Origin of the sequence: Arthrobacter sp. SPG23 (assembly GCF_000876655.1) — a bacterium.
GTDB lineage: Bacteria > Actinomycetota > Actinomycetes > Actinomycetales > Micrococcaceae > Arthrobacter.
This window is the reverse complement of the sequence record NZ_JYCN01000015.1, coordinates 288,357-346,027: the sequence shown is the minus strand read 5'-3', so window position 1 is coordinate 346,027 and position 57,671 is coordinate 288,357. Positions and strand designations below refer to the sequence as shown.

At 62.8% G+C, this 57,671-nt stretch carries 49 protein-coding genes (2 of these 49 cut by a window edge); 31 read left to right on the top strand and 18 right to left on the bottom strand.

Annotated elements, in window-relative coordinates; genetic code table 11:
- The 3 genes from TV39_RS09300 to TV39_RS09290 form a co-directional block, all read right to left on the bottom strand.
- Positions 1 to 656 carry the 5' portion of an extracellular solute-binding protein gene (locus tag TV39_RS09300; protein WP_043480823.1) on the bottom strand. Its footprint begins 655 nt before the window's first position, so only the first 656 of its 1,311 coding nucleotides appear in the window; the start codon lies at positions 654 to 656; its stop codon lies off the left edge, out of view.
- A 177-nt stretch (positions 657 to 833) separates the two neighbouring features.
- The gene (locus TV39_RS21665) at positions 834 to 1,793 is read right to left on the bottom strand and encodes a LacI family DNA-binding transcriptional regulator (protein ID WP_268747758.1); all 960 of its coding nucleotides are present in this window, start codon (positions 1,791 to 1,793) and stop codon (positions 834 to 836) included.
- A gap of 139 nt (positions 1,794 to 1,932) precedes the next feature.
- Positions 1,933 to 2,868 carry a helix-turn-helix domain-containing protein gene (locus TV39_RS09290; protein ID WP_160292495.1) on the bottom strand — a complete coding sequence of 312 codons (936 nt, stop codon included), beginning with the start codon at positions 2,866 to 2,868 and terminating at the stop codon, positions 1,933 to 1,935.
- Positions 2,869 to 3,238: 370 nt separating this feature from the next.
- Here TV39_RS09290 and TV39_RS09285 point away from each other — a divergent pair, with 370 nt between their 5' ends.
- From TV39_RS09285 to TV39_RS09270, 4 genes are all read left to right on the top strand, one after another.
- On the top strand, positions 3,239 to 4,393 hold the full coding sequence (locus tag TV39_RS09285; RefSeq protein WP_043480818.1) for a sugar ABC transporter substrate-binding protein: 1,155 nt from the start codon (positions 3,239 to 3,241) through the stop codon (positions 4,391 to 4,393).
- A 186-nt stretch (positions 4,394 to 4,579) separates the two neighbouring features.
- Positions 4,580 to 6,031, top strand: a complete 1,452-nt coding sequence (locus TV39_RS09280) for a sugar ABC transporter ATP-binding protein (RefSeq protein ID WP_200890983.1) — start codon at positions 4,580 to 4,582, stop codon at positions 6,029 to 6,031.
- The gene (locus tag TV39_RS09275; protein ID WP_043480814.1) at positions 6,024 to 7,013 is read left to right on the top strand and encodes an ABC transporter permease; all 990 of its coding nucleotides are present in this window, start codon (positions 6,024 to 6,026) and stop codon (positions 7,011 to 7,013) included. Before TV39_RS09280 ends, TV39_RS09275 begins: the two co-directional genes overlap by 8 nt.
- Positions 7,010 to 7,990 carry an ABC transporter permease gene (locus tag TV39_RS09270; protein WP_043480812.1) on the top strand — a complete coding sequence of 327 codons (981 nt, stop codon included), beginning with the start codon at positions 7,010 to 7,012 and terminating at the stop codon, positions 7,988 to 7,990. Before TV39_RS09275 ends, TV39_RS09270 begins: the two co-directional genes overlap by 4 nt.
- A 476-nt stretch (positions 7,991 to 8,466) precedes the next feature.
- Here TV39_RS09270 and TV39_RS09265 read toward each other — a convergent pair whose 3' ends face one another.
- On the bottom strand, positions 8,467 to 9,255 hold the full coding sequence (locus TV39_RS09265; protein ID WP_043480810.1) for an SDR family oxidoreductase: 789 nt from the start codon (positions 9,253 to 9,255) through the stop codon (positions 8,467 to 8,469).
- A gap of 422 nt (positions 9,256 to 9,677) precedes the next feature.
- On the opposite strand from TV39_RS09265, the gene TV39_RS09260 reads away from it, so the two are divergent.
- Entirely contained in the window at positions 9,678 to 10,577 is a 900-nt protein-coding gene (locus tag TV39_RS09260; RefSeq protein ID WP_043480809.1) for a LysR substrate-binding domain-containing protein, read from the top strand.
- Between the two features lie 28 nt (positions 10,578 to 10,605).
- Here the strand turns inward: TV39_RS09260 and TV39_RS09255 are convergent, their stop codons facing one another.
- The gene (locus TV39_RS09255; RefSeq protein WP_043480807.1) at positions 10,606 to 12,345 is read right to left on the bottom strand and encodes a helix-turn-helix domain-containing protein; all 1,740 of its coding nucleotides are present in this window, start codon (positions 12,343 to 12,345) and stop codon (positions 10,606 to 10,608) included.
- Between the two features lie 216 nt (positions 12,346 to 12,561).
- Here TV39_RS09255 and TV39_RS09250 point away from each other — a divergent pair, with 216 nt between their 5' ends.
- The 4 genes from TV39_RS09250 to TV39_RS09235 all read left to right on the top strand — a co-directional run bounded on the left by TV39_RS09250 (position 12,562) and on the right by TV39_RS09235 (position 16,775).
- Positions 12,562 to 14,193, top strand: a complete 1,632-nt coding sequence (locus tag TV39_RS09250) for a flavin-containing monooxygenase (protein WP_043480805.1) — start codon at positions 12,562 to 12,564, stop codon at positions 14,191 to 14,193.
- A gap of 109 nt (positions 14,194 to 14,302) precedes the next feature.
- Complete coding sequence (locus tag TV39_RS09245) at positions 14,303 to 15,352, top strand: 2,3-butanediol dehydrogenase (RefSeq protein WP_043480803.1); 1,050 nt, start codon at positions 14,303 to 14,305, stop codon at positions 15,350 to 15,352.
- 188 nt (positions 15,353 to 15,540) lie between these two features.
- Positions 15,541 to 16,149 (top strand): cysteine hydrolase, encoded by a 609-nt coding sequence (locus tag TV39_RS09240; RefSeq protein WP_043480801.1) that lies wholly within the window; start codon positions 15,541 to 15,543, stop codon positions 16,147 to 16,149.
- 59 nt (positions 16,150 to 16,208) lie between these two features.
- A complete protein-coding gene (locus TV39_RS09235; protein ID WP_235347322.1) occupies positions 16,209 to 16,775 on the top strand; it encodes a serine esterase in 567 nt (188 codons plus the stop codon).
- 83 nt (positions 16,776 to 16,858) lie between these two features.
- Here TV39_RS09235 and TV39_RS09230 read toward each other — a convergent pair whose 3' ends face one another.
- A complete protein-coding gene (locus TV39_RS09230; protein ID WP_043480797.1) occupies positions 16,859 to 17,959 on the bottom strand; it encodes an NAD(P)-dependent alcohol dehydrogenase in 1,101 nt (366 codons plus the stop codon).
- Positions 17,960 to 18,418: 459 nt separating this feature from the next.
- On the opposite strand from TV39_RS09230, the gene TV39_RS09225 reads away from it, so the two are divergent.
- Together TV39_RS09225 and TV39_RS09220 are read left to right on the top strand one after the other, a co-directional pair.
- The gene (locus TV39_RS09225) at positions 18,419 to 19,009 is read left to right on the top strand and encodes a TetR/AcrR family transcriptional regulator (RefSeq protein WP_043480795.1); all 591 of its coding nucleotides are present in this window, start codon (positions 18,419 to 18,421) and stop codon (positions 19,007 to 19,009) included.
- 118 nt (positions 19,010 to 19,127) lie between these two features.
- Positions 19,128 to 19,811, top strand: a complete 684-nt coding sequence (locus tag TV39_RS09220; RefSeq protein ID WP_235347321.1) for an NADPH-dependent F420 reductase — start codon at positions 19,128 to 19,130, stop codon at positions 19,809 to 19,811.
- A gap of 96 nt (positions 19,812 to 19,907) precedes the next feature.
- Here the strand turns inward: TV39_RS09220 and TV39_RS09215 are convergent, their stop codons facing one another.
- Genes TV39_RS09215 through TV39_RS09205 form a run of 3 tightly spaced genes read right to left on the bottom strand, consistent with a single transcriptional unit; the run spans position 19,908 to position 23,914 of the window.
- The gene (locus TV39_RS09215; RefSeq protein ID WP_043480895.1) at positions 19,908 to 21,008 is read right to left on the bottom strand and encodes an NAD(P)-dependent alcohol dehydrogenase; all 1,101 of its coding nucleotides are present in this window, start codon (positions 21,006 to 21,008) and stop codon (positions 19,908 to 19,910) included.
- Positions 21,009 to 21,046: 38 nt separating this feature from the next.
- Positions 21,047 to 22,498: an aldehyde dehydrogenase gene (locus TV39_RS09210; RefSeq protein WP_043480793.1), complete on the bottom strand. Its 1,452-nt coding sequence runs from the start codon at positions 22,496 to 22,498 to the stop codon at positions 21,047 to 21,049.
- A 57-nt stretch (positions 22,499 to 22,555) separates the two neighbouring features.
- The gene (locus tag TV39_RS09205; protein ID WP_043480791.1) at positions 22,556 to 23,914 is read right to left on the bottom strand and encodes an MFS transporter; all 1,359 of its coding nucleotides are present in this window, start codon (positions 23,912 to 23,914) and stop codon (positions 22,556 to 22,558) included.
- A 178-nt stretch (positions 23,915 to 24,092) separates the two neighbouring features.
- Here TV39_RS09205 and TV39_RS09200 point away from each other — a divergent pair, with 178 nt between their 5' ends.
- From TV39_RS09200 to TV39_RS09160, 9 genes are all read left to right on the top strand, one after another.
- Entirely contained in the window at positions 24,093 to 24,926 is an 834-nt protein-coding gene (locus tag TV39_RS09200) for a PaaX family transcriptional regulator (RefSeq protein WP_043480789.1), read from the top strand.
- Between the two features lie 105 nt (positions 24,927 to 25,031).
- Positions 25,032 to 25,868: a PaaX family transcriptional regulator gene (locus tag TV39_RS09195; RefSeq protein WP_043480788.1), complete on the top strand. Its 837-nt coding sequence runs from the start codon at positions 25,032 to 25,034 to the stop codon at positions 25,866 to 25,868.
- An 89-nt stretch (positions 25,869 to 25,957) separates the two neighbouring features.
- Positions 25,958 to 27,532: an FAD-dependent monooxygenase gene (locus TV39_RS09190; protein WP_043480786.1), complete on the top strand. Its 1,575-nt coding sequence runs from the start codon at positions 25,958 to 25,960 to the stop codon at positions 27,530 to 27,532.
- Entirely contained in the window at positions 27,525 to 29,561 is a 2,037-nt protein-coding gene (locus tag TV39_RS09185; RefSeq protein ID WP_043480783.1) for an acetate--CoA ligase family protein, read from the top strand. The genes TV39_RS09190 and TV39_RS09185 overlap by 8 nt, the downstream gene beginning before the upstream one ends.
- Entirely contained in the window at positions 29,558 to 31,231 is a 1,674-nt protein-coding gene (locus tag TV39_RS09180; RefSeq protein ID WP_043480781.1) for a (2,3-dihydroxybenzoyl)adenylate synthase, read from the top strand. The genes TV39_RS09185 and TV39_RS09180 overlap by 4 nt, the downstream gene beginning before the upstream one ends.
- A 9-nt stretch (positions 31,232 to 31,240) precedes the next feature.
- Entirely contained in the window at positions 31,241 to 32,365 is a 1,125-nt protein-coding gene (locus TV39_RS09175; RefSeq protein WP_043480778.1) for a cupin domain-containing protein, read from the top strand.
- On the top strand, positions 32,362 to 33,189 hold the full coding sequence (locus TV39_RS09170; RefSeq protein WP_043480776.1) for a fumarylacetoacetate hydrolase family protein: 828 nt from the start codon (positions 32,362 to 32,364) through the stop codon (positions 33,187 to 33,189). Before TV39_RS09175 ends, TV39_RS09170 begins: the two co-directional genes overlap by 4 nt.
- Positions 33,189 to 33,944 (top strand): maleylpyruvate isomerase family mycothiol-dependent enzyme, encoded by a 756-nt coding sequence (locus TV39_RS09165; RefSeq protein WP_043480775.1) that lies wholly within the window; start codon positions 33,189 to 33,191, stop codon positions 33,942 to 33,944. Before TV39_RS09170 ends, TV39_RS09165 begins: the two co-directional genes overlap by 1 nt.
- 60 nt (positions 33,945 to 34,004) lie before the next feature.
- A complete protein-coding gene (locus TV39_RS09160) occupies positions 34,005 to 34,574 on the top strand; it encodes an adenylate kinase (protein WP_200890988.1) in 570 nt (189 codons plus the stop codon).
- A gap of 124 nt (positions 34,575 to 34,698) precedes the next feature.
- Here TV39_RS09160 and TV39_RS09155 read toward each other — a convergent pair whose 3' ends face one another.
- The 7 genes from TV39_RS09155 to TV39_RS09125 form a co-directional block, all read right to left on the bottom strand.
- A complete protein-coding gene (locus tag TV39_RS09155) occupies positions 34,699 to 35,865 on the bottom strand; it encodes a serine hydrolase domain-containing protein (protein WP_043480771.1) in 1,167 nt (388 codons plus the stop codon).
- A 3-nt stretch (positions 35,866 to 35,868) separates the two neighbouring features.
- Positions 35,869 to 36,816, bottom strand: coding sequence for an alpha/beta hydrolase (locus TV39_RS09150; RefSeq protein ID WP_052500541.1), 948 nt, complete (start codon positions 36,814 to 36,816; stop codon positions 35,869 to 35,871).
- 38 nt (positions 36,817 to 36,854) lie between these two features.
- On the bottom strand, positions 36,855 to 39,344 hold the full coding sequence (locus TV39_RS09145; protein ID WP_043480770.1) for a beta-glucosidase: 2,490 nt from the start codon (positions 39,342 to 39,344) through the stop codon (positions 36,855 to 36,857).
- A gap of 56 nt (positions 39,345 to 39,400) precedes the next feature.
- The gene (locus TV39_RS09140; RefSeq protein WP_043480769.1) at positions 39,401 to 40,261 is read right to left on the bottom strand and encodes an ATP-binding cassette domain-containing protein; all 861 of its coding nucleotides are present in this window, start codon (positions 40,259 to 40,261) and stop codon (positions 39,401 to 39,403) included.
- Positions 40,258 to 42,075 carry a dipeptide/oligopeptide/nickel ABC transporter permease/ATP-binding protein gene (locus tag TV39_RS09135; protein ID WP_043480768.1) on the bottom strand — a complete coding sequence of 606 codons (1,818 nt, stop codon included), beginning with the start codon at positions 42,073 to 42,075 and terminating at the stop codon, positions 40,258 to 40,260. Before TV39_RS09135 ends, TV39_RS09140 begins: the two co-directional genes overlap by 4 nt.
- Positions 42,072 to 43,013: an ABC transporter permease gene (locus tag TV39_RS09130; protein ID WP_043480766.1), complete on the bottom strand. Its 942-nt coding sequence runs from the start codon at positions 43,011 to 43,013 to the stop codon at positions 42,072 to 42,074. The genes TV39_RS09135 and TV39_RS09130 overlap by 4 nt, the downstream gene beginning before the upstream one ends.
- Positions 43,014 to 43,080: 67 nt before the next feature.
- A complete protein-coding gene (locus TV39_RS09125; protein ID WP_043480764.1) occupies positions 43,081 to 44,595 on the bottom strand; it encodes an ABC transporter substrate-binding protein in 1,515 nt (504 codons plus the stop codon).
- A 173-nt stretch (positions 44,596 to 44,768) separates the two neighbouring features.
- Between TV39_RS09125 and TV39_RS09120 the strand changes: the two genes are divergently transcribed.
- The gene (locus tag TV39_RS09120; protein ID WP_043480761.1) at positions 44,769 to 45,407 is read left to right on the top strand and encodes a TetR/AcrR family transcriptional regulator; all 639 of its coding nucleotides are present in this window, start codon (positions 44,769 to 44,771) and stop codon (positions 45,405 to 45,407) included.
- Positions 45,408 to 45,431: 24 nt separating this feature from the next.
- On the opposite strand, the gene TV39_RS09115 is transcribed toward TV39_RS09120, so the two are convergent.
- Together TV39_RS09115 and TV39_RS09110 are read right to left on the bottom strand one after the other, a co-directional pair.
- Entirely contained in the window at positions 45,432 to 46,298 is an 867-nt protein-coding gene (locus TV39_RS09115) for an alpha/beta fold hydrolase (RefSeq protein ID WP_160292494.1), read from the bottom strand.
- Positions 46,299 to 46,362: 64 nt separating this feature from the next.
- Entirely contained in the window at positions 46,363 to 47,073 is a 711-nt protein-coding gene (locus TV39_RS09110; RefSeq protein WP_043480758.1) for an SDR family oxidoreductase, read from the bottom strand.
- Between the two features lie 170 nt (positions 47,074 to 47,243).
- On the opposite strand from TV39_RS09110, the gene TV39_RS09105 reads away from it, so the two are divergent.
- The 10 genes from TV39_RS09105 to TV39_RS09060 form a co-directional block, all read left to right on the top strand.
- A complete protein-coding gene (locus TV39_RS09105; protein WP_043480755.1) occupies positions 47,244 to 48,161 on the top strand; it encodes a LysR substrate-binding domain-containing protein in 918 nt (305 codons plus the stop codon).
- Between the two features lie 92 nt (positions 48,162 to 48,253).
- A complete protein-coding gene (locus TV39_RS09100; protein WP_043480751.1) occupies positions 48,254 to 49,621 on the top strand; it encodes an MFS transporter in 1,368 nt (455 codons plus the stop codon).
- An 8-nt stretch (positions 49,622 to 49,629) separates the two neighbouring features.
- Positions 49,630 to 50,790, top strand: coding sequence for a mandelate racemase/muconate lactonizing enzyme family protein (locus tag TV39_RS09095; RefSeq protein WP_043480889.1), 1,161 nt, complete (start codon positions 49,630 to 49,632; stop codon positions 50,788 to 50,790).
- Positions 50,791 to 50,844: 54 nt separating this feature from the next.
- A complete protein-coding gene (locus tag TV39_RS09090) occupies positions 50,845 to 51,303 on the top strand; it encodes a VOC family protein (protein WP_043480746.1) in 459 nt (152 codons plus the stop codon).
- A gap of 8 nt (positions 51,304 to 51,311) precedes the next feature.
- Complete coding sequence (locus TV39_RS09085; RefSeq protein WP_052500540.1) at positions 51,312 to 52,328, top strand: cyclase family protein; 1,017 nt, start codon at positions 51,312 to 51,314, stop codon at positions 52,326 to 52,328.
- A 26-nt stretch (positions 52,329 to 52,354) separates the two neighbouring features.
- Positions 52,355 to 53,110 carry an SDR family NAD(P)-dependent oxidoreductase gene (locus TV39_RS09080; protein ID WP_043480744.1) on the top strand — a complete coding sequence of 252 codons (756 nt, stop codon included), beginning with the start codon at positions 52,355 to 52,357 and terminating at the stop codon, positions 53,108 to 53,110.
- 118 nt (positions 53,111 to 53,228) lie between these two features.
- A complete protein-coding gene (locus tag TV39_RS09075) occupies positions 53,229 to 54,389 on the top strand; it encodes a zinc-dependent alcohol dehydrogenase (protein ID WP_235347320.1) in 1,161 nt (386 codons plus the stop codon).
- Complete coding sequence (locus TV39_RS09070; RefSeq protein WP_043480741.1) at positions 54,386 to 55,363, top strand: NAD(P)H-dependent flavin oxidoreductase; 978 nt, start codon at positions 54,386 to 54,388, stop codon at positions 55,361 to 55,363. Before TV39_RS09075 ends, TV39_RS09070 begins: the two co-directional genes overlap by 4 nt.
- 67 nt (positions 55,364 to 55,430) lie before the next feature.
- Entirely contained in the window at positions 55,431 to 56,192 is a 762-nt protein-coding gene (locus TV39_RS09065; RefSeq protein WP_160292493.1) for an enoyl-CoA hydratase/isomerase family protein, read from the top strand.
- A 453-nt stretch (positions 56,193 to 56,645) separates the two neighbouring features.
- A protein-coding gene (locus tag TV39_RS09060; protein ID WP_043480738.1) for a DUF4192 domain-containing protein crosses the window boundary here: on the top strand, positions 56,646 to 57,671 show its 5' portion. Its footprint extends 6 nt past the window's final position; only the first 1,026 of its 1,032 coding nucleotides appear in the window; its start codon is at positions 56,646 to 56,648; its stop codon lies beyond the right edge, outside the window.

Sequence of the window (57,671 nt, the reverse complement as noted above, 5' to 3'; positions counted from 1 at the left end):
ATCATCATCATGATCATGGCCTGGTTGCCGATGTTATTTCCCGCACCGGCACCGGTGGCGAAGCCGACTGCCCCAATCTTCTTCAAGGCCTTCCCGGCCTCAAGTAGAGTTGCCCAGTCCTTGGGAACATCCACCCCCGCCTGCTCAAACAGGGACTTGCGGTACCACATCACGCGCATGGACAGATGCCAAGGAACAGCTACATAGCCTTTGTCGGTCTTGAAGGGCTCAACCACTCCGGGGAGGAAGTCGTCGTACATGCCGTTTTTCTTCAGAGTTTCAATGAGATTGTCCGCGTAGGCGATCTGGCCCTGCTGCTCAAACTGGAAGGCCTGGAAGCCGCCGCCGGTGGACACCGCCGGACCTGTCTTGGACGCAATGGCAGATGAAAATGTCTGGTAGAAGTTGTTCCACTGGATGATCTGGTAGCTGGCCTTGCTGTTGGCTCCGGAGAAACCTTCCGTGAGCTTCTTGGATGCCTCGTTGAGGGCGGGGGTTGCCCACGGCATGTCCCAGAACTTGATGGTTCCACCCGCACTCCCGCCGCTTTGGGAAGCGGAGCCGCCGCCACAGGCGGCCAGAAGGGGTACGGAAGCAGCCGCGGCGGTCAGGCCTAGAAAGCCACGGCGGGAGAATGTTGTGCGGGTGGTGGTCATGGCTGGTCCTTCGTCTTTGAGGAGTTTGGCAAAGCAGCTAGTCGCCGGGATGTGGGTTGCCGGTTACTGACTCGATTAAGTAGATGCCTGTTTCCAGTATCAGACCGGGCTCTTGACGGCGTCCAATATCTATTCGGTGATCAGTTATCCGAAATGCCTCTGAATGCGGCTTTCGCCTCAGGTTGAATTGCGGACAACCAGCGCGAGCACGTCAAGCTTTGGACTGCTCGGCGGCACTTCCCCGTTGATCCCGGCTGCGATTCGGTCGGCAAAATAGCTTCCGAACAGGGCATGATTTTGCCGGATGGTGGTTAGTGCGGGTGACATGAATTGGGCGAACGGCTCGTCGTCGACGCCAATGACGGCCAGATCCTTGGGGGCCGTCATCCCTGCAACCCGCATTCCAGCCAGGATCGCTGCGGCAATTTCATCGTTGTAGGTCGCCACAGCTGTGACGTTGGCCGGCGTCACGGACAGTCCGCGGACTGCCCCTATTGCACTGTCCAGGCTGAGGTCAACGTCAACAGTGGAAGGCTCATCCAAGCCCAAGGCTAGGCAGGCCCCTCGAAATCCTTCGAACCGTTCGGTATTGAGTGCATCCAGCCTTGGATTGCTGCTGCGGGCATAGCCAAGACGTCGATGGCCCCGTGAGACCAGGTGATGCGCCTGCATGGCACCGATACGATCCTGTTTGATGCCAAAATCCGATATGGCGGCAGCCGCTATGAATGTTCCCCCTTTTTGGATGAGCAACTCATCCTTTGCGTCGATCGCGTCCACCGTCATCACTGCTGCAGGCGCCAGTTGACGCCAGAGTGAAATCAACGAGCGGTCCGGGCCCAGTCTTTGGAGGAGAAGGGACAAGCCCCGCCGTGCCAGTCCGTCGGTAACTTGCTCGATCACCCTGGTAAGAGCGTGACTCAGCGGCCAGTCTGGCAGCACAAACAGGACGAGATCGTTTCGGCCCATACGGAGAGCCCGCGCCGCTGCCAGCGAGGTGTAGTCCAACTGACGAACGGCGTCGATTACCCGGCGCCGCGTTTGTTCCGGGATGGTCTGATGCGGGGTTTGATTGAGCACGTAGCTGACGGTGGTTTTTGACACGCCGGCGGCTTTCGCGACATCAGACGCTGTCACTCTGCGTGTCCGCGGCACTACCACTCCTTCTTGCAAGGCGTTCTTGCTTCACCTTGCCAGCGAATTCATTCAGCGTCCAATACCAATTCCGCACCACGTTATCTGTACTCCAGATATATAGCTTCAGACTGATGTGGCCTCACAATCCGTAACGGCGGATTCTTTCGTAAAGCGTCCCGCGTGAGATGCGCAACCGCTCAGCGGCATCCGATTTGTTCCCGCCACACTCACGCAGCACAGACGCGATAATCTCCCGCTCAGCGAGTTCAAGCTGACTGAGCAACGGCGGACTTGATGTCCGCTGCCCCTCGGAACCCTTCGCAGCAGCCCGCGCAAGGCCCGCAACATTCAGACGGCTGAGCACTAGCGAACAGCCTTCAGAGGTCTTCGGCGGTATCACTGGCACGATCTGAGCCCGCACACCCGTGGGCAGGACGAACTCCCGGGTAAACGGTCCGGCTTCCTCGACGTACTGCCATAGCTGTTCACGATCAAGTGATAGCCCTCCCAGGCCGTCCTCCGCGATCATGGTGTATCGGTCCAGGGTGACGACGGCAGCTCCCGTACCCGCCTTGACGCGCAAGTGTGCGTCAAGGAGCCGCTGATGCCGGGCGCGTGAAAGACGGGTGAGAGAATCCTGAATCCCGGCAACCATCATGTTCAGCGCAATTTTCAGGTGCGGGTTTTGCTCGCCCGCAAGACATGTGACGTTGACGGCGCCCAGCAACTTCCGGGTGACCGGGTGCAAGACGGGACTCGCTGCGCAGACAAGCTTGTGCATGCGCTCATCCAGATGGTCAGTGCCCTGGACGACTGTGGTGGCGCGGGTCGCGAGCGCGACACCCACTCCATTGGTGCCCGCCGAACGCTGAGCGAGGTCGGCGCCCTCGGTGACATCCGCGCGCGCGAGATGCCGACGCAAGCTCGGAGCCGCTGCCCATTCGTAGGTCACCTTCCCAGTGGCATCGGTAAGGGCGAGCCAGGTCGTTGTCCCTTCGAGGGCGACCTGCGTCGAAGTGATCACTCTTCGCGCTACCGTCAAGAGCGACAACTGCCCCTCGATCGAATCCGACATCTCGTTGTTCCTCCGCGTCATTGCGTTGATGGGCCCCCTCCAGTGTGACATAAGCCACAATCCCGCCCGGGCCTCGCGTGCGGGATTGTTCAAACCTTGAACACTCCAACCCATCAGCAATGCCAGATGACGGAGCGATGTTCAAGTTCTGCACGGACCGCGGATTTCGGCGTTCTTCTCCGCAAAGATCAAAGCACCGGTTCGATCCGGGATGGCTCCAAAACCGACGGAGCCCACTCCTGCCCGGTCGGCCAAGGCGCCCCGACAAGAACGTCGCTGGGTGGACTGCCGTTCTTCGCGCTACATACCGGGCATTTAAGCCCCGTTTCCTCACGCACCCGTTCTCTCTATTCAAAGGAGCATAGAAATAATGAAATTCCCGTCTTCCCGCGCCTGGCGAAAAATCGCCGTCGGGTTCCTCGCCGCAGGCCTCGTCACCTCCACCGCTGCCTGCAGCACCAGCAGCAGCGCTGCTCCAGGTGCCCCTGCCGCGTCCCAAGGCAAGGGCACCGGCACGACGGATGGTGGCGGCGCGCTCCTCAAGGTCTTTATGCCGTCGACGTCGAATGTCTATCTGGCGGCCGCCTCGCAGTCCATCAAGGACGAGGCCAAAGCCCTCAATTACACCGTCAACATCGTCGAGAACAACTGGGACCAGACGGAACAGGACCAGCAGGTCCAGGAATGGCTCGCCACCGGTGAGCGCGCAGCCGCGGTCCTGATGTGGCCGGCCGGCGCCGCTGCCGCAACGAACTCGATCCGCCTGCTTTCCGCGCAGGCACCGGTGATCCAGTTCAACAACCTGGTCACTCCGGAAGCGTCCAAGTACGTGACCGCCTACGCGGGGGTCTCGGACACCGGCATCGGTAAGGAAGCCGGAGCCAACGCGCTCGCCGCTGTCGAGAAGCTGAAGGCTGAAGGGGTCAAGTTCCACGGTCCCGACGGCAGGCCCAACGTCGTCGAGATCCGGTTCACCGCCGGGTACGCCGCTGGTGACGACCGCGAGAAAGCCTTCGCCGAAGCCACGCCCGGGGCGTTCAACATGCTCGCCGTCGAACCCACCCCGACCGTTGACGCGCAAGGCGGCTTCAAAGCAGCCAGCCAGGTCATACCGCGGTTCCTCGGACAGGGCATCGACATCGTCTATGCACACAGCAACGACGTGGCCAACGGCGTGGTTCAAGCTCTGGAGCAAAACGGGCTGAAGCCGGGCAAGGACGTCATTCTTATCACCGGGACCTCCTCCGGTGACATGACCAACCTGCGCAGCGGCAAGATCTGGTCGGCCACCCTGCAGTCCCCGGTGATCGAGGGCGCCCTCGTCGTCCGGACCGCCGCGCAGTACATCGCCACCGGTCAGGTGCAGTCCGGCGAAGTCACCATTGAATCGTCGTCGGCCAAGCCCGAGCTCAAAGTCGAGGCCCCGCACGCGGCCACGTACATGATGAACCCCCAGGTGACAGCCGAGAACAATGCCTCGTTCGATATCTGGGGCCTCTCGTTCGACAAGCTGATGGGCAAATAGGCCCCCTCTGCTGGAGTCAGCCCCCACCGCGGAGCCTCGGATACCTCCCACCCGCGGAGCGATCCGAGGCTCCGCACCCATCTGGTGCGCGCCTTGCTGCGCCACCCAATGCAAACCTAGGAGACACTATGCCTGGAAGCACTCCCCTTCGCTCGAGCGAGCGGCATCTTCAAGTCCTACGGAGCAGTGAACGCCCTCTCGGACGTGCACTTCGAACTCCGGGCCGGCGAGGTCATGGCCCTCTTGGGTGAGAACGGCGCCGGCAAAAGCACAATCGTCAAGGTCATCTCAGGCCTCGTCTCACCCGACAAGGGTTCCATCGAAATCGATGGGACCCCCGCAAATATCTCCACCGTCTCGCTGTCACAGGCGGCCGGGATCGCCGTCGTCCAGCAAGAGTTCAGCACGGTCGGAACGATGACCGTGGCCCAGAATCTCGTACTCGGCCAGCAGGGGGCGCCCTGGTGGTGGAGCCCCCGCAAACTGAACGACAATGCCGTCGCGATCCTTGAACGCGTCGGGCTGGCCGGCCTCAACCCGTCGACGCCCGTCGAGGAACTCTCCGTCGCGGAGATGCAACTTCTTGAGATCGCGCGCGTACTGGCCAGGGACGCCAAGGTCATCATCTTCGACGAACCGACCGCCGCCCTCTCGGACGCCGAGATCGTCCGCGTGCTGGACGCCGTCAAGCGGCTCGCGTCGGAGGGACGGAGCGTCGTTTATGTCACCCACAGACTGGGCGAGGTTTTCGAGATTGCTGACCGCGTCACCGTCTTCCGCAACGGCAAGAGCGAAGCTCCTCTTGAGGTCAGAGAGCTCGACGTCGAGACGATCGTCGCCAAGATGATCGGCCGGGAACTGGGCCACCTCTATCCGGGGAAATCCGCGACTTTCGGTGAGGTCGTGCTGGAGACGCGCGGACTCCGGATTCCCGAGCTCCGTTCCGAGATCAACTTGACTCTCCGGCGTGGAGAGATCCTGGGTCTGACGGGACAGCTCGGCTCGGGAACGGCAGAGCTGATGGAGGCCCTTGCCGGCGTCGGCGAGATCGTCTCCGGTGAGGTTCTCGTGGACGGCCAGACGCTCAACACCCGCGGCAGGCAGAACGGAATCTCGGCCGGCGTCGCGTACTGCTCCGCAGACCGGAAGAAGGACGGAATCTTCGCAAAAGTCCCGATCCGCCGGAACCTGTCGTCGCCCTGGCTGCACCGGCTGTCCGCCGCAGGGTTCGTCAGCGCCCGGCAGGAGGTCGACGAGACGAACCGTTTCGCAGCTCACTTCGCCATCGACGCCAAGCGCATGAACTCGAACGTTGGAACGCTCTCCGGCGGGAACCAGCAAAAGGTTGCCCTGGGCAAATGGCTAGGAATCAACCCGCGCGTTCTCCTGGTTGAGGAGCCCACCCGGGGCGTAGATATCGGCGCGCGCGCCGATATCTACGCCCAGCTTCGACGACTCAGCGACTCGGGGGTAGGCGTGATCGTCAGCTCCTCGGACACCAATGAAATCCTGGGCCTTTCTGACACGATCGCCACCTACTTCCGCGGCGAACAAACATCTATCCGACCAGCGGACGAGTGGACAGAATCCGCCCTCGTTCGCGAAGTAATGCACCGTGAGGATGCGAATCATGTCTAGTACAGCAAGCATTGCAACCAACTTCATTGCTCCGTCGCAACGAGGCAGCGTAATTCGCTTCGTCACCAGCTACACCCTCCCGCTCCTCGTGGCGGCAGTGTTCGCGGTAGCTGCCATCAGCACACCCGATTTCGCAACGTTCGCGAATCTTCGCGCGATCCTCATCAATACCTCGATCGTTGGAATCATCGCGGTCGCAATGACCGCGATCACGATCTCGGGCAATTTCTTCTCGCTCGGCATCGCATCCTCCACCGTGCTCGCCGGGATCGTGTTCCTCGCCGTGTCCGGACTGACCGGATCGGCGCTGGCAGGGCTCGGCGCCGCCGTCATGCTCTCGGTGGCACTAGGAATCCTGCAGGGCCTCATCGTCGGAGCCGGACTCAATCCGGTCATCACCACCCTCGCCGTGGGCTCAGTCATCTACGGCCTGGTGGCGATCACCACCAAGGGGGCCGTGGTCACTGCCGGCAGCGTGGACGTGGCGTGGCTGGCAACGTGGAACTTCCTGGAAATCCCTCTGCCGGTCTACATCTTCGTACTGTTCATAGCCGTTGCCTGGTTCCTCACCGAACACACGCTGATCGGGCGGAATATCCACTTACTCGGCGCCAACCGCGCCACCGCAAGGAACAGCGGCATCTCTCCCCGGGCCACCACGATCTGGGCCTTCATCGCGTTCGGGGTTGGCCTCGGAGTGGCCGGCGCGCTGAATGCCTCACAGCTGCACCAGATGCAGGCGAACGACCTTGCCGGACTCACGATGGACGTTATCGCAGCGGTCCTGGTTGGGGGCACCGCCGTATCGGGCGGCGAAGGTTCCCCCACCCGGTCCGCGCTCGGTGCACTGCTCATAGTGGCACTGGGAAACATCATGCTCCTGCACGGCCTCGACAACGGCTGGCGCGTGTTCCTCGTCGGCGGCATCGTCGTGGTGCTCGTCGTAGCCCTCCACGTTCTCAGAAAGGTCAGCACCCGATGAATGCTGCAAGGGAATTCTTCCTCAAATACGCGCTCCAAATCGTCGTCCTTGTCCTGGTTGTCGGCATCATGGCCACGGTCTCACCCAGCTTCCGTGGGGAGGCCGCCCTGTTCTCGTCGCTTGAACGACTCATCCCACTCGGTGTCGTCGCGGCCGGGCTCGCGGTGACGATGATCGCCGGGGAGTTCGATCTCTCAGTCGCGTCCATGGCCGCCCTTGCGGGCGCGATCGCCGTACAACTCGGGGGCCTCGGCCTGATCGCAAGCATCCTCATCGCCACAGTCGTGGGTGTGTTGCTCGGCTCGCTCCAGGGCTGGGTGATTGCACGGCTCGGAATCAGCTCCCTCGTGTTCACCGTAGGAACGCTGATCCTGCTCCGCGGCGCAACCTGGCTGGCAACCGGCGGCGTCCCGGTGACCCTCACTAACTACAATCTGAGCGACGCACTCATGATTCGGATCTGGGTCTTCACACCCCTGTCCCTGACAACGATCGCCGTACTCGCCGTTCTAGGTATCTTCCTGTCGCGGACACGATGGGGCCGAGAGATTTCATCGATCGGCGGGGCACGGCAGGAGGCCGTCGCCTCGGGGGTCAAGCTCAAGTCGCGTCTGGTACTCGCCTTCGCCATTTCCGGCGGATGCGGAGCCCTAGCCGGGGCGCTGTCGTCTTTCCGGGGCGGGTCTGCGACGCCGGATGGCCTGGCCAACATGCTTCTTCTGGCGCTGGCGGCAGTCCTCATCGGCGGCGTCAGCCTCACCGGAGGGCGCGGAGGCATGGTGAACGTCGCGTTCGGCATCGCCATCACCGCAGTCCTCGCCGCGGGGATGTCCTCGATCGGCGTCAAGGCTTTTGTCACCGAGCTCTTCACGGGCGTCCTGCTGCTGGTGGTGATCCTCTTGGAATTCGTCATCGCAAAGGTGGTGGCCCACAAGGCTGTTCTTCGGAGGCGCCAGCCTCACCTGGCCGTTACCTGAGAAACTGCTGCTCAGGCTGGGCCGGTTCCGGGGCGCTCCGCTCTGATCAGCGGGGCGCCCCGCCAAGCGTCTCCGGCGAGGGACCGCACGGCGTGTGACTGGTGTTTAGAAATCCACACCGACGAGAAAACGGAAGCCGGCGGCGGCGTCTGGGCCCTGGGCACATTTGCGCCGCCTCGAGCAATGTGGAGGTTGCCTGCAGGGGTTGGCATGAACGCCCACCGAGAACACACCGACCCGAATAAAGGGTCATCATCGTCGGGAGGGTTGCCACTATTGTGCCGGCCCATCTTCCTGTTGTTTACAGGCATTCGTGAGAGGGCCGCCCGACCACGCCTTTACTGAGATCGAGTTGTCGCAGTCAAACGGCGGCTTGCGTTCTACGCAAGCCGCCGTTTGGCATCTACTGCATACGGAAACGAACCGAATTCAAACGCCGCAATTCAGGCACGCAAGGCTTCGGTCAGCCGTTGTGGCTACACGAGAACCATGCCGCCGTCGATCATGATGGTCTGGCCCGTCATGTAGTCGGAGTCTGAGGAGGCGAGGAATAGAGCTGTGCCAACCACGTCCTCCGCGACGCCCTTGCGTCCGATCAGATTCGCTCCGGAAAAGGACTCGAAGGCCTCGCCAGGATGCGATGTATCACCCATCTCCATGAGATCGAGGTCAAGCTTCTTCCATAGGGGGGTGTCTACAACCCCCGGGGCAAAGGCATTGGATGTGATCTTGTGCTTGGCCAGTGCGTGGGCAGCTGACTGGTTCAGTGCGGTCACCGCGAACTTGCTCGCGCAGTAGGACGCGAAGTTCGGGTAGCCCTGACGGCCTGCGATGGAAGACGTGACAATCAGCTTGCCCCCGGTGCCCTGCTCGATCATCTGCTTGGCCGCTTCCTGCTGACAGATGAGAGTACCCAGCCCATTCACGTCCAGCGTGCTTCGGAAGTTCTCTTCGGTGGTTTCAAGGAAGTGTGTCGGCTTGATGATGCCCGCGATGGCGAACATGCAGTCGAGCCGGCCGAACGATTCAACGCTCGTCTTGACAGCCGTTGCTACGTCGTCGCGGTTGACGACGTTACCGGAAACCGCCACGGCGTTGCCGCCAGCCGCCGTGATTTCATTCTTCACAGCATTGGCTGCGTCGAGGTTGAGATCGAGGAGCGTGACATTAGCTCCCTCATTTCCCAGCGCGAGCGCGATAACCCGGCCCATACCGCTGCCGGCACCTGTGACAAGGATGCTGCGCCCCTTTACACGTTCTGACATTTTGCCTCCAAGGACTCTAGCGGGAAGACTTTGATCAGCAGCACAGAGACTGACCGGGCCACTCCGGGGAGCCGCCCTGCACGGAGAGCCCAAGGCGAAGCCTTGAGCCTCACAGCACTTCTAGTCAGCTGTGCACCGTCCGTCTCCCGACGATATTTGTTAGTCACCCATGAGCTCTTCGGTGAGCTGTGAGGACGTCCCGCAGTGCGGCACATCCTCATCCTGCACTTGGCACACCCGCCAAAGAACGAAGTGTCCAAATCTTGTACAAGACCATTGGAGGCACTCGTTGAGCACCCCACACATGCCAAAATCGGAAGCTTGCGGCCTGGCGTCATCGCGCGAGGCCGCACCATTGTTTCGATGGGCGCGCAAAGCCATTTCCAGTGATACTTTTTAATCAATAAAATAAGGACGTAAACATGGACGTCGGTCAGCTCAGGGCTTTCCTTGCCGTGGCCCAGGAACTCCATTTCGGGCGGGCTGCTGAGCAGCTGCACATGGCCCAGCCGCCCTTAAGCCGGATCATCAAACAGCTCGAGTCGGAACTCGGGACGCGTTTGCTGGACCGCAATACCCGTTCCGTGAAACTCACCTCCTCAGGACAGGCGCTAATCGGCCCTGCCACCGAGGTCCTTGATGCCCTGCGCCGAGCAGAAGAGGCCGTCCGGTCCGCCGACAACGGTGAAGTCGGACTGGTGCGGATTGCCTTTGCCGGCGTGTCCACACACCAACTGGTCGCACGGCTCGCCAGACAAGTGAAGTCCAACCGGCCGAGGATCCAACTTGAGCTGTCCAGCCAAAACTTCGCACAACCTGCCATGAAGAAGCTGGTGCAAGGGGAAACGGACATCGCACTGGGCCGGTGGGACGTCATCCCGGCAGAGGTGTCTTCCCGTGTGGTCATGCGGGACTCACTCGTTGTAGCTATGCCTGACACCCATGCCCTTGCCGGCGCACGTCGGCTGGCCATGCGGCGGCTTGCCGGCGAGCCCTTCATCTCGCTGACGCCTTTCGAAGGCGCAGTTTTGCCTGACCGGCTCCGGCGGCTCGCCCATGCCAACGACTTCGTCGCCGACGTCGTTCAGCTGGCTCCGGACACGCAGACCGCACTTGCGCTGGTAAGCGCCGAAGTGGGATGCCACCTGACGCTGGCGTCTGTCGCGGAGAATGCGACAGATCCGCGCGTCGTGTTCGTCCCTCTCGAGGATTCCACTGCCGATGTCGATCTGCGGGTAGCTTGGCGCCGCGACGATGCAAGTCCGGCCCTGAAAGCTGTGCTGGAAGAAGTCATCAGCCTCGACGGTGCCGCCGCGGACTAAGGCCTTGACGGACTGCCGCAGTTCGGGATCATATCGACCCCTCCCCTGTGTCGAGGCCAAGCTGGCGCAGTCGCCGATACAGGGTTGCCCGGCCCATACCCAGCAGTGTCGCGGCCTCGGATTTGTTGCCGCCAGCTGCGTCGAGCGCCCTGATGATGGCCCCGCGCTCCGCCGTCTCCATCATGCTCATGTGACGTCGTGGCGGCGCGTACTGTAAGTGCTTCGGCAAGTGCCGGCGTTCGATGACCGAACCTTTCGCATCGCTGATCAGTCCGGCTACAGTGTCAGCAAGTTCGGCGATGTTGCCTGGCCAGTTCCACTGGACTATTGACTGCAGAGCCGCCGGCGAGATGGTGTGCCGCGATTCCGGGTCAACAATATTGAGGATGGCCTTGACCAGTCCGGGGATTCTTTCCGGTGTCAGGGCCAGAGCTTCCGTCCGCTCCGCTGGCCCCGTGGCGTCGATGAACGCTTGAACAGCCGGGGTAGCTTGGTCACGCGAGGAGGTGAGCAAGAGACAGCTGGTTCGTTGCCCTGCGGTCCACGCCGTCCGGTGCCCCTCCACAAGGCTGGCCAGTAGAGCCACCTCGCTTTCGGCGACGTCTTCCACCCGGCGGATCAGCACGTCCGTTCCACCCGCCAGCAGGTCCTCAAGCGTGCTCCACGGGGTGGCCGCCTCAGCGGATGCAACAAATACTTCACAACGTGTCGCACTTCCCCGCTCGGTGCGCAGTTTCCCGGCTACTGTCGTCCGTCCAGAACCACGTGGCCCATCAACAAGGACAACGGCCGGGGCGGTCCTACTTGGACCCACCGCAGCTGAGCCCGCGCGCGGGGCATAAGAAGGCAAAGCCAGTCCAGCCCGTTCTTCCGAAACTTCATTCAGCTCGGCAAAGTGCACCACGAAGTGCTCGCGTGGGCCGTCTACCACCCTCCGCGCCGTGATCTCGATGGAGGTACCCTCCAGTTCACGGCGCAGAGTGCTGCTGGAGGCCCAATTGTGGGAGTTGAGCAGTTCCCAGAGCATGACATGCGATGCAACGCTAACGAAAGGAAGCCCCGGCGTGTTGGCCAGGATGGATTCGTGATCCATCACCACGGTAGGACGTTGTGAGCTGCTGAAACGCATAAAGGACATCGCGAGGGCGAGATCCTGGGGCCTGGAGGACGCCCGGAACCTCTCCTCGATCTGTTGGCTGATCTCCCTTGTAAGGGACAACATGATCGGGCTGGCGGACTCGAGGGGCCCTCCAAGTGAAACCGAGCCAACGACCAAGCCGCCCGGCGTATAGATGGGCGCCGCCGCGCACGCCAGCGCGGCCAGGGCGTCATTGTAGTGTTGACTCCCCTTCACGAATATCGGACGCTTTTCGACCATCGAAGTCCCTAGGCCATTAGTGCCGATAGAGTCCTCGGAGTAATCAAAACCCTCTGCCGCGTGCATGCTGTCGAGGCGGCGCCGCTCACTGTTGTCACTCGTTCGCCGGGCGACGATGCTGCCGCCCCTGTCACTGAGGAAGAGCGTGGTTCCGGTGTCGGTCAGTTGGTGCTGCCAACGGTCAAGAACGGGGACGGCGGCCCGGCACAGCAGGGAGTCGGTATCCACGTCCTGAAAACGCTGAGACGGCACGGTGCTTTCCACAGCGCTACTAATCGAACGGCGCCAGCTTCGCACTATTATGTCCGGCACCGCATCGTTGGCCCCGTACTGTCCTGTGAGGCCAACGCGAATCAGCTGGTCGCGCGCCTCCCGCACCGGGTCGGCCATGTCTGCCCCTTTGCAATGTCGATCGCCTGCCCGGCAGGTGGCCAATCTCTACTTCTCAGCGGTCGGGACTATTGCTGAAAGGGTATCAATCGCGGCTTCTCGGGCTTGGCGCGAGTGTCTCAAATTGAGACATCAAGTGCCGGTTCTGTCACCACAGACTGGTGACTACAAAGTGAATTATCTCACAGAGCCCTCTTAGTCGAAGGAAAAGACATCATGGACAACGCCGTCCCGGAGAAGACCTACCAGCTCGACGCACTCGTCGTTGGAGCAGGCTTCGGTGGAATCTATATGCTCCACAAGCTGCGCAACGAGCTCGGCCTTGATGCGGTGGCAATTGACCGCGCCGGAGGCGTGGGCGGGACCTGGTACTGGAACAAGTATCCAGGCGCACTTTCTGACTCCGAGAGCTTCGTTTACCAGTACTCGTTCGATCGCGACCTTTACCAGCAGACTCCGTGGAATACGAAGTACGTTCCCCAGGCTCAGATTCTGAAGTATCTGAACGGCGTCGTTGACCGGTACAGCCTGCGCGAACACATCCAGCTTGAAACCGGTATGACTGAAGCTGAATTCGACGAGTCCACTGGCACCTGGACTGTACGGACGGACCGGGGCGTCACGTTCCAGTCCCGGTTCCTCGTCACCGGACTCGGCCTCCTCTCCGCCACAAACCTGCCCAAGTTCCCCGGCATGGAAACCTTTCAGGGCCGGCTCGTACACACAGGAGCCTGGCCCGAGGACCTGGACCTTGCAGGCAAGCGCGTGGGCGTCATCGGCAACGGTTCCACAGGCAACCAGGTAATCACCGCCACCGCCCCGGTCGCCGCACATCTGACATCCTTCCAGCGCACACCGCAGTACAGCGTTCCTGCCGGCAACCGCCAACTGAGTGCACAGGAGCAACGGGCCCACAGGGACAACTTCGAGGCAAACTGGGACCAGGTCCGGAACTCGTCCGTCGCCATGGGCTTCGAGGAGAGCGCCGTTCCGACCTTCAGCGTCTCGGCCGAGGAGCGCGAACGGATTTACCAGCGGACGTGGGAAGAAGGCGGAGGCTTCCGCTTCATGTTCGAGACGTTCTCGGATATCGCAACAGATCCGGCTGCCAACGAAGAGGCCGCCAAGTTCATCCGCCAGAAGATCGCGGAAATCGTAAAAGACCCGGAAACGCGCCGAAAGCTGACGCCGACTGATCTCTACGCCCGTAGGCCGCTCTGCGATTCGGGTTACTACGAGACGTTTAACCGTTCTAACGTCTCCCTCGTCAACGTCAAGGAGAACCCGATCGAGCGTGTGACGGAGCAGGGCATCGTCACAGCAGACGGCAGCCTGCACGAACTTGATGTGCTCATCTGCGCCACCGGCTTCGATGCCGTGGACGGCAACTACGTCCGGGTCGATATTCGCGGCCGCGGGGGCGAAACCCTCAAGGAGCACTGGGCTGACGGGCCGACCAGCTACCTCGGCATGGCAACCAGCGGCTTCCCGAACATGTTCATGATCCTGGGCCCCAACGGCCCCTTCACCAACCTTCCGCCGTCAATTGAGGCACAGGTGGAATGGATCAGCGAGACGATCAGCCACGTCTCAACTTCGGCAACTGGCTGGATCGAGGCCAAAGCCGAAACGGAAGCCGACTGGACGGAGACTTGCTCGGACATCGCCCACCAGACGCTCTTCCCCCAGGCTGCGTCGTGGATCTTTGGAGCCAACATTCCCGGCAAGAAGCGGACCGTGATGTTTTACCTCGGTGGTATCAAGCAGTACCGTTTCATCCTCGCCGAAGAGGCTTCGAACAAGTACCCGAATTTCATGACTGACGCCGACGCGCTGACGCCGGCCTAATCAGCACAACGACCTTAGCCCGGGACGGACAGTAGGCCACTGTCCGTCCCGGGCTGCACCCAGAAGCATCCGCATCATCGGGACCTGACCACGATATTTAGGAGGCGCCATGCGCGCAGCAGTCTATTACGGCAAAAACGAACTTGAGATAGAAGACGTTCCGGAGCCGTCGCCCGGCGAAGGACAAGTGAAGATCAAAGTCAGTCGCAACGGCATTTGCGGCACCGATCTCCACGAGTACTACGATGGCCCGATCTTCATTCCGCCGACCGACCCGCACCCGCTTACCGGTAAATGCTTGCCGCTGACCCTGGGGCATGAGTTCTCGGGTCTGGTGACAGAAGTGGGCAAGAACGTCACTGATGTCCACGTGGGTGACCGCGTCACCGTCGAGCCCATTTACCGCTGCGGCGAGTGCCGACCATGCCGGACGGGTGCGTACAATCTCTGCAACGTCATCGGATTCCACGGGTTGATGGCGGACGGCGGCATGGCCGAATACACGGTCGTGCCTGTCAACCAGGTGCATAAACTCCCCGACAACGTCTCCCTTGAGATGGGGGCATTGGTCGAACCGATGTCCGTGGCCTATCACGCAGCCACCATGGGTGAGGTCAACGACCAAAGCAGGGCTCTGATTTACGGCGCAGGGCCCATCGGCATCGGCCTCTGGTTCGCTCTTCGCGGGATGGGGCTGACCGAAATCGACGTCGTTGAACCATCGGAGACCCGCCGCAGGTCCATCGAGGCACTCGGTGCCCGGACACTGGATCCGAGCAGCCAGGACGTGACCGCTCTCATCGCTGACCGGACCAGCGGTGACGGGGTTGACGCCGCTTTCGATGCCGCCGGGGTTGCCCCTGCCGTCCAATCAGCCCTGGAATGCCTCGGAGAACGCCGCCCGCTGGTCAGCGTAGCGATCTACGAGAAACCCCTGCCGACACCCCTCATCAACCTTGTTCTGCGGGAGCGACGCATCCAAGGGACCATCTGCTACACCGGAGCGGACTACTCGGCAGTCATCGACCTGATGGCGAAGGGCCACTACAAGACCACCGGCTGGGTGGAGGACGTCCCTCTCACCGGTGTCGTCGAGCAGGGATTCGAACAGCTCCGCGCCGGCCAGAAGATGAAACTCCTGGTCGACCCGGCAAGCTAATCCACCACAGCACTCCCCCGGCGCTGACGGCCGAATGCGTAAGCCTGGACCTGCCATTGCAGGTCCAGGCTTTCGGCGTGAAGTGGGAGGGGAGGCTGCAGACGAAAGCCAAGGGAATAGAATACCTCGAAACGACAGTTGTAGATTAAAGTAATCTGGACGAATAAGACGCGAATACAGGAGTCACCATGGACAACACGCCCCTCGACCTCAGCAAGACCGCCCTGCTACTGGTGGACCTCCAGAACGATAACGTCCATCCGGACGGAGCTTTCGCCTCGTTCGGCGCCGCCGACCATGCAGCTGAACAAGACCTGGTCCCCCACGTTCGGCAACTGCTCGAGTGGGCCCGCAACAAATCCATTCCCGTCATCCACAACCGCATCGTCTTCTACCCGGGCGGTGAATTCGGCGGCAGCAACGCTCCCATATTCCGGATGATCGGCCCGGAATCGCTCAAGCTCGGCACGTGGGGGGCAGATGCACTGGAAGGCTTGGAGGCACGGGCGGACGAGCCTGTCCTGATCCGCAATCGGATGAGCAGCTTCAATGGCACGGGCCTGGACATGCTGCTGAGAAATTCAAGTGTCACCACCGTAGTGGTGGCAGGGGTCTGGACCAACATGGCCGTGGAACACACCCTTCGCGACGCTGCGGACCACGGCTACCGCGCCGTCCTCGTCACGGACGCGGCGTCGAGCATCAACGCGGACTGGCACGGGGCCGCGTTGACTTACGCATTGACCAACATCGCCGAGTTCGTGACCACTGGCGAAGTTACCGGAGTATCCGCATGAGCCAGTTGCCTGAACCGGCCGTTGCGTGGCAATCTCCGGATAGTCCAGACAAGCCCCTTGTGGTTCTGCTGCATGGGCGGGGATCGCGCGAAACAGACATTCTCGCGCTGGCCGATTACCTCCCGCCCGGTCCGAGCTATGCAGCGGTACGGGCCCCCATCGCAGAAGGTCCAGGATTCGCCTGGTTCGCCAACCGCGGCATCGGCCGCCCGGTAGCAGAGTCATTGGCTGAGACCATGGCATGGTTCAGGGGCTGGCTGGAAACTGTCGCGCCTGCCTCGCGGCCGGTGATCCTCGTAGGGTTCAGCGGCGGTGCCGCCTTCGCCGGAGGCCTCATTCTCGACGATCCGGAACGTTTCGCAGGCGCGGCTATCCTTCGCGGAACGTTGCCCTTCGACGCCGGAGTGCCAACCACTCCAGGCCGGCTCCAGGACGTTCCCATGTTCGTCGCCCACGGTGACGCCGATGCTGTCATACCCGGAGAGCTCTTAGAGTCCACGTGGAGCTACCTCACGGCGGACTCAGGCGCATTGACAATGTCACTCCGCTCCGCCTGTGGCCACAGCATTGGCCAAGAAGACGTCACGGCCCTTGCGCATTGGATCACCGATCTTCAGGACCACTAAGGCACCGCATGCCGCCGATGTGACCGCAGGGACCACGCTCAGAGTGAGCGTGGTCCCTGCAATATTCGGACTTTGCCGATGCATCAGAAGACGATGACCGGCTTGATTGTCTTCCCGCTCTTCGAATCTTCAAAGCCCTGGTTGATGTCCTCGAGGGCATAGTCACTGACGAGTTTTTCGAAGGGGAACCTGCCGTCTTTCCAGAGCTGGATCAGCCGGGGAATGAAGACCTGCGGCACCGAGCTGCCCTGGACCACGGTCTTGAAAGTCCAGCCCTTCACAAGGGACGCGCCGATCTCGAAGCTGACCTCCGTACCAGGCTTGGCCGCGCCAACAAGGGCGAGGGTGCCGCGCACTCCCAAGGCATCGGCAGCCTGGCGAAGGAGCGAGGGCAGGCCAGTGGTGTCCACCACGTAGTCCACGCCTTCGCCCGCCGTGATTTCACGAAGCCGCTCGGCGACGTCTTCGGTCTTTGAATTGATGACGTGTGTAGCGCCGAGCTCTCGGGCGAGTTCCAAGCGGGAGTCGTGGATGTCAATGGCAATGACAGTGGCACAGTCCGCGATACGCGCAGCCATGACTGCGGCACAGCCGACGGCGCCCGTTCCGAAAACAACCAGCGAGGAGCCGATCTCCGGCTTAAGTTCATTGAGGACAGTTCCCGCCCCTGTGTTGATGCCACAGCCCAGGGGGCCCAGGTGCTCGAGCGGAACGTCCTTGTCGACACGGACGACCGACTCCTCGACGACGTTCGCGAAGGTAGCGAAGGATGACTGGCCGAAGAAGTGGGACGAGATGGCTTCGCCGCCCTTGCTTAGCGACGTTTGGCCGTCCAGACGCCGCCCGCCGAAGTCTGCCGCCATCAGGTTCTCGCAGTACGCCATCTGACCGTTCCGGCAACGCTTACAGTGACCGCAGTACGCGGCAGCGAGGACAACATGGTCCCCGGGGACCACGGAGACAACCGAGTCACCGACCGCTTCTACGACGCCGGCCCCCTCATGCCCAAGGACGGCCGGCAGCGGCGTGGGGTAGACGCCATCGCGGACGAGCACGTCCGTGTGGCAAATCCCGGTTGCAACCATGCGGACCCTCACTTCATTGGGCCTCAGGCCGTCCAGCTCAAGCTGTTCGATCGTGAACGGTGCGTCGTGCTCCCGCGCGACAGCAGCAGTTACCTGCATGGCAAACTCCTCATCATCGTGACCGGAGTGATCGCGCACCCCGGAGTGGCTTGCGAACCCGCACATTGCGTTTCGCATTGCGACCCACTCGTGTGCGCGTCGCAGCGTTGCCCAGCTTCGTCTGAATCAGGAGAAGGCGGGGAACAGCGAAGTAGACGGCAATAGGAACGACCACAAGAGTGAGCGTGAATGCGCGCAGAACCGGAGGCCACCCCGGCGCCAGTGCGGCCAGGACACTCATTCCTATTGCGGCCAGCGGAAAGATCGCCACCCAGGTGATGACGGCCCTGACATGGACGGATGCCATACCGACAGTTCGGTGATGATGCGCATCCGTCTCATCGGCTGCTAATGCTTTGCCCTCATGTTCCACTCAATCTCCAAACGTCTGGTTGGAATTGATGCTACTGCGCGACGAATCGCAAAAGCAAACGAACGGTTGGAGATAGGATGGGACCCATGGCCTGGGACACTGACGCGACACGGGAAAAGCTCCTGGACGCCGCTATCACCGAATTCTCCGACCGGGGCTTCTCCGGTGCGCGCATCCATCAGATTTCGCGGATCTCGGGGTGCAACCGGGAACGGATTTACTTCTACTTTGGCGGCAAGGCCGAACTCTTCGAAGCGGCACTTACCCGCGAACTCGTCACCGCCCTGGACGACCTTCCGATCGTCGGTTCGGGTCCCGTTGCGATCGCCGACTTCGCGGGACGGTACTTTGATTTATCCAACGGCCGCCCCAGCCTCGCCCGCCTCACCTTTTGGGAGGGGCTCGAGCAGGGGCATCCGGTAGGGGCGGAGACCCGCGCCCTGCGCGCAGCGAACAAAGTCAGCGAGATCCGGGACGCCCTCCCGGCATTAAGCGAGGCGGCGGCCGAAGACCTTCTACTGACAATCGTCACGCTCTGCCACGCCTGGGTATCGAGCCCGAACGTTCCGCTCGTGATAACCGGAACGCCGGACGAAGAACGCAGGCGTGCGTCCATTATGAGAACCAGCGAACTACTCGCCCGCGACGCCCTGGGCCTGCCCTCGCAGTCGCCCTAAACGCCAGGCGTGAGCCGGGGCACGCTCATCCTGGGATACATTTACTTGACGCTTCAACTTTATTGGATTATGTTTAGTTGTAGCTTCAAGTATCCCTCCCCTGAGAGAACAGAATCCAATGAACACCCTCCTGGCCCGTATTTTCGGAAAGAAGACTCCCATGACGAACCTCACCATCATCGGCAATGGCAACATGGCCCGTGGCATCGCAACCCGCGCCCTCACTGCCGGCCTTACGGTCGAAATCCTTGGGCAAGACGAAACCAAGGCCAAGGAACTGGCCGACGCGCTTGGCTCCGGTGTCATCGCAGGCACCACCGTCGACACCCCGAAGGGCGGCATCGTGGTCCTGGCGGTCCCGTTCGAAGCCGCCAAATCCGTGGTCAGCGCCTACGGAGACGCCTTGGCGGGGAAGACCATCGTGGACATCACCAACCCGGTGAACTTCGAGACCTTCGATTCCCTGGTCGTTGAGCCCGGCAACTCCGCCGCCGAGGAAATCGCACAGCTTGTCCCCGCAGGCGCCAACGTGGTCAAAGCGTTCAACACTACCTTCGCCGGCACTTTGGTGGCAGGCGAGTCAGGCGGACAGCCCCTGGACGTCTTTATCGCCGGAGACAGTGCCGAAGCCAACGCGGCCGTGAGCAGCCTCGTCAGCGCTGGCGGCATGCGCCCTCTGGTAGTCGGTCCGCTGAAGCGTTCCCGCGAACTCGAAGGCTTCCAGTTCGTCCTGATGACCATGCAGGCCAATCCTGAATTCGCCGATTTCAACTGGGACACCGGGCTTCAGGTCACCAAGTAACATCCAACTCAAAAAGCGGACGACGCCGGGAATTCCCCGCCGTCGTCCGCTTTCGTATGAACTGACTAAAGTCAGCGACTCAAGACCAGCCGCTCCCTAGTACACGATGACAGGCTTGATGACTGTTCCTTTGGCGGAGTCTTCGAACCCCTGGTTGATCTCGTTCAGGCTGTAGTTACGCATCAGCTTGTCCATGGGGAACCGGCCGTCCTTCCACAACTGGATGAGCTTGGGAATGAACACCTGCGGTACCGAGCTTCCCTGAATCACCGTTTTGAACGTCCATCCCTTGACCAGTGACAGCCCGATCTCGAAGGCAACCTCGGTTCCGGGCGCAGCAGCGCCTACCAGAGCCAGCGTGCCCCGGAGGGCCAGGGCGTCGGCTGCTTTGCGGAGCAGCTCCGGACGTGCAGTTGTGTCCACCACGTAGTCAGCGCCGCGGCCGTCCGTCAAGCGCAGGATCTCATCCGTCAGGTCGGTTTCCTTGGTGTTGATCACATGCGTCGCTCCAAGTTCTTTCGCGAGGTCGAGCCTGGAGGCGTGGATGTCAACGGCGATGATCCGCGCGCACCCAGCGATCCCGCCGGCCATGATGGCACCGGATCCGACAGCGCCGGTGCCGATGACCACAAGCGTGCTGTTCAGGCCGGGCTTGAGTTCGTTGAGAACGGCGCCGGCGCCGGTCTGGATACCGCACCCGAGCGGGGCAACGATCTCAAGGGGAACGTCCGAGTCGACCCGGACGACGCTTTCTTCGACGACGTTCGCGTACGTGGCGAACGACGATTGTCCGAAGAAATGGGAGGAGATCACCTCGCCGTCCTTGCTCAGCGCAGTGGTCCCGTCGGGCCTCCGGCCTCCGAAGTCTGCCGCGAAGAGGTTCTCGCAGTAAGCCATTTCGCCGGACCGGCAGCGGTCGCACTTACCGCAGTAGGCGGCTGCGAGCAGAACGTGGTCGCCGGGCTGCACGGTGGTCACCGAACTCCCGATCCGCTCCACGACTCCTGCTCCCTCGTGTCCAAGGACTGCGGGCAGCGGCGTGGGATAGACCTGGTCACGGACGATGGCGTCCGTGTGGCACACACCGGAGGCCACCATCTTTACGAGTACCTCGTTCGGGCGGAGATCGTCCAGCTCAAGCTGTTCAATCGTCAGGGGTTGCCGTGGCTCGCGGGCCACAGCTGCAGTTACTTGCATGGTCATTTCATCCTTTACGGCTGCGTGGGGCTTTTGCTTTAGAACGGGTACTGCTGGTCGGACTGCTCAACGGTGATCCACTTCAACTCGGTGAATTCGTTGATGACTGCCCTGCCGTCGAACCGGCCGTAGCCACTATTTTTCATGCCGCCGTATGGAGCCTGCGCCTCGTTCTGCACGGTAGCACCGTTGACATGCACGTGTCCGGCTTGAATGCGCATGGCAACCTGCAGTGCGCGGGTGCTGTCCGCTCCGAAAACGGCAGCGGCGAGACCGTACTCGGTATCGTTGGCTACCAGGACGGCCTCTTCGACACCGGAAACGCGGACAACCGTGGTGATGGGTCCGAACGTTTCCTCATCGTAGATGGACATCTCAGGCCGCACTTTGTCGATGATGGTGGCGGGCATCGACGCGCCGTCGGCGTGGTCGCCGACTACCAGTTCCGCTCCCTTGGAGAGCGCGTCGTCGATGAGTCCGTTGATCCGGGCGCCTGACTCTTCACGGATCATGGGCCCGACGATGCAGGCGTCGTCGACCATCGGGTCTCCACTGCTAAGTTGGGCCGCCCGTGCTGCGAACTTGGAAACAAACTCGTCGGCCACGCTTTCGTCAACAACGAAACGTTCCGTCGACATGCAAATCTGGCCCTGGTAAAGGAAGGAGCCGAAGACTGCCGCGTTGACGGCGCCGTCAATGTCAGCGTCGTCGAGGACGACGAACGGAGCCTTGCCGCCCAGCTCGAGCAGTGCGGGCTTGAGATGGCGGGCGGCCTTCTCCGCGATGATGCGTCCCACTGCGGTTGACCCGGTGAAGTTGATCCGGCGCACCGCCGGATGCGCAATGATCGCTTCCACGACCCGCTCCGAGTCCTCAGCAGTACTTGTGAGGAAGTTGAGGACACCGGCCGGGAGTCCGGCCTCATACAGGACCTCTGCGATGATGGCATGGGTCTTCGGGCTTGTTTCCGAGGCGCGGAAGACCACCGTGTTGCCGCAGACGATGGGGTAAGCGATCGCCCGGGCCGCAAGCACGCCGGCCCCGTTCCAGGGGGCCATGCTGAGAACCACTCCGGCGGGTTGCCGGACAGTCATCGAGAGCGTTCCCGGCTTGTCCGTCGGGAGGGTCTCACCCTGAATCTGGGTGGCGAGCCCGGCCGCTTCACGGAACAGTTGCGCGGTGAGAAAGACGTTGAACCCGGCCCAGAGCTGCGCCGCCCCGACTTCTGACATCATCGTCTCGATGAACTCGGGGCCGCGCCGCTCCATGATGTCCGCGGCCTTCAGCATCACGGCCCGGCGTTCGGTGGGGCCGGTGGTTGACCAGGTGCTGAACGCCTTTGATGCCGATTCAACCGCATCGAGAGCGTCATCCACTCCGGCCGCCGCGCCTTCGGTCACGACTGCGCCGGTCAGGGGGTTTCGTCGTTCGAAGGTCTTGCCTTCGCGGCCGCTTCGGGGCTGGTTGTCAATGATGAGTTGCGTCTGCAAGTGGACTCCTTAGTTGGTGGCCTGCGTCGCCGGCGCGATGGACCGGCTCCGCGGTTCTTAGTGGTGGACGGTGGTGCTGGACGAATGCTGTCCGGGAGGTGCTGCAGCTGCGCCGGCGGCGGCCGCACTGGAAAGGCGGGGCACGGCCAGGACCGCAACTACGCCGATTGCCGCTGCTATGGCCCAGACGGAGAAGTTGATGAAGTTGCCCAGCGAGGCGGCAACCAGAACGCCTCCGCCTGAGATCGCCAGGACAGCGCCGATTCGTCCGATTCCGAGCGTGATGCCAAGGGCTGTGGCCCGCGTTGCGCCGGAGAAGTAGGTGGCGACGAAGCCGTTGACCAGGATCTGCGCTCCCACGGACCCGAAGCCAACAACTGCGACGAGCAGATACATGACCGGAAGCGGCATAAGACCCGTTCCCATGAGAACCAGGGCGATGCCTGAACTGGCAAAAGCCGTTGCAGTGACCGGCCGCGGACCGAAGCGGTCGGCGAGTCGGGAGGAAACCAGCACGCCGACGACGGCGCCGATGTTGACCGTGAGGAGGAACGTCAGGGAGGAGGCCAGCGAATACTTGGCGATGACCATGAGCTGCGGCAGCCAGGTATTAAGCCCGTACACGAGGGTCTGGCCGCAGACCCCGGCCAGGCAGAAGAGGATCATTGCTCCAAGCAGTCGCCCGGTCAGCAGGGTGCGGAAACGGCCAGCTACGGGTGCGTCGCCTTCAACCCGTGCTGCAGGCAGCGGCTCCAGCCCGTAATCGGCGACAATGCGTTCCGCCCGGGCCCGGTCGCCCTTGACTGCGAGAAACGCAGGGGATTCGGGGAGGAACTTGAACAGCAAGGGAACGACGGCGACGAGTGGAACGCCACCCAGCGCCAGCATTCCCTGGAATCCGAGAGCGGGCAAGAACGCGAGCGAGAGTAGTGCGGCAAGAACGCCGCCCACAGCGTAACCGGAGAACATCAGGGCGTTATTGAAGTTGCGCCGGTTCGTCTTGGAGAACTCCACTGTCAGCGCGATCGCCGTCGGAATCACACCGCCCAGTCCAAGGCCCGCGAGAAAACGGAACAAGCCGAAGAGTTCCGGAGTCGGCGCCCATGCGGTCAGAAGCATCAGCACCGAGAAGGACGCAATGGAAATCATCATGATCTTCCGACGCCCCACAATGTCCGTAAGGTAGCCGATGAGGATGGCGCCAATGAACATTCCGGCCAGCGCGTAGCTGCCGATGGCGCCGGTCTGCACTGGAGTCAGGCCCCAGGGTTCGTATGCCAGGAGCTTGGGGACTATGGCTCCGTAGACGACCAGGTCGTATCCGTCGAAGACGATGGCCAGAAAGCAGAGAAAGATAACAGCGGCTGCCGATTTATGAGGGCGAACCGGAGGTGAGGCAGGCGATTGAAAAGCCATTGGGGACTCCAGGTGATATACACGACTTTGTGGCTGTGCCAGAGATGAGGGGGTCTATCGTCTGTGATCTGACCCACAATCGAATGTAACATAAATATGTTGTTCGTCAACAGGTCTGTTGCATGTTTGTGATTGACGGTTTGATTCGGACGCCAAAGATATGAAGTGGAGGAGCCTTATGCAGTGGAAACCCAGAGCCCTGATCCTGGATCTATTCGGGGACTACCTCCGATATGCCGGGAGTGAAGTGAGGCTCGCAGACATCACCGAGCTCCTGTCCGTCTTCAACATCGAGCCCGCCACAGTCCGGGTCAACCTTTCGCGTCTTCGCAAGGAGGGGTGGTTCACCACCCGGCGCGTAGGGCGGGAAACGGTCTACACCCTCACTCCCCACATGCTGGAGATCCTCGACGAGGGCCGGGAACGAATCTTCCGGCGTCGGGACGAGAGCTGGGAGGGACGCTGGACCATGGCCATTTACCAGGTGCCGGAATCTGAGCGCGCCGTCCGTGAACAGCTCCGAAAGCAGCTTGCCTGGCACGGGTTCGGCCAGCTATCGCCGTCGACCTGGCTCAGTCCTCACGATCTCATGGCGGAGGTCCGCGAGATCGCCGCCGAGTTTCCGCTGGCAAAAGTTGATGCGCTTTGGTGCGGGACCGGCGACCTCGAGGAGGACAGAGACCTTGCCGCGCGATGCTGGGACCTGAAGCAGCTCGGCGAAGACTACCAGGGGTTCATCCGCACCTACTCAGCCCTCAATGACGAGACGGCGAATGCAGGCAAGGACGGCCGCACGGCACTTATCGAGCGGATGCAAATCATCGGCGACTTCCGCCGCTTTCCGTTCCGGGACCCCTACCTGCCCAGGGAGCTGCAGCCCGAGGGATGGCCGAGCAGTGAGGCATACGGCTTGTTTGGCGCAGTGCACCGCCAGCTCGGTCCGGGAGCCACGGAGTTCGTCTCCGGCATCATCGGCCAGCCCGTCGGGCAGGGTCAAGAGGTCGTGGCGTAAGCAGCCCGCCGATCATTTTCGGGCTGCATACGCGTACATATATGTAACAATTTACCGCAGGCCGTTAGTCTATACGTTACATTAACTTCGATTGCAGGAGTCCCCATGGTGGAGACACCCCGGTCGCTGGTCCTTAATCTCTTTGGGGACTACCTTCGCTACGCCGGCGGTGAGGCTAAGCTCGGCGAACTGACCGAGCTCATGACGGCTTTCGGCATGGAACCCGGCACCGTGAGGGTGAGTATGTCGCGCCTCAGGCAGGAGGGGTGGTTTACCACCCGCAGGGATGGCCGGGAGACGGTCTACGCGCTGAGCGGCCAGATGCTCGACATCCTCGCCAATGGCCGCCCGCGGATCTTCCGCCGCAAGGAGGAGCCCTGGAGCGGCCGCTGGACCATGGTCATCTATCAGGTACCGGAATCCGACCGCGCGGTGCGTGAACAGCTCCGCAAACAGTTGGCATGGGCGGGGTTTGGCCAGCTCTCCCCCTCGACCTGGCTGGCCCCTCACGATCTCGCCAAGGAGGCAAAGGAGATCGCATCCCGGCACGGAAGCGCCCGCGTCAACGTCCTCTGGTGCGGCTCCCATGACGCGGCGGCGGCACGCGAACTGGCGGCGCGGTGCTGGGATCTGGAGTCCCTGAGTCGCGACTATACGGACTTCCTGTCCTCATATGCGCACCTTGATGACGCACAAAGCAACAGCGCCAAAGACGGCAAACAGGCACTGGTGGAACGCACCCGGATCACTGACGATTTTCGCCGCTTCCCCTTTCGCGACCCTGAACTGCCGCGCGAGCTGCAGCCCAAGGACTGGCCGGGCTCTGCGGCATTCAGTCTTTTCAGCCGGGTGCATGAGCAGCTGGGCCCGCAGGCCCGCCTGTTCGTCGAGGAAGTCATCGGCAGGCAGGTCCTTCCGGTAACGGCCGACCACTACTTGTAACAAATAGTTGACGTTCAGCGTAGAATGGTTACATAATTTCGGTGAGAGCTTTCTCACTGACTTCCCAAACTTTTTAGAAGGTGGCATCGATGGCACTTCGCGTAGCCTGCATTGGCGGCGGTCCCGGCGGACTGTTCTTCTCAACTCTGTTCAAGCAAACCGTTCCCGACGCTGAAGTCGTGCTCTTTGAGCGGAACCAGGCGACCGACGCGTTCGGTTTTGGCGTAGTTTTCTCCGACGCGACGCTGAACCGGATCAACGACGCCGACCCCGTTGTCCGCAACGGCCTCCGTGACTTCGGCACACACTGGGAGGACATCGAGGTCTGGCTCAAAGGCGAACAAAAGTCCTTCACCGGCAACGGAATGGCCGCCATCTACCGCAAGACCCTCCTGAAGCTCATGCAGGACCGGGCGGCGGAAGTCGGCGTCGACATGCGCTTTGGCCAGTATGTGCCCGACCTGTCCCAGCTCGACGACTTCGACCTGATCGTCGGCGCAGACGGCGCAAACTCTTCCACCCGCGAACAGCTGGGCGAGAGCCTTGGCCACACCGCTGAGACCGCAACTGCCAAGTTCATCTGGTTCGGGACCACGTACAAGTTCAGCGGACTCACCTTCGTCCACCGGCAAAGCGAATTCGGCAACTTCGCCGTCCACGGCTACCCGATCAGCGACGATCTCAGCACCTTCATTGTCGAAACCGACGAGGAAACCTGGCGGAAGGCCGGCCTCGACGAATTCGATGCCAGCCAGCCGCCCGGGCCCTCAGACCTGAAGACCCAGCGCTTCCTGGAGAAACTGTTCGCCGAAGACATCGCCGGTGAGCCCCTCGTAGCCAACAACTCCCGATGGGCGAATTTCCGCACCCGTCGGACCCGGTCCTGGCACAAGGGCAACGTCGTCCTGCTTGGCGACGCCGTCCACACCGCCCACTTCTCCGTCGGCTCCGGCACGAAGATGGCGATGGAAGACGCCATCTCGCTGGTCCGTGAGGTCGCTGCACATCAGGACGACCTTGAACTCGCCTTCACAAACTACGAGGCTGAACGCCAGCCACAGGTTGCCAAGATCCAAAACCAGGCGCGCGGTGGACTGAGCTGGTGGGAACACTTCGCCCGTTACTACAACTCCTTCGAGCCCACGCAGTTCACCTTCCACTTCTTCTCCCGCAGCATCGACATCGACAAGATCCGCCAGCGCGATCCCGAGCTGGTTGCCTCTGCGGAGCAGGAGTGGCTGGCGAGGCACGGCAGCACGCCGCTCGAGACACCGCTCGGCGCAGGATCGGTCGCGTTCACCGGTCGCCAGCTCGTGGTGGCGGAACAAGACCGCAAGCTGACTTTGACGGGCCCCGGCGGCAGCATTCCCCTGACCACCGACCCTGCCGACGCCGACGCCAATACCGGACTGCTGCTCATCGCGCCGGATACGGAAGCCGGCCTGGCAGCCACTTTTGAGCACTTGCCTGCAGAGGCTGCCCTCGTTGTGATCCAGGGCGGCAACCCGTTCACACGCGTCCTCCTTTCGGAGGAAGCCCGGCTTGGACGCGGTCTGACAAGCGTCATCGTCGATGACCAGGGCCCGGCTTCGGCTTTGACGCTGGTGCTCTCCGGCCGGGCAGACGCCGTTGCCGTACAAGGCGCGGAGGCAACCAATGCATAGCCTGACTCCGCTGTTCGCACCCCGCGGCATCATCGTCGTTGGTGCCTCATCCAGCCCGGAAAAGCTCGGCGCCGTTATGGCACAGTCACTGTCCAACTACCCGGCTCCTGTTGAGCTCGTCAACAGCCGCGGTGAAAACGGCATGCACACCAGCATCGCCGAAGCCGCGTCAGCGATTCCTGGCGGTCCGGATCTGGCCGTACTTTGCGTTCCTGCCGCTGCGACAGCCCAGGCACTTCGGGACAGCGCAGCAAACGGCGCCAAAGCGGCACTGGTCTGCGCCGGCGGTTTCGCCGAAGCAGGCGGACCCGGCGTCGAATTCGCCCGGCAGGTGGAGGCAGCTGTCAAGGAAACCGGAATACGGCTGCTCGGCCCGAACACATCAGGCTTCTTCGTCCCCCGCCGCAACCTGCGCGCCAGCTTCGTCCCCGGCGTCGCAGAACTTGAACCGGGTTCGGTGGCCGTTGTGGCGGCAAGCGGTGGAGTAAATCACGTGCTCGCTTTCCACCTGCAGCGAGCCGGAGCGGGCGTCAGCCTGGCCGTCGGAATCGGCGCGGGCACGGACATCAGCGCGCCCGATGTCCTCGACTACTTGATCCATGATGACCAAACCAAGGCGGTGGCGCTGCATCTGGAAACCGTCGCTGACGGACCGGCACTCAACGACGCCGTTTCGCGCCTCAGTTCGGTCAAACCGGTGGTGGCTTTGGTCGTCGGGCAAAATGACGTGTCCGAGTTCGCCCAGTCCCACACCGGCGCCCTGGCCACATCCTGGCGAACCACGCGTGCGGCCCTGAAGCAGGCGGGCGCCGTGATCGTCGACGACGAGAACCAGCTCGTTGCCGCCGTCACCGCCCTGGCGGGGCGCCGGCTCAAGCCGGCTGCGGACCCCGGGGTCGGACTCATCACCGGGCAGGCGGGCCCCGGACTCCTGATCGCCGATGCACTCCACAGCGCCGGGGTAACCCTGCCGCGTCTGGCACAAACGAGCCAGGACACCATCGGCACGCTGCTGCCACCGCTGACCTTCCAGGCCAACCCCGTGGACACCGGCCGGCCGGGACCCGGGTACGAGAAGGTGGTGGCCGCCGTGGCAGCCGACCCTGCCATCGATCTCGTAGCGGTGTACGGACTGACCGAACCCGTGGCCGATCTTCCTCTCGCTGTGGCTAATTCCGGAGTGGCCAGCACGATGCCGTTCCTGATCGGCGTCGACGGCCCTGACGGTGATCTGGAACGTGCCCGGAAGTCAGCCGCCCAGCACGACCTGCCATTGATCAGCGGACCGACATCGCTGGCCCACGGCATTACAGCCCTCGTCAACGACGCGCGTGGACAATTTCAGCGCGCCGAAGCACCCGCTGGAGTGTTCACCTGGCCGGAGCTGGAAGGGCCCTGGGACGAAAACCGGGCCAAGGAACTCCTCGGCGCACTCGGTATTGCCACGCCTGCGCGGCGCAGCTGCAGCTCCCGAGCCGAGGCCCACGACGCTTTCACCGAGCTGGGAGGTCCGGTGGCGGTCAAGCTGCTTGATGCCGCGGTCCTGCACAAGACTGAGATCGGCGGTGTGTATCTGGGGGTGGACTCCCCCGAGGCCATGGACCGGGCCCTGGACGGCCTGGAGGCCGCAGGTGCCCGCGAATTCCTGATCGAAGCAATGGCTCCATCCGGCGTCGACCTGGTAGTCGGCGTACGCCGTGATCCTGTATTTGGACCGATCGTCGTCCTGGGCCTGGGCGGCACCGCTGCAGAAGTCTTCGCGGATATTTCCATCCGGTCCGCACCCCTTTCGGTGCGGGTGGCCGAGGGCATGCCCGGAGATCTTCAGGCGCGGGAACTCTTGTACGGTTTCCGTTCCGGGCCGATGCTGGAGACAGCGGAGCTGGCAGGCCTGCTGGTCAGGCTCGGCGATGCACTTGTCTCGAATGACGAAATCGCCGAGATCGAAATCAACCCCCTGCGCCTCACCCATGACGGGCTTCTAGCCCTGGATGCAGTAGTTATCAATGTCGAGGAGGACATTAAATGACAAGCCACACCAGTGAAGGCACCATCCCGTGGCCGGAAGACCTGGCAGCCGAATTCCGAAGCAAGGGCTACTGGGAAGACCGCACGCTGGGGGCGTACGTGCTGGAAACTGCCGACCGGTTGCCGGAAAAGATCGCGATTGTGGACGGGGACGTTCGGCTCAGCTACGCCGAGCTGGCCAACAGAATGGATGCGGCCGCGGAACGCCTCCTGCAGCTGGGCCTCAAAGCGGATGACCGTATCATGGTCCAGTTGCCCAACGGCTGGCAGTTCACGGTGCTGACCCTGGCATGCTTCCGGGCCGGCATTATCCCGGTCATGGCTCTGCCTGCACACCGCCAATACGAGCTCTCCTTCCTCACGGAACTCTCCGAATCGCGCGCCATCGCAGTTCCGGACGTCATCAAGGACTTTGACCACCAGGCAATGGCCGAAGAACTTGCGGCAAGCATCCCGTCCTTGGAGATCATCCTCGTTTCCGGTGCAGCAAGGCCCCTGAACGCACGTCTCGAGGAAATTCTGGCCCCTGCAAAGGACGTCGCGGACGCCCGCGCAAGACTCGACGCCGCCGCGCCTTCACCGGACTCACCGGCGCTGTTCCTGCTCTCCGGTGGAACCACAGGACTGCCCAAACTGATCACCAGAACCCACAACGACTACGCCTACAACATCAAGGCAACTTCAGTTCCCACGGGAGTTTCGGAGGACACCGTTTACCTGGGCACCCTGCCGGCGAGCCACAACTTCCCGCTGGCGTGCCCGGGCATCCTCGGAATTCTGTTCGCCGGCGGCCGCGTGATCATGCTGCCAAGTCCGGAACCACGAAAGGCGTTCGCCGCTATCGAACGCGAGGGAGTGACACTCTCCACTGCTGTCCCGGCCGTCGCACAGAGATGGATCGAGTACCAGCAGGAAGCAGGCACCAATCAGCTGGCCAGCCTTGAGGTGCTCCAAGTCGGCGGCTCACGACTGCCCGACGAGATTGCGCGGAAAGTGAAGCCCGTCCTGGGTGCCACCTTGCAGCAGGTCTTCGGCATGGCCGAGGGGCTCATCAACACCACCCGGCTGGACGATCCCGAAGACGTCATCTGCACTACACAGGGCCGCCCCGTGTCCGAAGCCGACGAGGTGCGCATCGTCAATGAGGCCGGCGACGACCTGCCGGACGGCGTCCCCGGCTCCATCCTGACCCGCGGACCCTATACGCCTCGGGGATATTACCGCGCGCCGGAAGCCAACGCCCGGGCTTTCACCCCGGATGGCTGGTACGCCAGCGGTGACATCGTGGAGCGGCGCCCTGACGGAAACCTGATCGTCCAGGGACGCGACAAAGACATGATTAACCGTGGTGGAGAAAAGATCTCGGCCGAGGAAATCGAAAGCCTGGTCTACCGGATCGACGACGTGACCATGGCGGCCGCGGTCGCCATGCCGGACCAGATGCTCGGCGAACGGCTCTGCCTGTACATCACGGTCAAACCAGGGTGCGAAGTAACCCTGGAACAGATCCAGGAGATGCTGCGCCGGACCGGTGTGGCTGCGTTCAAGATCCCTGAACATCTCGTCGTTGTCGACGAGCTGCCCACGACCAAGGTCGGAAAGATCAATAAGAAGGACCTCCGGGCCGACATCGCTGAACGCCTGGCTACCGCCGGCGCCCACTCAAAGTAGAGGATTGCCATGACTGAGAACATCACCCATGAGTCAGTTGCTGCCAGCCACGCCCTGCCGGAGCCGACGCCTGAAGAGGCTGCCCAGCTGCAGGAGCTGTACCGGGATTTTGACCGGGAGAACCTGATTCCTTTGTGGACTGAGATCGGTGATTTGATGCCGATGGTCCCGTCCCCGAAGGCGGTGCCGCATGTGTGGCGCTGGAGCGATCTGTATCCGCTGGCTGCCCGTGCCGGTGACCTGGTGCCGGTGGGCCGCGGCGGGGAGCGCCGGGCCATTGCGCTGGCCAACCCGGGCCTGGCAGGTACCCCGTACGCGACCCCGACGCTGTGGGCTGCGATCCAGTACCTCGGGGCCCGTGAGACCGCCCCGGAGCACCGCCACTCGCAGAACGCCTTCCGCTTCGTCGTCGAGGGTGAAGGCGTGTGGACCGTGGTGAACGGGGACCCGGTCCGGATGTCCCGCGGCGATTTCCTGCTGACCCCGGGCTGGAACTTCCACGGCCACCACAATGACACTGATGAGCCGATGGCCTGGATTGACGGGCTGGACATTCCGTTCGTGCATTACGCGGACGCCGGGTTCTTCGAGTTCGGCACCGAGCGGGTCACCGATGAGGCCACCCCGGACATTTCCCGTTCCGAGCGGCTCTGGGCCCACCCGGGGCTGCGTCCGCTTTCGGGCCTGGATGACACCACCAGCTCCCCCATCGCGGCGTACCGCTGGGAATACACCGACCGGGCCCTGCGCGAGCAGCTTTTGCTTGAGGACGAGGGCCACCCGGCCACCGTGTCCCAGGGCCACGCCGCCGTCCGGTACACGAACCCCACCACGGGCGGGGACGTGATGCCCACCATCCGGGCCGAGTTCCACCGCCTCCGCGCCGGCGCGTCCACCCAGGGCGTCCGTGAGGTCGGCTCCAGCGTCTGGCAGGTCTTCGAAGGAACCGGTTCCGTGGTCCTGAACGGCGAGGTTAGGAACCTGGAAAAGGGCGACCTTTTCGTTGTCCCGTCCTGGGCCGAGTGGTCCCTGCAGGCCGGGAGCGAATTCGACCTCTTCCGGTTCAGTGACGCCCCCATTTTCGAACGACTGAACTTCAACCGCACCTACATCGAAGGACGCAAGAACGCATGAGACTCCTCACCCTCCGCACCGCGAACGGCACGACCCGGGCTGTCCGCCAGGACGGGACCACCCTGACCGAAATCGACGGGTTCTCCGATGTGGGAGCGCTCCTGAAGGATTCCGCCTGGGAGTCCATCGCCGCCGCCGCGAACGGCGCGACGCACCCGGTCGAGGGCGCGGACCTCGCCCCGGTGGTTCCGTTCCCGGGGAAGATTATCTGCGTGGGCCACAACTACCGCAACCACATCAAGGAAATGGGCCGGGAAATCCCGGAGTTCCCCACCCTGTTCGCGAAGTACCAGGAATCCCTGATCGGCCCGAACGATGACCTGGCGCTGCCGCAGGAATCGGACACCGTGGACTGGGAAGCCGAACTCGCCGTGGTGATCGGCAAGAAGGGCCGCCGGATCAGCGAAGCCGACGCCAAGGATTACATCGCCGGGTACTCGGTGCTGAACGATGTGTCCATGCGTGACTACCAGTTCCGCACCATCCAGTGGCTCCAGGGCAAGACCTGGGAGAACTCCACCCCGTTCGGCCCCGCCCTTGTCACGCAGGATGAGTTCACCGCAGGGCCGCTGATGACCTCGGCCGTGGACGGTGAGGTCCAGCAGAGCACCCCGACCGGGGACCTCGTGTTCACCCCGGAGTTCCTGGTCTCCTATATCTCCACGATCATCACGCTGAACCCCGGCGATGTGATCGCGACCGGCACTCCGGGCGGTGTGGGACACGCCCAGGATCCCAAGCGCTACCTGCAGGAAGGCCAGATCCTGGTCACCACCATCGAGGGCCTGGGCCAGCTGAGCAACCGCGTGGTCAAGGAAGCCTGATGGTCGCCCGCGCCGACCAGACCACGGACCCGGTCCTCCTTGAGGGTTTGCTGCAGGCACGGCGGGGCACGGCGTTCTTTGCCCGCAAGCTCAACGAGCTCTCCGACGCGGACCTTGACGGGGATTCGCTGCTGCCGGGCTGGACCCGCCGGCACGTCACGGCCCACATCGGCTACAACGCGCGGGCCATCGCGCGGCTCATCGAGTGGGCAGCGACCGGCGTGGAGACGCCCATGTACGCCTCCACGTCGGTGCGGGACCACGAAATCAACTTCGGTGCGACCCTTCCGCCGATCGCGTTGCGGCACCTGTTCGACCACTCCGCGGTGCACCTGAACGTCGAATGGCGGGACCTCCCGGCAGAAGCCTGGCACCACAAAGTCAAAACAGCCCAGGGCCGGATCGTCCCGGCCGAGGAAACCGTGTGGATGCGGACCCGCGAAGTCTGGGTCCACGCCGTGGACCTGGACAACGGCGCAACCTTCAACGACATCCCCGCCCCGGTCCTGACACGCCTGCTCAAAGACATCACCGGCGCCTGGCACACCCGAGGCACCGACACCGGACTGCTCATCAGAGTCACCGACCAGCCGGACGCGATGACGTTCGGCGACACCGGCGCCGCAACACCAACAGTCATCTCCGGCCCGCTCGCTGCCATCACCCAATGGGCCACCGGCCGCGGCACCCAGGGTGTGGAGGTTCTCGGGTCGAGCGCCGGCAGTCCTGTGCCTGCAGCACCCAAATGGATCTAGCGCCCGGATAGACGCGCAGCTACAACAACGTCACTACGAAGGGCTTTTGCGATGACGAGAATGTTGATTATCGGACCTCCCGGGTCCGGCAAGGGAACGCAGGCGGATCGGATCTCCGAGCGCCTCGGCGTCGTTGCGATCTCAACCGGCGATATCTTCCGCACCAACGTCAAGGGTGAGACGCCGCTGGGCGTGGAGGCCAAGAAGTACATGGATGCCGGCGATTTCGTGCCGGACAGCGTCACCAACAAGATGGTGCGCGACCGCCTGAGCGAGGACGACGTCGACGGCGGCTTCCTGCTGGACGGTTACCCGCGCACCACTTCGCAGGTGGACTACCTCGATGAGATCCTCGCCAACGGTGAGCAGAAGCTGGACGTTGTCCTGCAGTTGACCGCCGATGACGAGGAACTGGTGCACCGCCTCCTGGGCCGTGCCAAGGAAACCGGCCGCAGCGATGACAATGAAGCCGTCATCCGCCACCGGCTGGATCTCTACCACGAGCAGACCGAGGCCGTTGTGGCCAAGTATGCCGAGCGCGGCATCCTGACCCAGGTTGACGGCATCGGCGCCATCGACGAAGTCACCGACCGCGTGATGCGGGCCATCAAGGCAGCGCAGGCAGCTTAGCAAAGAACATCCGTGTGGAAGGCACCTAACAGCGACGGCCACCCGCTTTTGCGGGTGGCCGTCGCTGTTTGCTGTTGTTCAGGGTCCGTCAAGGCCACACACCGCATCAGCAGGCACATGCCCTCTAGCTTTGGCGTATCGCGGTACGCACAGTTTGCGAGAGGTAAAGCGCCCTGGCATCGGCGCCGCCAGGGAGTTGCATCTGCAAAGGTATGTAGCCGAAGCTGACATCGTAGAGGGGGTCTGCATATCCCAGAGCCCCGCCAGCCCCATCATGTCCCACCGCTTGGAAGCTGCCGAAATCACTGCCGGGGCGAGGCTTCATGAACACGACCCCAAACGCCGTCGGGAAGTTCAGGACCCGGTCGACGCCCCACACTTGCTGCTGCCCCATTGCGGCGAGAGTATCGGGGTCAAGAAGCGCCTCCCCTGTCAGGCCAATGGCGGCGGCATAAACCTGCGCGAGTCCTCTCGCCGATCCAATGCCACCTAATGCGGCTGGTCCGGCGGCCCGTACTTCGCGCAGATTGGGTGAGTAGGGCCCGAGGTTCGGCGGCACAATATTGTTGACACCGTTGAACATCAGGGCGCCCAGGCCGTCCGGCGACATCGGGCTTTGGCTCATCGTTGCCAGCTGTTCGGCCGTTGGATGCGCCGGACGGAGCGCTTCGAACCGGTTCTCGTGGGACGCCGGCAGGCCGAGCCAGAAATCGATGGCGCGAGGTGCGCGGACGGCGGCATCGTAGAGTTCCTGCAGGGATTGGCCCGTGATGCGCCGTACCAGCTCCTCCATGAAGGTGCCGATGGTCAGGCCGTGGTAGCCGAAAGCGGTACCGGGGCGCCAGAACGGCCGCTGTTCGGCAAGCTTTGGCGCGGCGAGGTTCGAGTCAAGGATGTCGGCATCGGCCAGCCCGCCGTCCACGTTGACGAGCCCGGCCTGGTGCGACAGCAGCTCGCGGACGAGGATCGCACCCTTCCCGTGGGCACTGAATTCCGGCCAGTAGTGAGCCACGGTTTGATCCAGATCGAGTTCACCCGATCCAATCAACGTCCCCAGCGTGATGGCTGCGACGCCTTTTGTTGCGGAGAACGTTCCTGTGATTGTGTCGGCAGTAAGTCCGTCTCCTCCAACCAGATCGACCACAAGTTGGTCCTTCCAGTAGACGGCCAGCTGGGCGCTGTAGTTCGGGTCTTCGGACAGGTATGCATCGAATTCATCGCGTACCGCTTCGAAACCGGGTGCTACGGTGCCTGTGGACTGATTGCGGGTTGGTGCCGTGACGGCGGGCATAGCTCAGTACCTTTCACGAAGCCACCGGACCATCCGGTGGACAGAATTCCTGCCAGGGGCGGAGTGAGGGTGGTCCAGGTGTCCATGGGTACTTCCGGGTTCGATTTCCACCCGGACGGGAACTCCTGCCGCCTCCAATTGAGCCGCGAACAATTCTCCCGATGCACGCAGGGTGTCGGCCTCGGAATTGATGATGTAGACAGGGGGAAATCCAACAAGGCTGCCGACTCCGGCAAAGGCGTGAGGATCTCCAAAATTGTCCTCGCTGCCAGCGAAATTGAGATTCACTTCGCGGACGAACTCCGGCGTAAAAACCAATTCCGCCGGAATGCCCTCAATCTTCGCCATGAGCTCCTCACTGATCGGGGGAAGCTTGGCGTGGACAAGGGGGTAGGCGAGCACCAAGGACGCAGGCATTTTCCCTGCACCGTCCCTGAGCCGTCCGGTCAGCGCGGCAGTCAGGGCGGCCCCCGCGCTCGCCCCGCCGAGGTGAAGGTCTTCCGCGGTTTCCAGCCCGAACTCACTAACATTTTCAAGTGCCCAAAGCCACCCGGCCAGGACGTCGTTTGACGGTTCGGGGTACGTCATCCCGTGAAGTGCCTTGCGGTAGTCAAGCGAGAGCACCGAGATGCCTTGGGACGCCAGATGCAGGCTCACCCAGTGGGCCTCCGGCATGTTCAGGTCTCCGGCAATAAACGCGCCGCCGTGGACCCAGACGAACCCGGCGGACGCTACGCCGGGTGCACGATAGAGCCGTCCTGGAACGCCAGCCTCAGAAACGGGGACCGCAATATCGAGCGTCGACACAGCAGCCAGCTCCGGGTAAATGGTCAGTAACGACTCGTTGTCGGTGTCGCTACGAAGATCAGGAGGAGGTCCATTCAGCTCCACCTCGCGTATCAACTGCCTGGCGTCGAGGGTGTTCTGGGTTTCCGTGCTGCTCTCGCCCATATCTTTGATTTTCTCCCTATTCAGTCGTTGAGAAATGCTCAGTTTCGAATCAGTTCCAGAGTGGTTTCGAGCGGCAGGGCTGTGACGGACGTGCCGATGCGAAGGGTGTATTCGCCGGGTTCGTAGATCCAGCCGTTGTCCCAGTAGGCCAGGAGCCGGGTGGGCAGCTGCAGCTCAGCGGTGATGGTTTCACCTGGCTCGGCCCAGACGGGGGTGGAGGCAACGAGCCAGCGAACGGGGCGGTCGACGGCGGAACCGGGCTTTTCGGCATAAACCTGGACCACGTTCTTGCCGGACCGCACCCCTGAGTTGGTCAAGGTAACCGTGAGGGGGACGACGGAGCCGGGAGCAGCGGAGCCGGGGACGCTGACGCCGTCAAGAGCCCAGTCGGTGTAGCCGAGTCCGAAGCCAAATTCGTACGCGGGCTTAGTGCCGGCTTTGAGCCAGGCCCGGTAGCCGATGTGGATGCCTTCGTCGTAGGTCAGCGTTCCGTCTGCCTCCGGGGTGACGTTAATGACGGGTACATCGCGCAGGCTGGCGGGCCAGGTTGTGGGGAGGCGGCCGCCGGGTTCGGTAGCGCCGGTCAGGATATCGGTGAGGGCGTGCCCGAATTCCTGGCCGCCGAAGTAGCCGATCAGGATTGCGCCCACTTCGTCCCGCCAAGGCAGCAGGACCGGGGCGCCGGAGTTAACGATGACTACGGTGCGGGGGTTGGCGGCGGCCACGGCGTGGACCAAGCGGTCCTGCAGGCCCGGCATTTCCAGGGAGGTACGGTCGTAGCCTTCTGATTCGACGCTGGAGTTCGTACCTACGACAACGACGGCGACGTCGGCTGCGCGGGCCGCCTCGACAGCCTCGTCGATCAGGGCGTCGGGGTGGCTGTTGTCCGCTTCCACGCCGAAGGTGACGGCCAGCGCGTTGGCCAGGGCACCGGAACGGTTCGCAAGGTCGAGTTCGATCCGGACTTGCAACTGCACCCCTGCCGTCCCCCGGATCTCGACCGAGGCGGATGGCGGGGCAAGAAACGCCGCTCCTAAGTCCGTGCCGGCAGCCTCGATGGTTGCTTCGCGGGCCAGTACGCCGTCCACGAAGATCCGGCCGTGACCCACGGTGGAGAATCCCAGCCGGACCGGTCCGGTTTCTTCCGGGGTAAAGAGAGTGTGGAACTGGACCGTGGAAGACGCCGCGATGGGCGCGTCCCCGCCGAACCACACCAACGCGGTGGAGCGTCGGTGCTCTGCAAAGAGTTCTCCGCCACTCGCATCGAGGAACCGGACCCGCACTCCGGGAGCGCCGGTGACCGGGTTGGTGATCTGATCCAAGGGAAGCTCCGTGATGCCTTCCTGCACCACGGCGCCGACGCTGTAACTGACGTTGTCCGGACCGAAAGCGGCGCGAATCCCGTCGAGCGGGCTGACGATCTTTTCCGGCACCACGGTGGCGGAGCCGCCGCCCTGGGTCCGGGCATAGCGGGCGTTGTGCCCGATCACCGCCACTTTGCCGAGCGCGGCCTGCGCCAGCGGCAGCACGCCGTCGTTCTTCACCATCACTGTCCCGGCTGCGGAAGCTCCGCGGGCAAACGCGATGAGGTCTTCCCGGTCTGCCGGATGGGGCTGGACGGCGTCGAAGCCTTCCAGTGCGCCAACACGGGCGGCGAGCTGCAGGATCCGGAGCACCTTGCGGTCGATGGCGGCCTCGGGAACCCGGCCGCACTTGACGGCCACCACCAGGGCCGCGCCCCAGGGCCCCTCGGGGCCGGGCATGGCCAGGTCCTGGGACGCGATGGCGCTGTTGACGCTGCGGACGGCCGTCCAGTCGCTGATAACCACGCCGTCAAAGCCCCACTCGCTATTCAGCGGGGTTTCCAGCAGGCCGTGCTCAGTGGCGGTTGTGCCATTGATGGAGTTGTAGGCGCTCATCACCAGCCACGCCTTGGACTCGACGATGGCCTTTTCAAATGCGAGAAGGTAGATCTCGCGCAGGGGCCGGTCGCCAACCTTCACGTCCACGGTGAAGCGGTCCGTTTCGGAATCGTTGGCGATGTAGTGCTTCGGGGTAGCGGCCACGCCATTGCGCTGCACACCGGCCACGTAGGCGGCGGCAAGCTCAGCCGTTAAGACGGGGTCCTCGCTAAACGCCTCGAAGTGCCGGCCCCCCAGCGGCGAGCGGTGCAGGTTGATGGTAGGTCCCAGAACAACGTCCACGCCTTTGCGACGGGCCTCGACAGCGGACGCGGCACCAAGCCGGTCCGCGATCGCCGGGTCCCAGGAAGAGCTGATCGCTGCGGCCGAGGGAAAGTTCATGGACGGTTCGCGCTCATCCCAGGCCTCGCCACGGACGCCTGTGGGGCCGTCTGAGAACAGCATCCGGCGCAGACCGATCTTTGCGATCGGCCACGTGGTCCAAAAGTCACGGCCGGTCAATAACCGGACCTTTTCCTCGAGGCTGAGTTCAGCCAGGAGGGCCGTGAGCCGCCCGCCGGTTGCGCTCTCATCAGTGGCGCGGGTATCGGAAGTGATGGTTTCCATGGTGGCTTTCTTGGCTGTCGGTGCGTAGGACGTGTCGATGCTCAGGTGGATGCCGGTCAGACGACGCTGGCCTGAACGTCTTGTTCGCGCTGTAGTTCCAGCAGCCGTAGCCTGTCGGCGCGGTGTTGAGCCTGCCGGTCGGGATCAGGGATCGGCGCAGCCATGAACAGCCGCTGCGTGTAGGGATGTTCCGGCGCTCCGGTGACCTGTTCGCCGCCGCCCCATTCGACAATCTCGCCGTGGTACATCACGGCCACACGGTGGCTGAGGTGCCGGACAACGGCGAGGTCGTGAGAGACAAAGAGGTAGGCCACCCCGATGCGTTCCTGAATCTCGATGAACAGTTCCATAACGCGGGCCTGGGTGGAGAGGTCCAAGGCAGAGACAGGCTCGTCGCACACGATCAGCTTCGGGTCCAGGGCCAGGGCACGGGCAATGGCGACACGCTGGCGCTGGCCGCCGGAGAATTCCCGTGGCAGCCGGTGCGCGGCACCTGGTGGCAGCCGCACCTGGTCCAGGAGCTCGGCTACGCGCTCGTTAGCGGCCCGACGCCCCACTTTGCGGACGGTGAGCGGTTCGGTGAGGATCTGCTCGATGGTCATGGACGGGTTCAGCGACGTATAGGGGTCCTGGAAGACGACCTGGATCTCATGGCTGAGGTCCCTGCGCCGGGCCCGGGTGGCCTTGGAGATTTCCTGGCCGCGGTACTTGATGCTGCCGCCGGTTACCGGTGCAAGTCCCAGCACGGCGCGGCCGAGGGTGGTCTTGCCGGACCCGGATTCACCCACCAGGCCCACGGTCTCCCCCTGCCGGATGTCCAAGGACACGCCCTTGAGCGCCTTGAACGGTTCCTTACGGAAACCCTTGGAGGGGTATTCGACCACGACGTCCTTAATATCGAGCAGGGCATCTGTCATGAGGTGACTCCGTTCAATTCCTTGAGGGTGTAGTGCCCGCGGGGTGCCGTGTCCTCGAGAATCGCTCCGAGCAACTGGCGGGTGTACGGGTGTTGGGCGTGGTTGAAGATGGAGCGCACGGGTCCGGTCTCCACCACCCTTCCGGTCTGCATCACCGTGACGCGGTCGCAAAGGTCGGCCACCACGCCGAAGTTGTGGGTCACCAGGATGACGCCCATGTTCAGTTCGTCCTGAAGTTCGCGGAGCAGGTTCAAGACTTCGGCCTGCACTGTGACGTCGAGGGCGGTAGTCGGTTCGTCGGCGATGAGCAGGTCCGGTTCGCACGAGACGGCCCCCGCGATCAGGACGCGCTGTGCCATGCCGCCGGAGATCTGGTGCGGGTAAGCGTCGAAGGTGCGTTCCGGGTTGGGGATGCCCACCCGCGCCAACAGGGCCAGGGCCCGTTTGCGGGCTTCGGCCTTGGAGATGCCCAGGCAGACCCGCATGGGCTCCATGAGCTGGCTGCCGATGGTGAAGGCGGAATCCAGGTTCGACATGGGTTCCTGCGGGATATAGGCGATGCGTTTTCCGCGGACCTTCGTCATCTCCTTCTCGGACAGTTGAGCCAGATCCTTGCCCTCAAAGAATATGGAGCCGCCAGTAATGCGTCCGCCCTGCGGCAGGAGCCGGAGGATGGAGAACGCGGTCTGCGTCTTGCCGGATCCGGATTCGCCCACCAGGCCGTGGACTTCGCCGCGGCGGACGGTCAGGTTTACGTGGTTCACCACGTGGGTGGTGGAACCGTCCGGCTGGTCGTAGCCGACGCCCAGGTCAGTGACTTCCAACAGGATCTCGCCGGCGTCTTCATTCGGTTCGTCAGCGTGGACGACGGCGGCAACACCGCGTTTCTCGGCGGCACCTTCGGCGTCGGCTGCTGCCCCGGCTGCAGCAGCTTTGCGGCTCTTCTTGACCGGTCCGCGGCTGCGTTCGAGTTCGTCGCGCATTGCGTTAGCCAGCAGAGTCAGCGCTATGCACACCAGCCCGATGACCAGAGCAGGCCACAGCACCAGGGTGGGCGACTTGAAGATGTTGATGAAGCCGTCGTTGAGCATGCTGCCCCATGTGGGGATGTTCCTGTCGCCCAACCCGAGGAACTCCAGGCCGGCCTGGATGGCGATGGCAATGCCGAGGACCATGGCGGACTGGATGATGACAGGTGCCCGGACCACGGTAAGGATGTGGCGGCCGATGATCCGGACGTCGCTGAGCCCGGAGACGCGTGCTGCGTCGACATACAGCTCGTTGCGGACCGCCGTGACCGAGGCGTACACCAGTCGGAAGAACGCCGGCGACAGCAGCACACCGAAGATCATCATCGAGAGCCACATGGACGGGCCAACCACAGCGCGGGCAGCCAGCAGCACCACCATGCCGGGAAGTGCCATCAACAGTCCGGTGAGCCATGAGGACGCGGAGTCAAACCAGCCGCCGTAGTACCCCGCGGCCAAGCCGGCGGTGACACCGAGGACAAGCGCCACAGCGAGGGCGAGGAGGGCACCGGCGAGGCTGAACTGGCCCGCGAAGAGCAGCCGGCTTAACACGTCGCGGCCGGCACTGTCTGCGCCCAGAATGTGCCCGGAGCCAGCCTTTGCCAGCACATGTTGGACACTCGCGGTGTTGGGGTCGTGGGTTGCCAGCAGGGGCGCAAGGACGGACGCCAGCGCCACCAGGACAAGGAGGACCATTGAAACGACACCGGTCGGGTGGGTCAGGAGCCTGCGGAACAAGGAAACCTTGGCCGCCCCGGCGGGCACTGCTAGGGGTGTTTCGATCATGACAGCCGAACTTTCGGGTTGAGCCAGCCTTGGGCGAGGTCGATGATGAGGTTGACGATCACGACGATGGCGGCGGTCGCCACGACCACTCCCATCACGACGGGAATGTCACCTTGGCCGGTGGCGGCAACAGTGATTTGCCCCAGGCCGGGCAGGGCGAAGATCTGTTCAACGATGACGGCACCGCCCAGCAAACCGATGAACTGCACTGCAAGCACTGCCAAGGCGGGGCCGCCGGCGTTGCGCAACACGTGCTTGTAGACCACGCAGTTGAAGGAGAGTCCGCGGGCGCGCAGCGTCCGCACGTAGTCCTGACGGAGCGCGTCAATCAGTGAGCCGCGGATCTGCTGGACCACGGCGGCAATGCAGCCTATGGAGAGGGCAATGATCGGCAGGGTGACGGTTGCCGCCCAGCCGCCGAACGACGTCGTAATCGGGACGTAACCGGTGGCTTTGAACCATTTAAGGTTCAGTGCAAAGAGGGAGACCAGGCCGAGGGCAATGAGGAAACCCGGGATGGCGAAGCCGAGGACGCCTACAAACTGGACTACACGGTCAACCCAGCCGCGGCGGACCGCGGCCCAGACCGCCACGACGACAGAGACGACCGCCGCGATGATGGTGGCACCTAGGACCAGCGAGAGGGTCACGGGCAGACGGCTGCCGACGCCGGCGCTCACAAGCTGGCCGTTGAACCAGGACCGGCCGAGGTCGCCAGTTAGTGCACCGGTGAGCCAGTCCCAGTACTGGACAACGAGGGGACGGTCCAGTCCCAGCTGGCTGGCCTTCAGCGCCACCTGGGCATCGCTGGCAGTAGGGCCCACGATGCGGCGGGCGATGTCACCGCCGCCCGCATATAACAGCAGGTAGGCGACAGTGGTGATAACGAACAGCAGGAGGACACCCGAGAGCAGGCGCCGCAGCACGAATCGGTACATTCGAAAATCCTTAGGGGGTGACAGAGGCTGCCGGACCGGGTTCAGGGCCCGGACCGGCAGCCCTCCGCTAGGAGGCGGGAGTAAAGGACCAGATGAACGGGTAGACGTTGCCCGTCTGAAGCTCGACCGTGGTCTTGGCGTCAGTCACAAAGCTGTTCTGCGGGCGGTACCACGGCGCGAACCAGGCCTGTTCGACGATGTACTTGTTCAGCTCCTTGGCCGAGGACTTCTGCTCCTCCTCGGTACCGAGGTTAATTTTCTTGACCAGTTCGTCTACCTTGGGGTCGGCGTACTTATAGGGATTCCATGCCGCGTTCGGAGCGATTTTCATGTTGATCAACTGCCAGTCGGACTGTTGCTCCAGGATCATGTAACTTGCCGCGTACTTCGCGGCCAGCAGGTCGGCAATGAAGTTGTTACCGGCGTCGACAGTCTCGACAGTGACTCCGACGTCCTTCAGCTGCTGGGTTATCAACGCAAATACCGCGCTGTTCACCAGCGGCGTGGAAGGCATCTTCAACGTCAGGCTGGCGTAGCCGGCTTCGGCCAGAAGCGCTTTGGCCTTGGCGGGGTCATAGGCGTAGCGGGAGTCCAGAGATTCGTCGTAGGCAGCCGAGGAGGGCGGGAAAACCTGCGTGGTGGTCGTGCCGCGGCCCTGGTTTACAGAATCCAGAAGAGCTTTCGTATCGAAGGCATAATTCAATGCCTGGCGCACGCGGACGTCTTTGAGAGCGGGGTTGGTAGTACCCGCGCGGTCAAACAGGATCAATCCAACCCAGTTGCCCTCGAACGGGTTGTTCTTGTAGCCGGCGGCTTCGGCCTCCTGAATCATCGCGATATCGATGAGTGAGCCGTTGAGGGTGCCGGACTTGACGGCGCTCAGCAGCGAGGTCTGTTCCGGGTAGACATTCAGGACCAGGTTGTCGTAGTGAACCAGGTCCTTGTCCCAATAGTCCGGGTTCCGCTTGTAGCTGTAGGACGTTCCGGTGACGGTCGCGGCGGTATCCAAAACGTAGGGTCCCGAGCCGACCGGGTTGGTTGCAATGTCCGTGTTGGCGAAGGACGCCGGGCTCTGCATGAACGAAGCATCCTTGGACAGGTACCCCAGGAACGCCGGGTCCGGAGCCGAGAGGGTGAGCTCCAAGGTGGTGGCATCCACAGCCCTGGCGCTCTGGAGCGCAGCGAGGAACTGCGCGTCCGCAGACGTGCCGGCTTTGAAGCGCTCGAGGTTCTGCTTGGCGGCGTCGGCATTGAAAGCGGTGCCGTCGGTGAACTTTACGTCATCCCGCAGCTTCAGGGTCAGGACAGTTTTGGCTGCGTTGTACTGCCACTCGCTCGCCAGCATCGGAACCAGAGTGCCGTCCGGCTCCATGCGGAGCAGGGTGTCATAGACCGCCTGGTAGAAAGGCGACACATTGGCGAAGTCAGAGTCCCCAGCCGCGAAGGACTTGGGCGCCATCAGTGTGCCCAGGGTCAGTGTTTGTGAAGTCTGTGCTGCAGGAGCCTCTCCACCGGCTGCGCAGCCGGTGAGGCTCAGGGCAACGGCGGCAACAACGGCGGCCATTCGCTTAGATCGGAACATCTTTGGTCCCTTTCACGGTCAGTGGCGTCCACCATGGACTGCCAATGGGAAAGACCGTAGCACGAAAACCGACTAGGTGGTACGTTTTTAAAAATACGGTGCAGTGCCTGAGCGATTGTGACGCGGCGCACGGGCGCGGCGTGGGCTCCGGAGAAGGTTGTTAGAGTTTTCAGATGACTGAAACAGCGGCAAGTGCTGTCGCCAAAGTTCCACGCCGCGGGCGGCCCCGCGGAAGCTATGCCAAGACGGAGGGACGGCGTCAGGAGATCCTCGCGGCCGCGTTCGAGGTTTTCTCGACGTCCGGCTATCGAGCCGGATCCATCCAGGACATTGCCGACAAGATCGGCCTTACAAAAACCGGCCTTCTCCATCATTTCCCCAGCAAAGAAGCACTTTTGGAGGCCGTTCTCACCCTTCGCGATGAGGACTCCTGGGCGGGGGCCGGGATCGTGACCGACAACGGTACCGATACGCTGAACGGCATTATCCGGCTGGTGCACAACAACGCGACGGTACCGGGACTGGTTGCGCTGCATTGCGTCTTGTCAGCCGAGTCGACGGACCCGACGCACCCCGCCCATGAGTACTTTCAGCGACGCTACGACTGGGTCCGAAACGTCGGCAGCCAGGCGTTTTCCGACCTGGATAGGCGTGGCAGCCTGCGGCCGGGGGTAGTGCCGGCCGTAGCGTCTCGGCAGCTGGTGGCACTGATGGACGGGCTGCAGCTGCAATGGCTTCTGGACAACAATTCCGTGGACATGGCTGCGGAACTGAAGGCCTTCCTGCGCGCCATCACCACGGAGACGTTTTAGGGGGCAGCGAGGCCCCGGCGCCACCTACCGCAGGGGCCGCCCGAGAAAAGCGAGCAGTTCCCGATTGAACTCCTCGGGTTCGTTCCAGTGAGGGCAGTGTCCGCTGTTTTCAAACACGGACAGGGAGGAGTCCGGCAGAGTCCCGGCAAACCACTCCATACCTTCAAGCGGAAATGATGGCGAGTGCCGGCCGGTGGCAACCCAGGCTGGGGCATCGACGGTCGGAACAACGTCCCGCCAGTCGGCAGTGAAATGATCCGCCAGCAGCGGGAGCACTGCCCCTACGGGGAAATCAGCGGGGCTGCCGGCTTCGGCAAGGAGTTCCCCCACATGCGGCGGCATCGGCGGCTCCAGGGCCGGGTTGCCCCATTGAAATCGGCCGTTTACGGCGTCCCACACATTGGTCCACTCGACGGATCTCACGCCCCAGGCCCATGTCTCGTCATTCACTAGTTTCGGCGACTGGTCAATGGCCGCGAACGCTCTCACGCGCTCCGTGCCGAAGAGATCAAAGTAGGCGAGACAAACGGAGACTCCTAAGGAATGTCCAACCAGGGCCACATCGTCCAGTTCCAGATGCTCGATCCATTCCCCGATGTCTTTCCCCAGCCGGGACACGCGCTGACCGCTGGCCGGCGAGTCTGAACGGCCATGGAATCTCAAGTCAAGGGCCAGCGTTCGATAGCCCGCAGCGACGAGCGCCTCACGCTGGAACGCCCAGTGCGCAGCACTGCACGTAAACCCATGCACCAGCAGAACGGCGGGGCCGGAGCCGTGGTCGTCATAGACAAGGCGAACACCGTCTGTGGTTCGAAACGACTTTTCATGACCAGTCAATTGCGCCTCCTTGGGCAACGAGGGTTGTACATTCTTCGCGGCGCATACCGTCATGCTCCGGAGCGTGCATTTTCGCCAGGGTTTCGCCCGGATTCTGTTCACAAGGTCTTTGCTGACCTCACATTGGATTAGATCCCACCGTAAGTCCGCCACAGACATACAGCGTCTGGCCCGTTACGAACCCGGATCGCTCGTCGAGGAAGAAGCCGGCAGCGTTGGCGATGTCATCAGGCTGGCCGAGCCTGCCGACAGGAACGGACGAAATGATGGCTTTGGTCTGTGGCGAGTCTTCCGGATTTGCGTTCATGAACAACTCGGTGGCGATCGGTCCAGGCCCGATCGCGTTGACCGTAATCCCGGCTGCTCCGAGTTCCAGGGCCCACGTCCGGGTCAAGCCGATAAGGCCGGCCTTAGCGGCAGCATAGGCGGTGCGCAGTTCCTTGCCCAGAGCAGCGCGTGAGGACATGTTGACGATGCGGCCGAATCCAGCTTCTGTCATGCCGTCGAGGACACTTTGCGTGCACTGCACGGCGCATCGGAGGTTCAGTGCGTGCGATTGATCAAGTTGGCCCAGAGTCTGCTCGCGGAGCGGGGCCGGGAAGACGGCGCCAACGTTGTTGACCAGGCGTGTGATCGGCCCCTCCGACAGGGCCGCCTCCAGGGCTTCCGCCGTGCTGTCCACGTCAGAGAGGTCCGCGATAATCGAGCGACCGACGCTTGCGTGCTGCCTGTCGAGGATTACAACCTCCCATCCCTGCTCCAGTCCATGTAGTGCGATTGCGCGTCCGATTCCTGACGCTCCGCCGGTAACCAGAAGTCGTTCGACCATGAGATTTTCCTTCCTCCGCACACATCGGCATGAGCGGAACGCAGTTGCTTCGGCGCAACACACGCTCTCTAGTATCCGTCCAAAGAGGCTGGGATAGTACCTGACTTTCATACTAATTATGGCTATTCTGATCCACAGAACAGAATAATCGGATTAGGGAGCACAGAGTCGTGGATATCAAGGATCTTGAGGCCTTCGCCGTTGTAGCCGAAGAACTTCATTTCGGCAGGGCAGCCGCCAAGCTGCACATGTCCCAGCCACCGCTGAGTGCGCGCATTAAGCAGCTCGAACAAAGCCTCGGCCTCCAGCTGTTCGAGCGAAGCACGCGCAGCGTTGCGCTGACCGATGCAGGCTCAAGACTGCTGATTCCGGCACGAAAGGTGCTCAGCCAGGTTGTCGCGGTCCGGAATCTCGCTGAATCCATCGCCGCCGGAGACCAGGGCCGGGTGCGGATCGCCTTCGCCGGCGCCTCGAGCCAGCGCGCCCTTCCGCTACTGACCCGCGCCGTGCGGGAGGCGCATCCCGGAATCGAGTTGCAGCTGGAATCGCAGACCTACGTATATACCGCGCTGGACAAACTCCTCGAGGGCTCCCTGGATCTTGCCTTCGCACGCCTTCCAACACCGCACCCGGAACTCGAGTCGCGCGTCGTCGAGGTGGAGCAGATCTTATGCGCACTGCCTGAAGGGCATCCACGGGCGAACCAGCCCAATCTCTCACTGGCGGACCTTCATGACGAGGACTTCGTCAGCCTTCCCTCCGACACGGGATCCATCCTCCAGGCCACCATGTTTGCCCTCTGCATCACGGCGGGGTTCCGGCCACGGGTGGTCCAGGTATCGCCCGACTCGGCGACAGCGCTTGCCCTTGTAGCTGCCGGGGCGGGGATCACCATCACCCTGAGTTCCGTCACGCCGGCGCAGTCCGTCGGAATCGTCTACCGGGAACTGGTCGACATCCACCCCAGCCACATGTTTGCCACGCTGACCTGGCGCAAGGAAGACCAGTCGCCTGCCCTTGCGGCCGTCCTGAAAGTCTCGGAATCGGCCTTGCCAACCCCGGATCTTTCTGGTTTCGATCTCAAATAAGAGGTAATTGGTATTTCTATTAGGAAGAATCCATAGCTAGTCTCTTTTGAAGGCACCAATTCACACACCCTCAATGAAGAGAGACAACTGCGATGACAACAACACCTGTGGCGGTGGACCCGGGCATCGAAGCCCGCGTCTTCCGCAAAATTACGGTCAAGGTTCTTCCGCTCCTGATGCTCGGGATGTTCATCTCCTATATAGACCGCGCCAATCTCGGTGTAATCGCGGGCCCGCTGTCCAAGGACCTGGGCCTGACTGCCGCGACTTTCGGCCTCGCGGCCGGGTTTTTCTACATCGGCTATCTGCTGTTTGAAATCCCCTCGAACATGTTTCTCGCCAAGGTGGGCGCACGGATCTGGCTGGCGCGGATCATGGTCTCCTGGGGTGTCGTGACCATAGCCATGGCCTGGATGCAGAATGATGTCACCCTGTACATCATGCGGTTCCTGCTCGGATTGGCTGAGGCCGGCTACTCTCCCGGGGCGATGCTCTTCCTCGCTCTCTGGTGCCCGGCCCGTCTGCTGCCGAAGGCAATGTCGTGGCTCAACCTCGCTGTTCCGGTCGCACTAGCGGTCGGCTCGGTGGTGACCTCATCGATCCTTCTCATGAACGGCGTCGGCGGCATCGCTGGATGGCGGTGGGTGTTCGTCCTCGAAGGTCTCCCGGCAATCCTCCTCGCCGTCGTCATCTTCTTCGTCCTTCCCTCCTCGCCTGCAAAGGCGCCATGGCTCGACGAAAATGAGAAGGCGTACCTGGCCCAGAACGTTACCCAGCGCGCGGACTCCGGAGCCCACGAACTCAAGCAGCTACCGGCAGCACTGCGGAGGCCGTCACTCTGGGCGTTCGCCGTTACGTACTTCTTCATCCTGATCGGATTCTGGTCGATCACGTACTTCCTCCCCACAATCGTGAAGGAGCAATTCCACCTCGACCCTGTGGGATCCGGTTACGTCTCCGCGCTTCCGTGGATCTTCTCGGCAATCGTCATGTTTGTCATTCTCCGCAGCATCTCCCGGACGGGTGAACGTCGCTGGCACCTCACCATCCCGATGGTTGCCGCAGCGCTGGGACTTCTGATCGGAGTTCTCTCGGGCAACCCCTTCCTGTCGCTCATCGGCGTGAGCGTTGCCGCTGCCGGCTTCTTCGCCGTCCTCTCCACGTTCCAGGCGACCGTCGCGCAGGTCTATGCCGGCGCACTGGCCGCGGTCTCCATCGCTCTGGTCAACTGTGTCGGTAACGTCAGCGGCCTCGTTGGCCCGTACATTCTCGGGTGGCTGACCGACCTCACCGGAACGACTTCCGCCGGCCTGCTGGTCATGGCCGGCTTCTTCGCCCTCGCAGCTGTTTTCAACTACTTCCTGATCGGATGGGCCGACCGCCACACCGGAGGACTCCGCGGGACCTTGAATACCGAAACGGCTGCACGGACCGCCGCCAATCCGCACACCGAAGGATGACCGAAACCTTGCTAGTTCAAACAGCCACCCATACAGCGGCTCCGGGCCATGAGCCGTCAACGGCGGCACGCATCCTCGAAGTACGCACCGTGCCTTATGCGATCCCCTATCGCAAGCCGCTTCGGTTCGCGAGCGGATCAATCGACATTGCAGACAACGTTCTTGTGGAGATCGTCACCAGCGACGGGGTAGTCGGTATCGCCGAAGCACCCCCGCGCCCCTACACCTACGGTGAGACACAAGCGTCGATCGTCGCCGTGATCGAGCAGATCTTCGCCCCCGCCATCATCGGTCTCTCAATCCTCGACCGCGAGCTGGTCCGGTCACGGCTGGCACGAACAGTCGGAAATCCCACCGCCAAAGCCGCAATCGACATGGCCATGTGGGACGCATGGGGCAAAACGATCGGAACCCCGGTCCACAGCCTTCTCGGAGGCTTCACCGACCAGCTCCAGGTCAGCCACATGCTGGGATTCGATGATCCCGGGGTCGTGGCCGCGGAAGCCATCCAACTGCGGGAGACGCTCGGCATCTCGAGCTTCAAGATCAAGGTCGGCCGCCGCCCCATCCCCTTGGACGTGGCGGTCTGCAAAGCCGTCCGCGAAGCCCTGGGGCCCGAGGCCGAACTGTACATCGACGGGAACCGCGGATGGACAGCAGCGGAATCCGCTTTAGCGGTCCGTCAGCTCGAAGACGTGGGCCTCAGCCGCGTCGAAGAACTCTGCCCCGCCGATGACGTACTGGGCAGGCGCTGGCTCGTCTCGCAATGCCCAATCCCGTTCGTCGCCGACGAGAGCGCCCCGACCCCCGCAGACGTCACCCGCGAAATCCTCTCGGGTGCAGCGACTGCAGTGAGCATCAAAACCGCCAGGACAGGATTCTCCGACTCGCTCCGTGTCTCCCACCTTGCCGAGGGTCTCGGCATCGAAGCAGTCATCGGCAACCAGATCGACGCACATCTCGGAACCGTCTGCTCGCTCGTGTTCGGCGCATCCCAAGAGATCACCGCACGGTCCGCCGCGGAACTGTCCAACTACCTGGACATGGCCGACGGACTACTCCAGGAACCACTCCTGATCGAGAATGGGCACATGCGGGTCCCCGACGGGCCCGGCCTCGGCGTCCGACTCGATCCGGAGAAGGTCGCCCGCTACCGCGTCGACCTCTGACACCGCCCAACACCCGTACTCCCAATCCCAAACCCATCAATCAAAGGATCAATCATGGTTTACCTCCGTCTCCACCACGTCAACGTCACCTCAGATGACATGTCACTGCTGACCGACTTCTACGGGAAGGCCCTGGGGCTCAACCAACTCCCCTCCCCTGCGATGATCGCCACTTCCAAGAACGCGGACAAGGACATCGACGGCGACGCCGAGTGGGACAGCGCCGCAAAGTTCTACGACGCCGGCGACCCCAATGAGCTGCAGATCCACGCCACCCAGCGCCAGCCATACCTTGCGGCGCAGGAAGGGCATTCGGTCAACCCGCTCATCGGAGGGCACTTCGCATTCCGGACCGATGACATTGAGGCGATCAAGGCGCGTTTGACCGAACACAACATCCCCTTCGACGACTGGGGCATCTGGTCGGTGGAAGGCTGGCACCAGATCTTCTTCACCGACCCCGCCGGCAACATGATCGAGATCCACCAGGTCATGACCGAGGGTGAATCCTGAACCAGCCGATGACGACTCCTCAAGCCCGTCCGCAGACCTCAGGGGGTGAGTTCCCCCGGTTCGACCGGCTGTTCGATCGCCCCGGGCGACTACGGGGTACGGCGTGGGGCCTGTGGGGCCCGGCAGATCAGCTCGGCACGCTCAACCACCTCACTCCCGAACGCGTGCTCGCCGCGCGCGGGAGCATCGTGACAGGCGACGTCGTACCGCTCAACCTTCCGTTGACCGAGTTCGACCCGCCGATCATCGCCCACCGCGGATCAATTGAACACATAGTGTTCGGTTTGAATGACTTTCACCGCGATGACCGAATCGACAACCTGTTCCTGCAGGCGTCCACACAGCTCGACGGGCTTCGGCATTTCGGGCACCCGGACCGTGGCTTCTACAACGACGCCGATCCCACGCGGCTGGTTGCCGGGCAACCCGACCTCGGCATCCAGGCGGTCGCGCAACGCGGGATTGCAGGAAGAGGATTACTCATCGATGTGGGCACCTACCGCGAGGCGGTCGGCCGTCCCATCGACCAGACACGAAACGAACAAATTCCCGTCGAAGACCTCGACGCAACGCTCGAGTGGCAAGGGAGTTCGATTCAGCCCGGCGACATCATCATGATCCGCACCGGATGGCTGAAGTACTTCCGGCAGGGCCCTGATCGTTCGGATGGTGTCCTTCGCTCGCCGGGCCTTCGCCAGTCGGAAGACACGGCGGCCTGGCTTTGGGATCACCAGGTCTCGGTGGCGGCGTCGGACAACATCGCTCTCGAGGCTTGGCCGGCGACAGATTCGAACCTCACCGTCGACGCAGAACTCACCGGTACGATGCCGAAATCCAGTCACAGCGGGATGTTACACCGTATCCTCATCCCGCTGCTGGGGCTCACCATCGGTGAACTCTGGGTCCTCGACGAACTTGCCGCCGCCTGCACCCTGCGGGGACGGTACGACGTATTCCTCACCGCACAGCCGCTAAACCTGTTGGGTGGCGTCGGCAGCCCCGCCAACGCAATGGCAATCCTCTAAGAAATGAAACATCAGGAGCACGTAACGTGAATCAACCCCAGTCTGTGAAAGACGAAGCTGTCCTCATCACCGGCGGCGCATCGGGCATCGGCCTGACATGTGCGCGCCAGGCTGCGGCCAGAGGTGCCCGGGTAGCCATCGTCGATATCAACCCCACGGCCGCCTCAGAAGCTGTAGCGACGCTGGATGGAGACGGGCACCTCGCGATTGCCGCCGATGTGACGGACGCCGACGCCATGCGGCGCGCCGCCGACCAATTCGCCGAAGGGGGAGGCTTGACGGGCGTCGTCGCCGCCGCCGGGATAGTCAGCCGGTCGCCGTTGCTCGACATCGATGTCGCCGAATTCCGGCGTGTGCTCGACATTAATGTGATCGGGGTCCAGAACACGATTTCCGCCGCGGGGCCGCACCTTATCCGCGCAGGCTCCCTGGGAACCGTAGTCGTCCTGGGCAGCGCCGCCGCGTTCACCGGAGGCGGACTGATGGGAAACGGCGCCTACGCCACCTCCAAAGCCGCCCTCATCGGACTGGTTCGCGGTTACGCCCGCGAACTTGCCCCCCACCGCGTGCGCGTAAACATGGTCGCCCCCGGGGCAACAGAAACCCCGATGACCGATGTGTTGAGCGACACCGACCGCGACCGGATCGCCGGAATGTCACTCCTGGGTCGTCTCTCCAAGCCGGAGGAAATCGCCGCCGCCATCTCCTTCCTCCTCGCACCCGACGCCGGCACCATCACAGGACAGATCCTCCACGTCAACGGAGGCGTGGTCTTCGGCTGAACCGCAGCCGCCCCCGCGGTGAGGAAGGGAGGTGCCTCTGCCGAGCCGACGGCGGCACCCCCTTTTGCACCAGCATCCCCCCTTTTCGCGACAAAATCCCAACAGACAGGTTTCGAGAATGACATCGCTTAGTGCTCCCGAGGCAGAATCCGCCCATGCCGGCAGCACCATGCGTGCCGTGCTCAAGGCAAGACCCGAGCGCGGTGTCGAGTTCGTCACGGCCTATGCCGAACCGCAGGTCTCGGCAGGGAAGGTCAAGATTCAAATCGCTGCAGCCTCGGTCTGCGGAACCGACCGCGCGCTGTACGAGTACTCACCCATGGCGCAGGCATTCAACCTCAAGATTCCCGTCGTGCTGGGGCATGAGTGTGCCGGCACTGTCATTGAAGTCGGCTCGGGGGTTGAATCCCTCGGTATCGGTGACAGAGTGGCTCTCGAGTCCCACATCGCCTGCTGGAACTGCTACCCCTGCCGTACCGGTGACGCCCACAATTGCCTGAACATGGAACTCCTCGGCCTGCATTTGGATGGCGGCTTTGCCGAGCGGCTCGTCGTGCCAGCGGGGGCCTGTTTCAAGCTGCCCGATGACTTTCCGCTCGAACAAGGCGCTCTGCTCGAACCGGCCGGTGTCGCGATGCACGCCATCCAACGATCCAAGATCGTCCTCTCCGGGGCTGACGTTGTAATCAGCGGCGGAGGCCCCGTCGGCCTTTTCATCGCCGCAATCGTCGGCGCCATGGGTGCCGCCAACGTGCTCGTTGTGGAACCCAACGCCTACCGCAGAGGCCTCATCGAAGACCTCGGCGCAACAGCACTTGCTCCCGAAGATGACGTCGTCGGGACGTGCAGGAAGCTTTCGGGCGACAAGATTGGTTTTGATGTCGCCTTCGAAGCGTCAGGAGTTCCGGCCGCACTCCCGCCGCTCCTCGACGCCCTCCGCAGGGAAGCCACGGTTGTCGCCGTGGGGATTCCGGGAAGCCCGATCGAATTGGACGTCGCCACGTACCTCATCAAGAAGGGGCTGACTTTCACAGGCAGCTTTGGGCGTTCGCTCTGGGGAACCTGGGAGCAGATCGCGGAACTTGTCGCCAGCGGCAAACTCGACCTGTCCAGGTTCGTCACCCACCGCTTTCCGCTTTCCGCTCTCGACGAGGCCATCGGACTTCTCTCCCAGGACTCGTGCAAGGTCCTGCTCATTCCGGCACTTCCCGACCGCCCGGGGTCGCGGACCCGCCGCCGGGTGGACGGCGTTATTCCCGGGGAAGACAACCGGTCATGAAAACGCGGGCAACGCAGATTCTGGGCATTGAACATCCCGTGGTGCAGGGCGGCATGCAGTGGGTGGCAACCGCTGAGCTTGCGGCCGCTGTCTCCAACGCTGGGGGGCTCGGCATAATCAGCGCGCTGACCACTGGCTCACCAGAGAATCTGGCGCGTGAAATCAGACGCTGTCGTGAACTAACCGACCGCCCGTTCGGAGTGAACCTGACCATACTGCCGTCCATCAGTCCTCCACCCTATGACGAGTACCGCGATGTGATCGTCAACGAAATAGTATCCGTGGTGGAGACTGCCGGAAACAATCCGGGCCCATTTGTTGACGTCTTCAAGGCACAGGGAATCACGACCATACACAAATGCACCAGTGTGCGGCATGCGCTCAAAGCCGAGTCCCTGGGTGTGGACATTGTCAGCATCGATGGGTTCGAATGCGCCGGCCATCCGGGCGAAGACGATGTCCCTGGCCTTGTCCTGATTCCCGCAGCCGCCGCCCGTCTCCGGATTCCGGTACTGGCATCCGGAGGAATAGCCGACGGCCGCGGGTTGGTCGCGGCGCTGGCGCTTGGAGCCGAAGGAATCAGCATGGGGACGCGGTTCATGTGCACCCAGGAATCTCCAATTCATCCAAGGATCAAAGACGCGATCGTTGCCGCCACCGAGTTAGACACCGAACTCATTTTTCGCCCCCTGCGCAATACTTCGCGCGTGGCAAGCAACTCGGTCAGCCGCGAGGCAGTGGGGATCCTGGCGAACGGCGGTGTTTTCGAGGACGTCAGGAGCTTGGTGGCTGGGTCCCGGGGCAGACGGGTCTATACGGAGGGCGATCCCGAGTCCGGTGTCTGGACCGTTGGTATGGTCCAAGGGCTCATTTACGATGTGCCAGGCTGCTCAGAGTTGGTGGCCAGGATTGTCCAGGAAGCCGAGGACCTGATCCGGTCACGCCTTAGCGCAGGGATTGCAGCCCGCGCATGACTTGTCTTTTTGTCCCCCGAAGTGCGGGGCAACGATTGTCGGGGCACTGATGCCCACGGATGGGCTGGTGCTTACGGCACTGCACGACGGCGTGCTGGTGGTAACGCTGAACGATCCGGCCCGCCGCAACCCCGTTTCCACACTCATGCGTGAACAACTCATCGCTACCCTCGCTGCGGCTGCTGCGAACGACGCCGTCCGCGTTTTTGTCCTTACGGGGGCTGACGGTTCGTTCAGTTCAGGCGGAGACCTTTCCGCGATGCCGCCTGCGACGAAGGAAGACAGCGATGAACGGATGAGCCGGATCCGGACGCTGGTGCAGTTGGTGGCCGGATCCGCGAAACCCGTGATCGCCGCCGTCGAGGGCCCGGCTGCCGGAATTAGTGTTGGGCTGATGGCGGCCTGCGACATCGTCATCATGGCAGAAGGTGCAAAGGCGCTGTTTCCGTTTACACGTCTAGGACTGCTCCCCGATGGCGGTTTGATGGGCTCTCTGTCTCACCGGATCGGGCGGTCTGCGGCCAAGCGGGTACTGATGTTGGGCGACCCTGTCGGCGCCAGCGAGGCGCTCACGCTGGGGCTTGCGGACGAGGCGGTCCCCGCAGGCCAAGCGCTGCAGCGGGCCCTGGATGTGGCCGTCGTGCTCGCGGGGCGCGCGCCGCGGTCGCTGGCTGCGATCAAGGGCTTCTTCGCGGCCGGGCGGCTGGACGTCGACGACGCTCTCGCCGCCGAGCAACGAATCCAGCGGGCGTTGTACTTTTCGCAGGATTTCGCCGAAGGAAAAGCCGCCTTCTACGGCCGGCGCGAGCCGCGGTTCACCGGGAAGTAATACCCCTACGCAGGCGTCACACGCGGCAGCCAGATCGCGGCAGACCGTCATGGTCCCCGACCCAGCCCTCGTGGCATCGACTAACGCTGGCATAGTTGCCTTCGCATCCGGCTAGTCGCGCGTGCCCTTCACTGACGGCGGCAGACATCTGAAATCATGCCGTCCCGCTCCCCCGCCTCCATGAACCGCCAGAAGCAATTCGCTGTCTGTCGTTCTGATCGTCCATCGTCGCTGGGCGGGTCCTCCACGCAACCAGGGCGCCACGCGCCGGGTTCGATTCAAAGTTTCGTTCGGCGCTCCTGCGTCGCTTATTTCCTCGCGAAAGTTTGAATCGCTCCCGGTTCCCCAAGTTGCGTTCCGGACCCTCAAACCCAGCGGTGACTCCGTGTATCAGAACGACGCACAAATCTGACAGACACATCCGGTGCCGCCAGTCGCTGAAGGAGAAGGAACATGGAACCGCTCACCATCAAAACCCCAGCCGACGTCCTCAGTTTCGTCGGGCACACCCTCGGGTTCTGGCCGCAAGAAAGCCTCGTGTGCATCACCCTGGACACCAACCGCGTCGGCGCAACCCTCAGAGTCGACCTCCCCACCCGCGAGGGCGGACTCAGCTACGCCCGCACCGTGGCCGACTACCTCGCCCACGACGCCAGCGCCGCCAGCGTGCTCTTCGCCGTGTACACCTCCGAGCCCCAGAAACCCGGACAGCCCAAGCCGCATGCAGCAACCATCGCAGCACTGACGTGCGCGCTGGCCGAGCGCGGAATGACCATCCGCGACGGGCTCCTCGTCGGAGACAACACCGTTTCCCCGTACGACGGCGACCCCCAGGACGGACTGACACTCCCGCTGAACGCGACCCAGTCCAGCCAGATCAACGCCGAATTCATCTACCGCGGCAGCACCATCGCACCGACAAACCACATCACCCTGCCAGCCTCCACAAAAGAAGGCCGCACAGCGGACGCCGTCAACGACCGCGTGAAAGCAATACACAGCATGAACCCGGGCGAGGCCCTCGAACAAGCCAGGACACTCTGGGACGGCATGCTGGACGCGATCTCCTATCCCAACGACGATCAGACCATCGACCTGATTGCGAACTTCCAGGCCCCCGCCATTCGCGACCAGCTCATGGCCGACATCCCGGGAATCGACGAACCGATGGACCGCGTTCTCTTGGCACAAACACACGGCGCGCCCCAGTGGTCCCGGGTCGAATGGGCACAGCAGCTGCTGCTCCACGCCTACACGCACAGCAGCACCAAACACTCCGCCCCCATCCTCACCGCCATCGCCTTCGTCAACTGGTGGGAAGGCCGCGGCAGCAAAGCCCACCAGTTCCTGCAACTCGCCCTCGAAGCAGACCCCGCCTACCGTCTGGCCAGACTCAGCGACCTCATGATCGGCTCCGGAATGGTGGCCGGCTGGAACATGGACAAAGACCGGGCCTTCCGCCCTTGGGGCCTCGAAGCC

What these genes read in the sequence shown, in the direction of transcription:
- TV39_RS09110 (WP_043480758.1), bottom strand. Translation starts at nt 47,073, where the DNA reads ATGGTCGAACGACTTCTGGTTACCGGCGGAGCGTCAGGAATCGGACGC.
- TV39_RS09215 (WP_043480895.1), bottom strand. Translation starts at nt 21,008, where the DNA reads ATGCAAGTAACTGCAGCTGTGGCCCGCGAGCCACGGCAACCCCTGACG.
- TV39_RS09275 (WP_043480814.1), top strand. Translation starts at nt 6,024, where the DNA reads ATGTCTAGTACAGCAAGCATTGCAACCAACTTCATTGCTCCGTCGCAA.
- TV39_RS09100 (WP_043480751.1), top strand. Translation starts at nt 48,254, where the DNA reads ATGACAACAACACCTGTGGCGGTGGACCCGGGCATCGAAGCCCGCGTC.
- TV39_RS09250 (WP_043480805.1), top strand. Translation starts at nt 12,562, where the DNA reads ATGGACAACGCCGTCCCGGAGAAGACCTACCAGCTCGACGCACTCGTC.
- TV39_RS09150 (WP_052500541.1), bottom strand. Translation starts at nt 36,816, where the DNA reads ATGGGCGAGAGCAGCACGGAAACCCAGAACACCCTCGACGCCAGGCAG.
- TV39_RS09185 (WP_043480783.1), top strand. Translation starts at nt 27,525, where the DNA reads ATGCATAGCCTGACTCCGCTGTTCGCACCCCGCGGCATCATCGTCGTT.
- TV39_RS09255 (WP_043480807.1), bottom strand. Translation starts at nt 12,345, where the DNA reads ATGGCCGACCCGGTGCGGGAGGCGCGCGACCAGCTGATTCGCGTTGGC.
- TV39_RS09070 (WP_043480741.1), top strand. Translation starts at nt 54,386, where the DNA reads ATGAAAACGCGGGCAACGCAGATTCTGGGCATTGAACATCCCGTGGTG.
- TV39_RS09175 (WP_043480778.1), top strand. Translation starts at nt 31,241, where the DNA reads ATGACTGAGAACATCACCCATGAGTCAGTTGCTGCCAGCCACGCCCTG.
- TV39_RS09220 (WP_235347321.1), top strand. Translation starts at nt 19,128, where the DNA reads ATGAACACCCTCCTGGCCCGTATTTTCGGAAAGAAGACTCCCATGACG.
- TV39_RS09190 (WP_043480786.1), top strand. Translation starts at nt 25,958, where the DNA reads ATGGCACTTCGCGTAGCCTGCATTGGCGGCGGTCCCGGCGGACTGTTC.
- TV39_RS09160 (WP_200890988.1), top strand. Translation starts at nt 34,005, where the DNA reads ATGTTGATTATCGGACCTCCCGGGTCCGGCAAGGGAACGCAGGCGGAT.
- TV39_RS09260 (WP_043480809.1), top strand. Translation starts at nt 9,678, where the DNA reads ATGGACGTCGGTCAGCTCAGGGCTTTCCTTGCCGTGGCCCAGGAACTC.
- TV39_RS09145 (WP_043480770.1), bottom strand. Translation starts at nt 39,344, where the DNA reads ATGGAAACCATCACTTCCGATACCCGCGCCACTGATGAGAGCGCAACC.
- TV39_RS09155 (WP_043480771.1), bottom strand. Translation starts at nt 35,865, where the DNA reads ATGCCCGCCGTCACGGCACCAACCCGCAATCAGTCCACAGGCACCGTA.
- TV39_RS09285 (WP_043480818.1), top strand. Translation starts at nt 3,239, where the DNA reads ATGAAATTCCCGTCTTCCCGCGCCTGGCGAAAAATCGCCGTCGGGTTC.
- TV39_RS09090 (WP_043480746.1), top strand. Translation starts at nt 50,845, where the DNA reads ATGGTTTACCTCCGTCTCCACCACGTCAACGTCACCTCAGATGACATG.
- TV39_RS09290 (WP_160292495.1), bottom strand. Translation starts at nt 2,868, where the DNA reads ATGTCGGATTCGATCGAGGGGCAGTTGTCGCTCTTGACGGTAGCGCGA.
- TV39_RS09225 (WP_043480795.1), top strand. Translation starts at nt 18,419, where the DNA reads ATGGCCTGGGACACTGACGCGACACGGGAAAAGCTCCTGGACGCCGCT.
- TV39_RS09195 (WP_043480788.1), top strand. Translation starts at nt 25,032, where the DNA reads ATGGTGGAGACACCCCGGTCGCTGGTCCTTAATCTCTTTGGGGACTAC.
- TV39_RS09075 (WP_235347320.1), top strand. Translation starts at nt 53,229, where the DNA reads ATGACATCGCTTAGTGCTCCCGAGGCAGAATCCGCCCATGCCGGCAGC.
- TV39_RS09270 (WP_043480812.1), top strand. Translation starts at nt 7,010, where the DNA reads ATGAATGCTGCAAGGGAATTCTTCCTCAAATACGCGCTCCAAATCGTC.
- TV39_RS09115 (WP_160292494.1), bottom strand. Translation starts at nt 46,298, where the DNA reads ATGACGGTATGCGCCGCGAAGAATGTACAACCCTCGTTGCCCAAGGAG.
- TV39_RS09265 (WP_043480810.1), bottom strand. Translation starts at nt 9,255, where the DNA reads ATGTCAGAACGTGTAAAGGGGCGCAGCATCCTTGTCACAGGTGCCGGC.
- TV39_RS09230 (WP_043480797.1), bottom strand. Translation starts at nt 17,959, where the DNA reads ATGCAGGTAACTGCTGCTGTCGCGCGGGAGCACGACGCACCGTTCACG.
- TV39_RS09140 (WP_043480769.1), bottom strand. Translation starts at nt 40,261, where the DNA reads ATGACAGATGCCCTGCTCGATATTAAGGACGTCGTGGTCGAATACCCC.
- TV39_RS09245 (WP_043480803.1), top strand. Translation starts at nt 14,303, where the DNA reads ATGCGCGCAGCAGTCTATTACGGCAAAAACGAACTTGAGATAGAAGAC.
- TV39_RS09085 (WP_052500540.1), top strand. Translation starts at nt 51,312, where the DNA reads ATGACGACTCCTCAAGCCCGTCCGCAGACCTCAGGGGGTGAGTTCCCC.
- TV39_RS09180 (WP_043480781.1), top strand. Translation starts at nt 29,558, where the DNA reads ATGACAAGCCACACCAGTGAAGGCACCATCCCGTGGCCGGAAGACCTG.
- TV39_RS09120 (WP_043480761.1), top strand. Translation starts at nt 44,769, where the DNA reads ATGACTGAAACAGCGGCAAGTGCTGTCGCCAAAGTTCCACGCCGCGGG.
- TV39_RS09165 (WP_043480775.1), top strand. Translation starts at nt 33,189, where the DNA reads ATGGTCGCCCGCGCCGACCAGACCACGGACCCGGTCCTCCTTGAGGGT.
- TV39_RS09130 (WP_043480766.1), bottom strand. Translation starts at nt 43,013, where the DNA reads ATGTACCGATTCGTGCTGCGGCGCCTGCTCTCGGGTGTCCTCCTGCTG.
- TV39_RS09135 (WP_043480768.1), bottom strand. Translation starts at nt 42,075, where the DNA reads ATGATCGAAACACCCCTAGCAGTGCCCGCCGGGGCGGCCAAGGTTTCC.
- TV39_RS09170 (WP_043480776.1), top strand. Translation starts at nt 32,362, where the DNA reads ATGAGACTCCTCACCCTCCGCACCGCGAACGGCACGACCCGGGCTGTC.
- TV39_RS09125 (WP_043480764.1), bottom strand. Translation starts at nt 44,595, where the DNA reads ATGTTCCGATCTAAGCGAATGGCCGCCGTTGTTGCCGCCGTTGCCCTG.
- TV39_RS09205 (WP_043480791.1), bottom strand. Translation starts at nt 23,914, where the DNA reads ATGGCTTTTCAATCGCCTGCCTCACCTCCGGTTCGCCCTCATAAATCG.
- TV39_RS09200 (WP_043480789.1), top strand. Translation starts at nt 24,093, where the DNA reads ATGCAGTGGAAACCCAGAGCCCTGATCCTGGATCTATTCGGGGACTAC.
- TV39_RS09240 (WP_043480801.1), top strand. Translation starts at nt 15,541, where the DNA reads ATGGACAACACGCCCCTCGACCTCAGCAAGACCGCCCTGCTACTGGTG.